The sequence below is a fragment of the Kibdelosporangium persicum genome, assembly GCF_013280595.1.
Classification (GTDB): domain Bacteria; phylum Actinomycetota; class Actinomycetes; order Mycobacteriales; family Pseudonocardiaceae; genus Kibdelosporangium; species Kibdelosporangium persicum.
In genome coordinates this window covers 403,701-449,763 of sequence record NZ_JAAATY010000003.1, presented here as the reverse complement: position 1 = coordinate 449,763, position 46,063 = coordinate 403,701, and the positions used below count along the sequence as shown (strand labels likewise).

45 protein-coding genes (1 of these 45 running past the window's edge) are annotated in these 46,063 nt (G+C 67.7%); 24 read left to right on the top strand and 21 right to left on the bottom strand.

What is annotated here, in order from left to right:
• Positions 1–158: 158 nt before the first annotated feature.
• Entirely contained in the window at positions 159–452 is a 294-nt protein-coding gene (locus GC106_RS08930; RefSeq protein ID WP_173126532.1) for a hypothetical protein, read from the bottom strand.
• A gap of 116 nt (positions 453–568) precedes the next feature.
• Here GC106_RS08930 and GC106_RS08925 point away from each other — a divergent pair, with 116 nt between their 5' ends.
• Both GC106_RS08925 and GC106_RS08920 read left to right on the top strand, forming a co-directional pair.
• Positions 569–1,696: a hypothetical protein gene (locus GC106_RS08925; RefSeq protein WP_173126529.1), complete on the top strand. Its 1,128-nt coding sequence runs from the start codon at positions 569–571 to the stop codon at positions 1,694–1,696.
• Entirely contained in the window at positions 1,693–2,037 is a 345-nt protein-coding gene (locus GC106_RS08920; protein WP_173126526.1) for a hypothetical protein, read from the top strand. Before GC106_RS08925 ends, GC106_RS08920 begins: the two co-directional genes overlap by 4 nt.
• Before the next feature lie 68 nt (positions 2,038–2,105).
• On the opposite strand, the gene GC106_RS08915 is transcribed toward GC106_RS08920, so the two are convergent.
• From GC106_RS08915 to GC106_RS08905, 3 genes are all read right to left on the bottom strand, one after another.
• Positions 2,106–2,474, bottom strand: coding sequence for a hypothetical protein (locus tag GC106_RS08915; protein ID WP_173126523.1), 369 nt, complete (start codon positions 2,472–2,474; stop codon positions 2,106–2,108).
• Positions 2,475–2,662: 188 nt separating this feature from the next.
• Entirely contained in the window at positions 2,663–4,918 is a 2,256-nt protein-coding gene (locus tag GC106_RS08910; protein WP_312872545.1) for a glycoside hydrolase family 3 N-terminal domain-containing protein, read from the bottom strand.
• Positions 4,919–4,920: 2 nt separating this feature from the next.
• Positions 4,921–5,943 (bottom strand): LacI family DNA-binding transcriptional regulator, encoded by a 1,023-nt coding sequence (locus GC106_RS08905; RefSeq protein ID WP_173126520.1) that lies wholly within the window; start codon positions 5,941–5,943, stop codon positions 4,921–4,923.
• 113 nt (positions 5,944–6,056) lie between these two features.
• Between GC106_RS08905 and GC106_RS08900 the strand changes: the two genes are divergently transcribed.
• From GC106_RS08900 to GC106_RS08855, 10 genes are read left to right on the top strand one after another with little or no spacing between them, the layout of a single operon-like run.
• Positions 6,057–7,331, top strand: coding sequence for an ABC transporter substrate-binding protein (locus GC106_RS08900; protein WP_217280205.1), 1,275 nt, complete (start codon positions 6,057–6,059; stop codon positions 7,329–7,331).
• Complete coding sequence (locus GC106_RS08895; RefSeq protein WP_312872544.1) at positions 7,328–8,257, top strand: carbohydrate ABC transporter permease; 930 nt, start codon at positions 7,328–7,330, stop codon at positions 8,255–8,257. The genes GC106_RS08900 and GC106_RS08895 overlap by 4 nt, the downstream gene beginning before the upstream one ends.
• A complete protein-coding gene (locus tag GC106_RS08890) occupies positions 8,254–9,042 on the top strand; it encodes a carbohydrate ABC transporter permease (RefSeq protein WP_173126517.1) in 789 nt (262 codons plus the stop codon). Before GC106_RS08895 ends, GC106_RS08890 begins: the two co-directional genes overlap by 4 nt.
• A 30-nt stretch (positions 9,043–9,072) precedes the next feature.
• Entirely contained in the window at positions 9,073–10,080 is a 1,008-nt protein-coding gene (locus tag GC106_RS08885; RefSeq protein WP_173126514.1) for an endo-1,4-beta-xylanase, read from the top strand.
• A gap of 11 nt (positions 10,081–10,091) precedes the next feature.
• Entirely contained in the window at positions 10,092–11,189 is a 1,098-nt protein-coding gene (locus GC106_RS08880) for a Gfo/Idh/MocA family protein (protein WP_173126511.1), read from the top strand.
• Positions 11,180–12,034, top strand: a complete 855-nt coding sequence (locus GC106_RS08875; protein WP_173126508.1) for a DUF6807 domain-containing protein — start codon at positions 11,180–11,182, stop codon at positions 12,032–12,034. The genes GC106_RS08880 and GC106_RS08875 overlap by 10 nt, the downstream gene beginning before the upstream one ends.
• Positions 12,016–12,681 carry a cupin domain-containing protein gene (locus GC106_RS08870; RefSeq protein WP_312872543.1) on the top strand — a complete coding sequence of 222 codons (666 nt, stop codon included), beginning with the start codon at positions 12,016–12,018 and terminating at the stop codon, positions 12,679–12,681. The genes GC106_RS08875 and GC106_RS08870 overlap by 19 nt, the downstream gene beginning before the upstream one ends.
• A complete protein-coding gene (locus tag GC106_RS08865) occupies positions 12,678–13,580 on the top strand; it encodes an ABC transporter permease (RefSeq protein ID WP_173126505.1) in 903 nt (300 codons plus the stop codon). Before GC106_RS08870 ends, GC106_RS08865 begins: the two co-directional genes overlap by 4 nt.
• Positions 13,577–14,422 carry a carbohydrate ABC transporter permease gene (locus GC106_RS08860; RefSeq protein WP_173126502.1) on the top strand — a complete coding sequence of 282 codons (846 nt, stop codon included), beginning with the start codon at positions 13,577–13,579 and terminating at the stop codon, positions 14,420–14,422. The genes GC106_RS08865 and GC106_RS08860 overlap by 4 nt, the downstream gene beginning before the upstream one ends.
• A gap of 35 nt (positions 14,423–14,457) precedes the next feature.
• Positions 14,458–16,056 (top strand): type 2 periplasmic-binding domain-containing protein, encoded by a 1,599-nt coding sequence (locus tag GC106_RS08855; protein ID WP_173126499.1) that lies wholly within the window; start codon positions 14,458–14,460, stop codon positions 16,054–16,056.
• Between the two features lie 14 nt (positions 16,057–16,070).
• On the opposite strand, the gene GC106_RS08850 is transcribed toward GC106_RS08855, so the two are convergent.
• Both GC106_RS08850 and GC106_RS08845 read right to left on the bottom strand, forming a co-directional pair.
• Positions 16,071–18,824, bottom strand: coding sequence for an AfsR/SARP family transcriptional regulator (locus tag GC106_RS08850; RefSeq protein WP_173126496.1), 2,754 nt, complete (start codon positions 18,822–18,824; stop codon positions 16,071–16,073).
• Positions 18,821–21,721, bottom strand: a complete 2,901-nt coding sequence (locus GC106_RS08845; protein WP_173126493.1) for an AfsR/SARP family transcriptional regulator — start codon at positions 21,719–21,721, stop codon at positions 18,821–18,823. Before GC106_RS08845 ends, GC106_RS08850 begins: the two co-directional genes overlap by 4 nt.
• Positions 21,722–21,889: 168 nt before the next feature.
• Between GC106_RS08845 and GC106_RS08840 the strand changes: the two genes are divergently transcribed.
• Both GC106_RS08840 and GC106_RS08835 read left to right on the top strand, forming a co-directional pair.
• Positions 21,890–22,378: a hypothetical protein gene (locus GC106_RS08840; RefSeq protein ID WP_312872542.1), complete on the top strand. Its 489-nt coding sequence runs from the start codon at positions 21,890–21,892 to the stop codon at positions 22,376–22,378.
• A 121-nt stretch (positions 22,379–22,499) separates the two neighbouring features.
• Positions 22,500–23,363, top strand: coding sequence for a DUF4394 domain-containing protein (locus GC106_RS08835; RefSeq protein WP_173126490.1), 864 nt, complete (start codon positions 22,500–22,502; stop codon positions 23,361–23,363).
• A 58-nt stretch (positions 23,364–23,421) separates the two neighbouring features.
• Here GC106_RS08835 and GC106_RS08830 read toward each other — a convergent pair whose 3' ends face one another.
• From GC106_RS08830 to GC106_RS08815, 4 genes are all read right to left on the bottom strand, one after another.
• Positions 23,422–23,700, bottom strand: a complete 279-nt coding sequence (locus GC106_RS08830; RefSeq protein ID WP_173126487.1) for a hypothetical protein — start codon at positions 23,698–23,700, stop codon at positions 23,422–23,424.
• Between the two features lie 162 nt (positions 23,701–23,862).
• Positions 23,863–24,390 carry a flavoprotein gene (locus GC106_RS08825; protein ID WP_173126484.1) on the bottom strand — a complete coding sequence of 176 codons (528 nt, stop codon included), beginning with the start codon at positions 24,388–24,390 and terminating at the stop codon, positions 23,863–23,865.
• The gene (locus GC106_RS08820; RefSeq protein WP_173126481.1) at positions 24,387–25,604 is read right to left on the bottom strand and encodes a helix-turn-helix domain-containing protein; all 1,218 of its coding nucleotides are present in this window, start codon (positions 25,602–25,604) and stop codon (positions 24,387–24,389) included. The genes GC106_RS08825 and GC106_RS08820 overlap by 4 nt, the downstream gene beginning before the upstream one ends.
• Positions 25,605–25,718: 114 nt before the next feature.
• The gene (locus GC106_RS08815; RefSeq protein ID WP_173126478.1) at positions 25,719–26,249 is read right to left on the bottom strand and encodes a HEAT repeat domain-containing protein; all 531 of its coding nucleotides are present in this window, start codon (positions 26,247–26,249) and stop codon (positions 25,719–25,721) included.
• Between the two features lie 263 nt (positions 26,250–26,512).
• Here GC106_RS08815 and GC106_RS08810 point away from each other — a divergent pair, with 263 nt between their 5' ends.
• The gene (locus tag GC106_RS08810) at positions 26,513–29,410 is read left to right on the top strand and encodes a glycoside hydrolase family 48 protein (RefSeq protein WP_173126475.1); all 2,898 of its coding nucleotides are present in this window, start codon (positions 26,513–26,515) and stop codon (positions 29,408–29,410) included.
• Positions 29,411–29,621: 211 nt separating this feature from the next.
• Here GC106_RS08810 and GC106_RS08805 read toward each other — a convergent pair whose 3' ends face one another.
• Genes GC106_RS08805 through GC106_RS08790 form a run of 4 tightly spaced genes read right to left on the bottom strand, consistent with a single transcriptional unit; the run spans position 29,622 to position 33,949 of the window.
• The gene (locus tag GC106_RS08805) at positions 29,622–30,917 is read right to left on the bottom strand and encodes a GH1 family beta-glucosidase (protein ID WP_173126472.1); all 1,296 of its coding nucleotides are present in this window, start codon (positions 30,915–30,917) and stop codon (positions 29,622–29,624) included.
• A gap of 4 nt (positions 30,918–30,921) precedes the next feature.
• Entirely contained in the window at positions 30,922–31,737 is an 816-nt protein-coding gene (locus GC106_RS08800; protein ID WP_173126469.1) for a carbohydrate ABC transporter permease, read from the bottom strand.
• A complete protein-coding gene (locus GC106_RS08795) occupies positions 31,734–32,708 on the bottom strand; it encodes a carbohydrate ABC transporter permease (RefSeq protein ID WP_173126466.1) in 975 nt (324 codons plus the stop codon). Before GC106_RS08795 ends, GC106_RS08800 begins: the two co-directional genes overlap by 4 nt.
• Before the next feature lie 2 nt (positions 32,709–32,710).
• Positions 32,711–33,949 (bottom strand): ABC transporter substrate-binding protein, encoded by a 1,239-nt coding sequence (locus GC106_RS08790; RefSeq protein ID WP_173126727.1) that lies wholly within the window; start codon positions 33,947–33,949, stop codon positions 32,711–32,713.
• Positions 33,950–34,163: 214 nt separating this feature from the next.
• Here GC106_RS08790 and GC106_RS08785 point away from each other — a divergent pair, with 214 nt between their 5' ends.
• Entirely contained in the window at positions 34,164–35,192 is a 1,029-nt protein-coding gene (locus GC106_RS08785) for a LacI family DNA-binding transcriptional regulator (RefSeq protein ID WP_312872552.1), read from the top strand.
• 62 nt (positions 35,193–35,254) lie between these two features.
• Here the strand turns inward: GC106_RS08785 and GC106_RS08780 are convergent, their stop codons facing one another.
• Entirely contained in the window at positions 35,255–35,782 is a 528-nt protein-coding gene (locus GC106_RS08780) for a hypothetical protein (RefSeq protein ID WP_173126460.1), read from the bottom strand.
• Between the two features lie 36 nt (positions 35,783–35,818).
• Positions 35,819–37,510 (bottom strand): glycoside hydrolase family 6 protein, encoded by a 1,692-nt coding sequence (locus GC106_RS08775; RefSeq protein WP_173126457.1) that lies wholly within the window; start codon positions 37,508–37,510, stop codon positions 35,819–35,821.
• Positions 37,511–37,648: 138 nt separating this feature from the next.
• Here GC106_RS08775 and GC106_RS08770 point away from each other — a divergent pair, with 138 nt between their 5' ends.
• Positions 37,649–38,680 carry a lytic polysaccharide monooxygenase auxiliary activity family 9 protein gene (locus GC106_RS08770; RefSeq protein WP_246365114.1) on the top strand — a complete coding sequence of 344 codons (1,032 nt, stop codon included), beginning with the start codon at positions 37,649–37,651 and terminating at the stop codon, positions 38,678–38,680.
• Here the strand turns inward: GC106_RS08770 and GC106_RS08765 are convergent.
• Entirely contained in the window at positions 38,669–39,283 is a 615-nt protein-coding gene (locus tag GC106_RS08765) for a class I SAM-dependent methyltransferase (RefSeq protein ID WP_173126454.1), read from the bottom strand. The genes GC106_RS08770 and GC106_RS08765 overlap by 12 nt on opposite strands.
• Positions 39,284–39,349: 66 nt before the next feature.
• Here GC106_RS08765 and GC106_RS08760 point away from each other — a divergent pair, with 66 nt between their 5' ends.
• Together GC106_RS08760 and GC106_RS08755 are read left to right on the top strand one after the other, a co-directional pair.
• Positions 39,350–39,937: a helix-turn-helix domain-containing protein gene (locus tag GC106_RS08760; protein ID WP_173126451.1), complete on the top strand. Its 588-nt coding sequence runs from the start codon at positions 39,350–39,352 to the stop codon at positions 39,935–39,937.
• A gap of 170 nt (positions 39,938–40,107) precedes the next feature.
• Positions 40,108–40,521 carry a pyridoxamine 5'-phosphate oxidase family protein gene (locus GC106_RS08755; RefSeq protein WP_246365112.1) on the top strand — a complete coding sequence of 138 codons (414 nt, stop codon included), beginning with the start codon at positions 40,108–40,110 and terminating at the stop codon, positions 40,519–40,521.
• Positions 40,522–40,539: 18 nt separating this feature from the next.
• Here GC106_RS08755 and GC106_RS08750 read toward each other — a convergent pair whose 3' ends face one another.
• Positions 40,540–40,902, bottom strand: a complete 363-nt coding sequence (locus tag GC106_RS08750; RefSeq protein ID WP_217280203.1) for a VOC family protein — start codon at positions 40,900–40,902, stop codon at positions 40,540–40,542.
• 155 nt (positions 40,903–41,057) lie between these two features.
• Between GC106_RS08750 and GC106_RS08745 the strand changes: the two genes are divergently transcribed.
• Positions 41,058–41,684 (top strand): DJ-1/PfpI family protein, encoded by a 627-nt coding sequence (locus GC106_RS08745; RefSeq protein ID WP_173126442.1) that lies wholly within the window; start codon positions 41,058–41,060, stop codon positions 41,682–41,684.
• On the opposite strand, the gene GC106_RS08740 is transcribed toward GC106_RS08745, so the two are convergent.
• Positions 41,685–42,992 carry an NAD(P)/FAD-dependent oxidoreductase gene (locus GC106_RS08740; protein WP_173126440.1) on the bottom strand — a complete coding sequence of 436 codons (1,308 nt, stop codon included), beginning with the start codon at positions 42,990–42,992 and terminating at the stop codon, positions 41,685–41,687. It lies immediately after the preceding gene.
• Positions 42,993–43,177: 185 nt separating this feature from the next.
• On the opposite strand from GC106_RS08740, the gene GC106_RS08735 reads away from it, so the two are divergent.
• The 4 genes from GC106_RS08735 to GC106_RS08720 are packed head-to-tail and all read left to right on the top strand — an operon-like array spanning position 43,178 to position 45,461.
• A complete protein-coding gene (locus GC106_RS08735) occupies positions 43,178–43,558 on the top strand; it encodes a hypothetical protein (RefSeq protein ID WP_173126437.1) in 381 nt (126 codons plus the stop codon).
• Positions 43,551–43,961: a hypothetical protein gene (locus GC106_RS08730; protein WP_173126434.1), complete on the top strand. Its 411-nt coding sequence runs from the start codon at positions 43,551–43,553 to the stop codon at positions 43,959–43,961. The genes GC106_RS08735 and GC106_RS08730 overlap by 8 nt, the downstream gene beginning before the upstream one ends.
• A 35-nt stretch (positions 43,962–43,996) precedes the next feature.
• Positions 43,997–44,362, top strand: a complete 366-nt coding sequence (locus GC106_RS08725) for a BlaI/MecI/CopY family transcriptional regulator (RefSeq protein ID WP_173126432.1) — start codon at positions 43,997–43,999, stop codon at positions 44,360–44,362.
• 55 nt (positions 44,363–44,417) lie between these two features.
• Positions 44,418–45,461: an NAD(P)/FAD-dependent oxidoreductase gene (locus GC106_RS08720; RefSeq protein ID WP_173126429.1), complete on the top strand. Its 1,044-nt coding sequence runs from the start codon at positions 44,418–44,420 to the stop codon at positions 45,459–45,461.
• Between the two features lie 19 nt (positions 45,462–45,480).
• Here GC106_RS08720 and GC106_RS08715 read toward each other — a convergent pair whose 3' ends face one another.
• Both GC106_RS08715 and GC106_RS08710 read right to left on the bottom strand, forming a co-directional pair.
• Positions 45,481–45,648 carry a hypothetical protein gene (locus GC106_RS08715; RefSeq protein WP_173126427.1) on the bottom strand — a complete coding sequence of 56 codons (168 nt, stop codon included), beginning with the start codon at positions 45,646–45,648 and terminating at the stop codon, positions 45,481–45,483.
• Between the two features lie 77 nt (positions 45,649–45,725).
• Positions 45,726–46,063: the final stretch of an ABC transporter ATP-binding protein gene (locus tag GC106_RS08710; protein ID WP_173126424.1), read on the bottom strand. 640 nt of this gene lie beyond the right edge of the window; 338 of the gene's 978 nt are visible here — the last part of the coding sequence; the start codon falls outside the window, past its right edge; the stop codon is at positions 45,726–45,728.

The following is a 46,063-nucleotide window of genomic DNA, read 5'->3' as shown; positions in this document are numbered from 1 at the left end:
AGCCGGGCCGGATGCGGCCCCTGACGCCACCGCGGGACCGCCCAAAGACAACCAGTATTCGCGGCGATCCCGCGGCGACGCCAGGAACCGCCCCACCGAGCCGATTCCGGCCTCCGGCCGGGGCAGACTCTCATCGACCGGGACATTCGAAACACGACCTAGTCGGCGAGGCGCTCGACGGCTTGGGCGGCTTCCTTCAGGTCCGCGCCCGTGCTCTCCCGGTAGGCCCGGATCGCCTGGATTTTCTTTCCCTCCGCCAGCAGGGCTCTGACCTCGTCGAGTTCGGGGTCGGCGACGTCGACGCCGAGGTTCGTGGTGATCGCGTCGACTTTGCGTTCCAGCCGGGCCAGCCTGCGGTCGAGCCGGGTGAGTTTGCGGTCCATGCCGCTCGACCCCAGGACCACGGCCCCGATGAGCACGGCGGCACTGAGCAGGAGGATCTCGTAGTCCACGGGCGAAGCCTAGACCGGGGTTCGAGGAGTCCTCGAGCAGGCAGCCGGGCGTGACGTGCCGGGCACGAACCGTGGCGTGGGAGAAAACTGCAAGGAGCCCGTGATCCACTCGGCGGGTGAGTTTCAGGGTCGACCCCGATGCCGTCGACGCGATGGCGATGATGATGGGGCGCGCCTGTGAGGCGGCGCAGCTGTTCTCCGCGCACGCGCTCACCGGTGCCGACAACGTCGACGAAGGCATGCTGCTCAACACCGTCTTCGACGCGTTGGACAAGTACCAGGCGCTGGCCCAGTTCAACCTCGAACGCGGATTCACGCTGTCCGGGACGTGCTCGGAGACGCTGGCCAAGGCCGCGAAGTACTACCGGGACACCGAAGAGGCCACGGCCGCGGCCATGGACAGGACCTTCCCGGAGCCGATCCAGCCGCCGCGCACGTTCCCCATGCAGTACAACCCGCCGTGGCGGTCGTTCATCGACGTCTACAACGCCTCGGAAGACCCTCGCAAACCCGGCTCCGACTACGCGGGCACGGCGACGCCCACCGAGGGCAGCCTCAAGGTGGGCGACGGCTGGCCCGTGCTGGAGATCGTCGGCGCGCTCAACGAGATCACCGGCAAGATCTCGGTCGCGCAGCACGTACGGGACCTGCTGAAGTTCGCGACCGGCGTCGACTGGATCGGCCGGATCACCGAGTACATCAGCGGCGACTGGGTCGAGCTGATGCGCCAGGGCATGGCGCTGCGGGACATCTCGGTGGCGTACGGCCGGATCAGCGCGAACGTGATGCGTGGCTGGAGCGATCTCGGCCCGCGCTGGGGCGGCAACGCGGCGGGCACCGCGCGGGACTGGCTGTGGGACTACGCCCGCAACGCCAGCCTTTTCTCCGGGTTCTGCGACCAGGCGGGCGTGGCGGTGCAGAACTTCGCCCGTTCGGCGTACCACGGGATGCAGGCGTTGGACATCGCCGTCGACTTCCTGCTGGACGCCCTGGTTGACGTCCTGCTCAAGGCATCGGGCGCGAGCGACCTGATCGGCACGGCGATCGGCATGCTGCGCGGCACCATGCCGCACGAACTGCTCGCGGGTGTGGTCGCCGGAGCCACCAAGGTCGCGGACGCACTGGACCTGATCGAAGCCGCGGTGCACACCCTCAAGGGCGTGGCGGCGTTCCGGGAAGGCAACGAGGCAGTGCACAGCATGGCGTGGCCACCGCTCGAGTACTCCCACCCGGCGGTGCCATGACCAGCCCGTGGTCGACCGAGGCCGGTCGCGGTGCCCGCGAAGCCCAGTTGCGGTTGCTGGCCCAGGACAAGGGATTCGCCGGCGAGTTCGCCAGGGAAGTGCTCGCCGGACGGGCGAACCTGCACGCCATCCTGCGTCAGTCCATCGTCCCCGAGGACGCACTGGGCTCCGTGCGCGCCGCGGCCGAACGCTGGAACGCCCTGCCGGACGAGGAAAAGCGCACTCTGGTGCACGAGTGGGACGACACCACGGCGCGCACCATCGAGGCGCTGAACGCGATCGCGCGGCCCGAACCGAAGCCTCCGGAGAACCACGAGGACGAGACCTGGTGGAAATGGTGACACCGAAGGCAAACCCCCTCGTGAGTGTTTATCAGGGTTAGAACACCGATAAACACTCACGAGGGGGCCTAGCAGGACTCCTCGAGCTTCACCGTGCCGAAGTCGATCACGGTGTCGTGCTCGAACATGGTGCCCGCGGGGATGTTCTGGGTGCAGACCTTCCAGTTCGAGTCGGCGATCTGGTTGCGCTTCTTGCCGGAGGCATCGTGTGACCGGGTGATGAACACCGGGTTGCCGGTCAGTTTCTGGATCCGGTCCTGTGCCTGTTGCAGGGTGCCGCCGACGAGGTTGGGCATCGTCCACTGCCGCGGCGCTTTCGAGGCGCGCGGCGCGGTCGCCACTCCGGACCCGCTCGACGTGAGAACACCTGTCGACGTGACCGTGCCGGTCGTCACAGGGCCGGTGCCCTGACCACAGCCGGCCACGACCGCACTCACGCATGCCACCAAGATCCACCCGACTCGCACGCCGAATCCTTTCGCCGCCACGGTTCCCGTGTTCCCAGCGTGGCACACGAGTCAATCGGGCCGAACGGGTGACGCCGGTCGCTCGTGGTGAACGACCGGCGCAGGCCTGGCGACGACCCGGCGAGGCCGGGTGGACCTGGTGCTCGTCGGGCCGCCGGTCAGTGCTCGGCTGCCGAGTACCCGGCCGGGGTGGTCATGATCCGGTCCGGGCCGACGCGCCGGACGGCGCCGGTGAGGGTCACCGAGCCGGTGAGCGGGGTGTCCGAACTGGACCGTCCGACATGGAGCTCGACGAGCCCCGGTTCGACGACCCGGTGACCGTCCCGGCCGGTGAACGACGTGACGTCGGCGTGCAGGGTGAACGTCACGTCGGCGCTACGCCCGGGTTCGAGGGGGACCCGGACGAAACCGGCCAGTTGCCGTTGCGGGCGCGTCACCTGGGCCACCGGGTCACGCAGATACAGCTGCACGACCTCGACGCCTTCGCGCGAACCGGTGTTGGTCACCGTGACCGTGATGTCCACGCTGCCGTCCACCGGGATCTCCGGGGAGCTCACCCGCAGGTCCCGATAGTCGAAAGTCGTGTACGACAAGCCATGGCCGAAGGAAAACCGTGGCGTCGGATCCAGCGCGCTGACTTCGCTGCGATACCCCAGCGGGGCGCTCAGGTAGCTGCTCGGCTGCGCACCCGGGTGCGCGGGCACGGAAACCGGCAGCCGTCCGGACGGATTGACCTGTCCCATCAGCACATCCGCGATGGCGTCGGCGCCTTCCTCACCGGGGAAGAAGGTCTGCACGGTCGCGGCGGCTGGTGGCGTGGTGTACGGCCTGCCGCTGCACACGAGCACCACGGTCGGAGTCGACGTGGCGAGCAGTGCGTCGAGCAGTTCGGTCTGCCCGTTCGGAAGCCGCAGATCAGGTGCGTCGCACCCCTCACCGGAAGTCCCGCGGCCGAACAGTCCGGCCTTGTCGCCGACGACCGCGATGCAGACGTCCGCTTCCCTGGCGGCGTCGACGGCGGCCTGGACGCCTGCCTCGGTGGGGACGAACGTGAGGTCGGGCTGTCGTTCCCGCAGTGCTTGCACGATCGTCTTGATCTCGATGCCCATGCCCGCGTCCGGGTGGGACACCCCGACGTGGGCGGGGAACGAGTAGCAGCCCAGCATCACGAGCGGGTCGTCGGCCAGCGAACCGACCACGGCGATCCGGCCGGGACGCAGCGGCAGGACCGAGGAGTTCTCCAGCAGGACCACCGATTCCTCGGCGAGCTTGCGGGCCACGGCCCGGTTGGCCGCCGAGTCGAGCGGAACGGGGCTGGCCGTGGGCGAGTAGGACGGGTCCAGCAGGCCGAGTTCACACTTCTGGCTGAGCACCCTGGTCACCGCACGGTCCACATAGGACTCATCGATCGCGCCAAGGCGGACCGCGTCGGCGAGTGGTGCGCCATAACACCGGACGGTCGGCAGTTCGACGTCCACGCCCGCGGTCAACGCCTGGGTCGCGGCGTGGCCAGGGTCGCCGGCCACGCCGTGCGTGGTCTCCAGGAAGGACACTCCGAAGTAGTCGGAGACCACCACGCCCTTGAAGCCGAGGACATCGCGCAGCAACCCGGTCAGCATCCGGGTGTCGGCGGCCGTCGGCACCCCGTCGATCTCGGTGTACGACTGCATGACCGACCGGGCGCCTTCCCGCAACGCCATTTCGAACGGGGGCAGGATCACGTCGGCCAGTTCGCGCGGCCCCATGCTGACCGGCGCGTGGTTGCGGCCCGCGCGGGACGCCGAGTATCCGGCGAAGTGCTTGAGGGTGGCCACGATCCCGGCCTGTTCCATGCCGCGCACGTACTGCGCGCCGATCATGCCGACCAGGTACGGGTCCTCGCCGATGGTCTCCTCGGTCCGGCCCCAGCGCGGGTCGCGGGTCACGTCGAGCACCGGCGCGAGCCCTTGGTGGATGCCGTGTGCGCGCATGTCGTGGCCGATCCGTGCGCCCATTTCGCAGATCAGCGCGGGATCGAACGTCGCACCCCACGCCAGCGGCACCGGGTACGCCGTCGCGCCCCACGTGGTGAACCCGGCGAGGCATTCCTCGTGCGCCATCGCCGGAATCCCGAACCGGTTGGTGGCCATGATCTCGCGCTGGGTGTGCTCCAACGCCTTCGCCCCGGCCTCCGGCGTGACCGGTGCGGTGCCGAAGGTCCTGGTCAGCTGGCCGAGCCCGTACTTGATCACCTCCGGCCACGGCGGGGTGTCCTCGGCGAGCTCGTCCTGGTGCGGAGCGACGCCGTCACCCGAGGCCGCGGCGCTCACCCAGACCCCGGCGAGCTGCGCGATCTTCTCCTCGAGCGTCATCCGCGAGATCAGGTCGGCCACCCGGGCCTCGACCGGCAAAGCTGTGTCCCGCCATGGTTCCACGCCTACCTACCTCCGGAGTATGCGGCGGTGCTGGACCGCACGACGAGACTGGTCGCCAGTTCGACCCGGTGGTGTTCCACGTCCCCGCTGCCCGCCAGGGTGATCGCCATCCGGGCGCCGGCCGCGGCCATCTCCTGCAACGGCTGGCGGACCGTGGTCAGCGGTGGCCCGACCCATCTGGCCACCGGCAGGTCGTCGAAACCGACCACACTGAGGTCTTCAGGGATACGCAGGCCGGCCGCGCGTGCGGCCTCGTACACGCCGACGGCCTGCAAGTCACTGCCCGCGAACACGGCGGTCGGCCGGTCCTCCAGCGACAGCAACGGAAGCAACTGCTTGTACCCGGCTTCGACGTGGAAGTCGCCGTGCCGCACGAGTTCCGGGTCGACGGTCAGGCCGGCGGTCTCCAGCGCCGCGCGGTAACCGTCCACTCTGGCCCGGCTGCACAGGACGTGCTGGGGGCCGCCGATCATCGCGATCCGGCGGTGTCCCAGCTCGATCAGGTGCCGGGTCGCGGTCAGCCCGCCCTGCCAGTTCGTCGCGCCGACCGAGTGGGTCTCGGCGGTCGGCTCACCGACCGGATCGACCACCACGACCGGGATGTCGCGGGCCCGCAGTTTCGCCAGCTGGTCCGCGCTCAGGTCGGAGAACACCGCGATCACCCCGACCGGACGGCGGGCCAGCACGTTCTCCAGCCAGCTCTGTCCCGGCCGCAGCCTGCCCTGCGACTCCGACAGCACGACGGCCATGCCGTTCTCGCCCGCGACCCGTTCGACACCGCGGATGATCTCCAGCGCCCACGCGCTCTCCAGCTCGTGGAACATCAGCTCCAGCAGGTTCGACTTGCGGTACCGCTCGTCGGTCCGGCGCTGGTAGCCGTGCCTGCGGATGATCTCCTCCACCCGCTGGCGGGTGTCCGGCGCGACGTCCGATCGGCCGTTCATCACTTTCGAAACTGTCGGAACCGAGACCCCGGCTTCCGCCGCGATGTCGGCGATCGTGACCTTGCTTGCTTTGGCAGGCATGAGGCGCAGTGTACGCCAGGAAGAGCGGATGGGGAGCCCTTGACGGTGTGGCCGGTCACACCTACAGTCTCCGAAACAGATCGCCATTCTTTCGAAACTATCGGAGGAAGTCCGTGATCAGATTCGGGTTGATAGCAGTGCTGCTGTTAGCCACGGCTTGCGGTACCTCGGGTCCGCAGGCCGGCGGCGGCGAAGGAGCCGGCGGCGGCACGCTTCATGTCTGGGTTCTGGAGGACAAGCTCAACGCGACCCAGCAGAAGGCCGCTGACGAGTTCAACAAGACGTCGCCGGTCAAAGTGGTGATCGACAAGTTCAACCCGGACAGCTATCCGGACAAGCTGCGGGTGTCGATCGGCTCACCGAACGCACCGGACGTGTTCTTCAACTGGGGCAGCGGTTCCATCTCGCCGTACGTGAAAGCGGGTGAACTGGCCGACCTGACGCCCGCGTTCGACGCGGACCCCGCGTTCAAGTCCGCCTTCCTGCCCGCGGTACTTGACGTCGGCAAGATAGACAACAAGTACTACGGTGTGCCGCTGCGCGGCATGCAGCCGGTGATCCTGTTCTACAACAAGCAGGTCTTCGGCGACGCACAACCACCCAAGACCTGGACCGAGCTGTTGTCCCTGGTGGACAGGTTCAAGGCACAGGGGGTGACCCCGTTCGCGCTGGGCGGCGCGACGGCGTGGACCGAGCTGATGTGGGTCGAGTACCTCGTGGACCGCTTCGGCGGGCCGGACGTGTTCAAACGGATCTACAACGGTGAACCGGGCGCGTGGCGTGATCCGGCCGTGCTGAAGGCGGCTCAGGCGATCAGGGACCTGGTCGACCGGGGTGCGTTCGGCACGAACTACGCCTCGGTGGACTACAACTCGCACGCGGCGGAGACGTTGTTCGCCAAGGGCCGTGCGGCGATGCACCTGATGGGGTCGTGGGAGTTCACCAACCACACCGAGTTGCAGCCGGACTTCGCCAAGAACGGCCTGGGCTTCGCGCCGTTCCCCGCGGTCGACGGCGGCACGGGTGACCCGGCGAACGTGGTCGGCAACCCGACCAACTTCTTCTCGGTCACCGCGAAGTCCAAGCACCAGGACACCGCGATCAAGTTCCTCAAGACGATGATGAGCGACAGCTACGTGCAGGGCCTGCTGGACGCCGGCGACGTGCCGGTGCTCGGCTCGGTCGAGCCGAAGCTGGCGAGCACGCCGAACCCGGACTTCGCCCGGTTCCAGCTCGATCTGGTCCGCAAGGCGCCCGCGTTCACGTTGTCCTGGGACCAGTCGCTGTCCTCCGCGGGTGCGCAGACGATGCTCACCACGATCCAGGACCTGTTCAACCGCAAGATCACCCCTGAGCAGTTCGTGGCCAACGTGGAGAACGTGAAGTGACGACAGTCCTTGACCGGGCCGGTCCGGCGGCAGCCGTGACGCCGCCGGGCCGCCGCCCGGTCGCCATGCTCAGCAGGCCGGGGGCTGGGTGGATCGTGCCGGGACTCGTCCTGTTCGGACTGTTCGGCATCGCGCCGATGGTCCTGGTCGCGTACCTGTCGTTCACCCAGTGGAACCTGCTGGGCTCTCCCCAGTTCGCGGGGCTGGCGAACTGGCAGCGGTTCTTCACCGACCCGGCGATCCTGGACTCCCTGTGGCTCAGCGCGGTCCTGACCGTGCTGTGCTGGGGATTCCAGACGCCGGTCAGCCTGCTGCTGGGAGTGTGGGCGGCGGGCAAGCAGCGCAGCAGGGCCGTGTTGTCGGCGATCTTCTTCCTGCCGTTGCTGTTGTCGAGCACCGCGATCGCGATCCTGTGGCACGCGTTGCTCGACCCGAACTGGGGTCTGCCGTCCTATCTCGGCGGTGACGGCAACTTCATCGGCACGCCGCAGGGCGCGATGATCTCGGTGGCGTTCGTGGCGTCGTGGCAGTTCATCCCGTTCCACACGCTGATCTACCAGGCCGGGACGCGGCAGATCCCGGAGGTGCTCTACCAGGCCGCGGTGATGGACGGCGCGAGCCGGTTCCAGCAGTTCGTGCACATCACGTTGCCGCAGCTCAGGCATACGATCGTGACGTCGTCGGTGCTGATGATCGTCGGCGCGCTGACGTACTTCGAGACGGTGCTGGTGCTGACCGCCGGCGGACCGGGGACCTCCACGTACATCCTGCCCTTCCGGATGTACGCCACAGGTTTCCGGTCCTACGACATGGGTTACGCCAGTGCGATCGCGTTCGCACTGGTGGTGATCGCCACCGCGATCTCGATCATCCTGGTGCGGATCTCCGGGTTCGCCAAGATGCGCAGCACCCGGGAGGGCCTGTGATCGCCCTGCTCTGGCTGGTGATCGTCGCGGTCCCGTTGCTCGCGTTGTTCGGGGCGACGCTGCGCACCCAGGACGACTACCTGGACAACGGCCCGCTGGCGTTCCCGGACGGGATCACCGGCGACAACTACCTCTCGGTCTTCGACAAGGGGTTCGGCACGGCGTTGGGCAACACGGTCATGGTCACGGCCGGGACCGTGCTGCTGGTGATGATCACCGCGATCCCGGCGGCGTACGCGATCGTGCGTTCGCCCAGCCGGATCGTGTCGAGCGGCTTCCGGATGTTCCTGCTGGGCCTGGCGATCCCCATGCAGGTCACCGTGGTGCCGATCTACCTGGTGATCACCCGGCTGCACCTGTACGACTCGTTGCTGGCGGTCGTGTTGCCCACCGCGGCCTTCTCGTTGCCCGTTTCCGTGCTGATCCTGGCCAGTGCCATGCGGGACGTGTCCGAGGAGGTCTACGAGTCGATGGCGCTCGACGGCGCCGGCAGCTGGCGGGTCCTGCTCAACCTGGTCGTCCCGATGTCCACCTCGGCCATCGCGACGATCGGCATCTACTCGGCTTTGCAGGCGTGGAACGGGTTCCTGTTCCCGCTCGTGCTCACGCAGTCGGCGGACCAGCGGGTGCTGACGCTGTCGTTGTGGGAGTACCAGACGCAGTTCGGCATCAACGTGCCCGGCTTGCTCGCCGCGGTCGTGCTGTCCGGGCTGCCGATCTTCATCGCGTACCTGTTCGCCCGCCGTGCCCTGACCAGTGGGCTGATGGGAGTCGGTGGGAAGTAGCCCCTGCGAGCAACCCAAGGAGCAACAAGGATGTTGCGAAGAACCGCGTTAGCAGGCGCCGTACTGGCCGGGCTGGGTGTCTGGCAGGCGCCCGCGGCCAGTGCGGCTCACTGGGCGCCGCCGTTGCAGCACATCACGCACCGGTACGTCGGCAGTGCCGTCACGCCGGCTCACCTCGCCGAGCGGGACTACCGTGCGGTGCTGACGCGTGAGTTCGACAGTGTGACGCCCGAGAACGAGTTGAAATGGGAGACGCTGGAGGCCACCCGTGGCCAGTACGACTGGTCCGGTGCCGACGAGCTCGTCCGCTACGCCAAGAAGCACCGCAAGTCGATGCGTGGACACACGCTGGTCTGGCACAGCCAGCTGCCCACCTGGGTCGCAGAACTGCCCGCGGACGAGCTGAGAGCCGTGCTGCGCCAGCACATCACCACGGTGGTTAGCCGGTATCGCGGCAAGATCCGCGCGTGGGACGTGGTCAACGAGGCGTTCAACGAGGACGGCACCCGCCGGGACACCGTCTTCCAGCAGAAGCTGGGTGACGGCTACATCGCCGACGCCTTCCGGTGGGCCCATCAGGCCGACCCGTCCGCCAAGCTCTACATCAACGACTACAACGTCGAAGGCGTCAACCCCAAGTCCGACGCCACGTACGAGCTGGTCCGCTCGTTGCGCAAGCAGGGCGTGCCGATCCACGGCATGGGCATCCAGGCTCATCTGTCCATTGAGTACGGATTCCCGACCGGCTACCGCGAGAACCTCAAGCGGTTCGGCGCGCTGGGCGTCGACGTGGCCTTGACCGAGGCCGACGTCCGGATGCCGCTGCCCCCTGACGACGCCAAACTGGCCACGCAGGCGCAGTACTTCAAGGAGCTGTGGGACGGCTGCCACGCGACCCGGCGGTGCGTGGAGTTCACCACCTGGGGCTTCACCGACCGCCATTCCTGGGTCCCGGGCTGGTTCCCCGGCGAGGGCGCGGCGTGTCTGTTCGACGAGAACATGCGGCCGAAACCCGCATACCGGGCCATCAACCCGTGAAGGAACGCTGAATGACACAGCACAGAAGATTCCGGGCCACGATCGTGGGCTGTGGGGTGATCGCGGAGTCCGGTCACATCCCGGCGTTACGGGCGGCGGCCGACCGGGTCGAGATCGTCGCCGCGGTGGACAGCGATCCGGAACGGCTCGCGGACTTCCAGCGGCAGTACGAGATCCCGGCCGGGTACACGTCCGTCGCGGCGATGCTGGCGGTCGGCAAACCGGATCTGGTGCTGGTCTGCACGCCACCGGCGACCCACGCCGACATCACGGTGCGGTGCCTCGAGGCGGGGGCGTGGGTCCTGGTGGAGAAACCGCCGTGCCTGTCGCTGGCGGAGTTCGAGCGGATCGAAGCGGCCGAACGGGAAGGCGGGCCGTACGCCAGCGTGGTGTTCCAGCACCGCTTCGGTTCGGGCGGCCGCAACGCCGTCGACCTGATCTCGTCCGGCGCGCTCGGCCGTCCGTTGGTGGCCGCGTGCCATACGACGTGGTACCGCGACCAGGCCTACTTCGACGTGCCCTGGCGTGGCCGCTGGGAGACCGAAGGCGGCGGCCCGACGATGGGCCACGGCATCCATCAGATGGACCTGTTGCTGGCGATGCTCGGCGAATGGGACGAAGTACGCGCGATGGCCGGCCGGCTGGCGCGCTCGATGGACACCGAGGACGTCTCGATGGCCATGGTGCGCTTCACCAACGGCGCCATGGCGTCGATCGTCAACAGCGTGCTGTCGCCGCGCGAGGAAAGCTACATCCGCGTCGACCTCACTGACGCGACTGTGGAACTGACGCACCTCTACGGCTACAAGAACGCTGACTGGCAGTACACCCCAGCCGTGCACGTCCGCGACTCCGAACGCGTCGCGTCGTGGACGGACATCCCGGACAACGTGTCGAGCTCGCACACCGCCCAGTTGCCGTACGTGCTCGACGCCATGGCCAAGGGCGAGCGGCCACCGCTGTCGGGGCGGCAGGGACGCGAGACCCTCGAGCTGATCGCGGCGATGTACCGGTCCGCGTTCACCGGGCTGCCCGTGCGGCGCGGCGAGATCGGCCCGGACGACCCGTACTACCACCGGATGGATGGAGGTTCACAGCCGTGGCCATAGTGGACGATGGGCGGACGTTGACGCTCACCGCGCGCGACGTCGAGTTGTTCCGGTACACCTATCGCCCCGACACGCCCGCGTTCGAGTGCCCGTGCCCCAGCTTCCATCCACTGCGGACACTCGACGGGGACGTCGTCACCGGCAACCGGCCGCACGACCACCGGTGGCACAAGGGTTTGGCGATGACCGCGTCGCACCTGTCCGGCCAGAACTTCTGGGGCGGGGTGTCCTGGGTGACCGGCGAGGGCTACCAGGTGCTGCCCAACGTCGGCTCGCTGGCGCACCGGACGTTCGGCGGGCCGGGCGTCGAGGAGATCGACTGGATCACCGCGGCGGGCGAGAAGTGGATCTCCGAGCGGCGGGTGATCGAGTACGGCATCGGAGCCGATCACTGGTGGCTCGACCTGACTTTCGAACTGCGCAACGTGCGTGGTGCGGAGCTGCGGTTCGGGAGCCCGACCGTGTACGGCCGGGAGATGGCCGGGTACTGCGGGTTCTTCTGGCGTGGACCACGTTCGTTCACGGGCGGCACGGTCCTGGCGTCGGGAGGGCGGTCCGGGCCTGAGCTGATGGGCGGCAAGGCGGACTGGCTGGCCTTCGTGGGAGCGCACGACGAGGTCGATCGGATGTCCACCTTGCTGTTCATCGGCGATCCGGCCAATCCCGGCACCCACTGGTTCGTGCGCACCGAGCCGTACGCGGTGGTCAACCCGTCCTTCGCGTTCTACGAGGAACTGGTGCTCCCGCCGGACGAGACGCTGAGGCTGAGGTACCGGCTGCTGATCGGCAACGGCGCGTGGGAGCGCGACCGGCTGGAGGACCAGGCGTGGACGTGGAGCCGGTGATCTTCCCGGGCGCGACCGGGATCTCCGGGCTGTCGGTCTATCCGTGGGAGGCCGAGGACGGCCGCTGCGGCGGATCCCCGCACGTCCACCTGACGTGCACGGAGGCGTACATCACGGTGTCCGGCTCCGGCAGCCTGCAGACCCTGACCGGGCAGGGCCTTTCCGAACACCCGCTGATCCCCGGGACAGTGGTGTGGTTCGGGCCGGGCACGATCCACCGCGCCGTCAACGTCAGTTCGTTGCGGGTGATCGTCGTGATGCAGAACAGCGGATTGCCGGAGGCGGGTGACGCCGTGCTGACGTACCCGCCGCAGGTGCTCGCTGATCCCGTGGACTACCACCGGGGCCGCAAACCACGGGAACGCCGGGATCTGGCGGTCCGCGGATTTCTCGACCTGGCCCGCGATCCCGGGGCGTTGGCGAAGTTCTACCAGCAGGCCGCCGAACTCGTGGCGGACCGGCTGGACTCCTGGGAGGCGCGGTGGGAAGCCGGTCCGCTCGAATCCGTCCGGCAGACGCAGCGGCAGCTGAACGCGCTGCGCGCCGGAAACGTCGACTACCTGATGGACAGCGAGGTCCGGGTCGCGGAGGCACCCGCCCAGCGCGCGTACGGGATGTGCGGGATGCTGGACGTATACCGCCTATGAGGGCACGGCTGCGACGGGACAAGGTCTTCCTGCTGGTCGCCCTGCCAGGAGTCCTCGCGCTGCTCGTGTTCCACTACGTTCCCCTGCTGGGCAACGTGATCGCGTTCAAGGACTACCAGCCGTACCTGGGGATCACCGACAGCCCGTGGGTCGGCTTCGACAACTTCAACGTGCTGTTCAACGGCGACGCGATGTTCCTCAGGGCACTGGGCAACACCCTGGTGATCACGCTGTTGCAGGTGGTCGTGGTGTTCCCGATCCCGATCGCGCTGGCCTTGCTGCTCGACAGCCTGGTGTCCGAACGGGTGAAGCAGGTCGTGCAGAGCGTGCTGTACCTGCCGCACTTCCTGTCGTGGGTGATCGTGGTCGCGGTGTTCCAGCAGATGCTGGGGGATTCCGGGCTGCTGAACAACACCCTGCAGTCGGCCGGGATGGGGCCGGTGGACATCATCGGCAACCCGGACGTGTTCAAGGCGTTGATCACCAGCCAGGTGCTGTGGAAGGACGCGGGCTGGGCCACGATCCTGTTCCTGGCCGCACTGTCCAGAATAGACAGCACGCTGTACGAGGCGTCGGCGATCGACGGCGCCAACCGGGCCCGCCAGTTGTGGCACGTGACCCTGCCCGGGCTGCGCGGGATCATCGTACTGCTGCTGATCCTGCGGCTCGGTGACGCGCTGACCGTCGGGTTCGAGCAGATCATCCTCCAGCAGGCGGCGGTCGGGTCGGACGTCAGCGAGGTGCTGGACACGTACGTCTACAACAACGGCATCCTGGCGGGCAGCTGGGGGATCAGCGCGGCGGTCGGGCTGGTCAAGGGCATCGTCGGCGTGCTGCTGGTGCTCGGCGCGAACAAGCTGGCCCACAAGTTCGGCGAACAGGGGATCTACCAGCGATGATCAAGTCACTCAAGGCGCTGGTGCTCGCCATCTGCTGCGCGGCCGTGATCGTGCCGTTCTTCGGGATCATCGCGACGAGCCTGTCCAGCCGCGAGGACGTCACGCGCGCGGGCGGCTTCGTCATGTTCCCCAGCGAGATCCGGTTCGACGCCTACGAGGCGATCCTGTCCGGTGGCGTGGTCACCCGGGCGACCGTGGTCAGCCTGCTCATCACGCTGGTGGGCACAGCGTTGAGCCTGGTGGCGACGACGTTGCTGGCGTACGGCCTGAGCAGGCGCGGGACACTGCTGCACCGGCCGATGCTGGCGATCGTGTTGCTGCCGCTGCTGTTCACGCCCGGCATCATCCCGAGCTACCTGATCGTGAAGTACCTCGGGCTGCTGGACACCTACTGGTCGCTGATCCTGCCGGTGGTGGTCAACGCCTTCAACGTGATCGTGCTGCGGGCGTTCTTCATGGAACTGCCGCAGGAAGTCATGGACAGCGCGCGGATCGACGGCGCGGGCGACTTCACCGTGCTGTGGCGGATCGTCCTGCCAATGAGCAAGGCGGTCCTGGCCGTGATCGCGTTGTTCTACGCGGTAGCGTACTGGAACTCGTTCTTCAACGCCTTGCTGTACATCAACGACACCGCGAAGTGGCCGCTGCAACTGGTGCTGCGGACGTATGTGGTGAACCAGGCCGAACTCGGCGTCGACCAGCTCGGCGGGACCGAACTGCCGCCGCGGGAGGCCGTGCAGATGGCCATCCTGGTGTTGTCGATCATCCCGATCCTGCTCGTGTACCCGTTCGTGCAACGCCATTTCACCAAGGGGGTGCTGGTCGGTGCCGTGAAGGGCTGACTGGTCTTGCCAAGCAGAAGGAGACAACGATGTCCGTGAACCGCCGCTTATTCCTGACCGGTGCGCTGGCGACGGCCGTCGCCGGGTGCAGCAGCGGGACGACGAGCAATCCCACCCAGACCGTCAGCGGCATCAACCTGCCGACGTACACGCCGTATCCCGGCGTCCAGCCGGACCTCAAGGGCAACGCCCAGGGCCTGCTCGACGCGTTCCTGAAGTACCCCGACCCGCCGGTGAAGGCGGTCAACGCACCACCGATGAACGGCGGCTCGGTGTCCGCGTTCGTGCTGACGAGCTCGCCCGTTCCGCCCGCGGTCGACCAGAACCCGTACTGGCAGGAGCTCAACCGGCGGCTGGGCACCGACTTGCGGCTGACGATCGTGCCGAACGCCGACATGGCCACGAAGTTCGCCACCCTCGTGGCCGGTGACGACCTGCCCGACCTGATCGTGCCCGCGCTCTACACTCCCAACGGACTGCCCGCCGGTGTCGCCAACCTGCCCGCGTGGATGGCCAGCAAGTGCCAGGACCTGACGCCGTTCCTGTCGGGTGACGCGGTCAAGGAGTACCCGTTCCTGGCGAACCTGCCGACGTCGGCGTGGAAGGACTGCCGGTACAACGGCGGGATCTACGGCCTGCCGGTGGCCCGTGGTGTCGGTGGCAGCCTGATGTTCCGGCGCGACGACCTGCTGGCGGAGTTCGGCGTCAACCCGAACCCGGGGAGCTTCGCGGAGTTCCGTGACCTCTGCAAGACGGTCAGCGGCCCCGGCCGGTGGGCGCTGTCCCAGGCGCCGACGGACTTCATCTCGCAGATGCTCGGCCTGCCGTTCCGCTGGAAGGACGAAGGCGGCTCGCTGAAGTCCCGGTACGAGTACGAGGAGTTCAAGCAGGCCCTCTCGGACGCCGCCCAGCTGGTGCAGCAGGGCGCCGTGCATCCGGACAGCTTCACCAACAACGCGCCGGTGAAGAAGTGGTTCAACGCGGGCACGACCGTGCTCATCACCGACCGGTACACCGCGTGGCCCCAGTTCTACGCCGAGAACATCGCCGGTCCCGGCTTCGCCATCTCCGGCATGCGCCCGCCGAAGTACGACGGCGGGGGATTCGCGGCGACCTGGCAGGCCCAGGCGACCAACAACTTCACGGTGATGAAGAAGTCGGAACCCGGCCGGGTGCGGGAACTGCTGCGGCTGTGCAACTGGCTGGCGGCACCGTTCGGCACCGAGGAGTACCTGTTCCGCAAGTACGGTGTCGCCGGCGTGCACTACGTGATGAAGGACGGCGGTCCCCAGCAGACCCAGGCCGGCGTCACCCAGACGGTGCTGGGCGTCCGGTACATTGTGGACTCCCCGGACGTGATCTTCATCCCGGGAAACCCCAATGCGACTCGTCAGTCGTACGAATACCAGGCGTCCATCATCCCGACCGCCGTGGCCGACCCGACGCTGAGCCTGTTCTCCGACACGTGGTCCCGCAAGCAGGGCCAGCTGGGCACGATCATCAACGACGCCCAGAACGACATCCTCAGCGGCCGCAAACCGGTGTCCACCTGGGACGACGTGGTCAAGCAGTGGCGGTCCACCGGCGGCGACCAGGTCCGCAAGGAGTTCGAAGAAGCCATGCGCACCCAGTAACCCCTCGTGAGTGTTTATCCGTGTTCTAACCCTGATAAACACTCACGAGGTTTTCCTTGGGCGAGGCCGGTGTGGGCGCGGGCCTGTTCGTCGAGGTCGCCGATCTTGACGGCGACCGCCAAGGCGTCGGTGTAGTGGTGACGCGCCTCGGCAGTCATCCCTGTGCAGCCGAGGGCGTCGCCGAGTCCGTTGAGCGCGGTCGCCTTGCCGTACTCGTGGCCTGTTCTTTCGCAGAGGGCCAGCGCGTGCGAGTAGTTCGTCGCGGCTTCGGTGTACATGCCCTGGTTGCGGCGCACGTCGCCGATGTTGATCAACGAGTGCGCCTCGCCACGGAGATGCCCCGAATCGCGGGCGATGGCGAGGGCGCGTTCGTGTTCCGCCATGGCCCGGTCGTAAGCGCCCGAGCGCATCGCGATCATGCCGAGCCGGGTCCGTGCCACCGCTTCGCCGACCCAGTCGGCCGCCCGCAGGAAAAGTTCAAGCGCTCGTTCGTGCAACTCGGCCGCGGCCGAGAGGTCGCCGAGCCGTTCGTTGACGATGCCGAGGTTCGTCAGCGCCCGGGCCACACCGATGACGTGACCGGCCGCGCGGGCATACGCCAACGCTTGCGCGTGGTGGACAGCGGCCTGTTCGTACTGGCCGGTCTGCTCCTCCACGCTTCCCAGCCTGGTCAGGGCCCTGGCGGCGCCGGCCTGATCGGAAGCCCGCAGCGAAAGATCGAGGGCCCGCTGATAGTGCGAAGCGGCCTCGTCGTAACGCCCTGACTGCCAGTGGACCGAACCGAGATTGGTCACGGCATGCGCTTGCGCCGACAAATCATTCACCTGCACGGCCGCCCGTTCGGCATGCGTGTGGATGGTGAACGCTTCGGCGTACCTGCCTCCGTCGAGGTACCGGTAGAGGGCCGTGGCGAGCCGCACGATCCGCACCGGTGGCAACTGTGGACAGACGGCCGTCAGGTTCGGCAGTTCGGCGTCCAGCCATGACCGGTTCGCCGCGCTGTCGATGGAACCGGCCATAACGATTGCCGTGTCGACGTAATGGTCGAAGAGACGCCCGCGGGCTTCGTCGTCCTTCGCGAGGTCGGCGGCGAACGCGTGCAACAGATCGTGCATGCCCCACCGGCCAGGTGCCGTGCTGTGCACCAGGTGCGCTCGGCTGAGAACTTCGAGCAGGAGCGAAGCGTCGGCGATCTCGGTGTCGAACAGCGCCGCCGCGGCGGTGGTGTCGACGTCGGGACCGGGATGCAGCCCCAGCAGGCGGAACGCGCGTGCGACGTCCGGGCGGAGGTGCCGGTACGACCACGAGAACACCTCGCGGACCGCGGCCCGGTGGTCGCCCCCGCCGTCGAGCAACATCAGCCTCCGGCCGCGGTCGGCCAACTCGGCGACCAAAGTGGACAGGGGAGTGGCCGCGCGCGCGACGACCAGTTCCGCGGCCACCCGCAACGCCAACGGCAGGCGGGCGCATTGCTCGGCAAGCGCTTGCGCCGCCTCGGGTTCCGACTGCGCCCGGGCGCCGATCATCGTGTTCATCAGGCTGACGGCGTCCTGCCGGGACAGCACCTGGAGTTCGACGCGGTGCTGCGCGGGCAACTCGGGCAGCGTGTCGCGGCTGGTCACCAGGATCGCGCAAGAAGGCGGGCACGGCAGCAGCGGTGCGATCTGGTCGACCGAGTTCACGTTGTCCAGCACCAGGAGCAAGCGTTTGCCGGTGATCTCGTCGGACAGCCTTCGCGCTTTGTCGGGCACGTTCCCGGCGATGCCGAGCGCGCCGAGCAGCCGGACGAGCGCGTCACCGGCGGACAACGGCTGCTCGGAGTCGAAGCCGCGCAGGTCGATGTACAGCTGACCGCCGGGAAAACGGTCACGGACCTGGTGTCCGAATCGGACCGTCAACGCCGTCTTGCCGACCCCCGCGCTGCCGGACACGACACACACCAGACCGGACGGCCCGTGACTGGTCAGGGCGTTCTCCAGCCCGCGCAGCTCCGCCGTCCGGCCGGTGAATCCGCCGACATCGGCAGGCAGCTGTGCCGGCGCGGGCTGGCCGGCCGAGGGCTTCACCAGTGCGGCGTAAGCGTTCGCGAGTTCCGGGCCGGGGTCGACGCCGAGCTCGTCGGCGAGCCTCCGGCAGGCCGCGTGGTACGTGCCGAACGCCTCGCTCCGGCGTCCCACAGCCTGGTACGCGCGGATCAGCCGGGCCAGCGCGGCCTCGTCGAGCGGCTGGTCGGCGGCCGCGTCCTCGAGCAGCGTGACGACCTCGTGCGCCGCTCCCGCCGTGATCTTCAAGTCGCCGTAACGGGCGAGCGCGGCCCGGCGTTGCTCGGTCAACGCCAGTACCTTCTTGTGCCCGGCCAGAGCGGGCACGTCGGCGAGCGGAGAACCGCGCCACAACCGCAGAGCCGCACCGAGTTTGTCGGCGTCCTGCCGCGCGGCCAGCAGTTGCTTGAACCGGATGAGATCGATGTCCGGCGCGCGCAACGCGTATCCGTCGCCAATGCGAGGCAGGTAGGAACTGTGGCCGTACGCGCGCCGGCCGGGTTCCAGGATTCGCCGCAGGCTCCGGATGTATGTCTGGATCACATTGGACGCACTGGGCGGCGGCTGGTCGTGCCACAACGCTTCGACGATGTCCGCGCGCGAAGTGGGCTGCCCGCCGTTGAGCGCGAGCAGGCCGAGCAGCGCACGCACCCCGGCTGATCCGAGGTCCAGCAAAGCGCCGTCCCGCCAGACGCGCAACGGCCCGAGTACCTGGATCCTGATCACAGCTTGGCCAGTTCCGCTCGGACGCTCTCGGCCTGCGGGTCGTCCATCTTGGTGTACAGCTCGAGCGCCTTCTCCCAGTGCTGACGCGCCTGGTCCACGTCACCGGCCAGCTGGAACGTACGGGCCAGGCCGTTGTGGGCGCGTGCTTCGTCGTCCTCGTCGCCGGTCTCGACGGCCAGCGCGAGCGCCGCGTTGTGCCGGGCACGGGCGTCTGTGGCACGGCCGGTTGCGGACAACGCTTCGCCCAGCCCGTTGAGCGCCACGGCGAGACCTCGCTGCTCGCCGACTTCGTGGAACAACGCGATCGCCGCCAGATGCCTGCTGATGGCGGGCTGTGGCTCGCCGCGTCGCACGTCGAGTTCACCCAAGTTGGTCAACGCGTACGCCTCTCCACGCCGTTCGCCCATTTGCTGGAACAGGTCCATGGCCTTCTCGAAGTGCTCGCCCGCCGCGGTGTGGTGATCCAGCCTCTTGTCGACGTAACCGAGGTTGAGCAGGGCGTACGCCTCGCCGGACGTGTAGCCGATTTTGCGGCACAGCTCCAACGCGTCGCCCAGGTGCTCGGCGGCGGACGAGAACTTGCCGCGCCGCTCGTCGATGATTCCCAGGCTCACGTGCGTCTGCACCTCCCCGAGCCGGTCACCGATCCGCTGGTAGATGGCCAGCGCCCGGCGTTGATGATCCTCGGCCTGGTCGTACCGGCTGAGCCGCTCGTCGACGATCCCCAGGTTCGCCAGTGCCCGCGCTTCGCCGTTCAGGTCGTCCCGCTCGCGGTACAGCACAAGCGCTTGGTTGAGATGGTCGGCGGAGGAGGAGTAGCGGCCCGCCCGCCACAGGACCGTTCCGAGGTTGGTCAACGCGTGCGCGCGATCGGCCGGGTCGGCCGCGGCTTCGAGCGCGTGGCCGTGGATGACAAGCGCTTCCGCGTACCGGCCGCCTTCGAGGTACCGGTGCAGAGTCGTGGCCAGCTTGGCGGTGTACGAGGGCCAGCCGTACGCGGTCAGCGCGATCAGCGTGGGCAACTCGGCGTCCAGCCATTCCCGTGCCGTTTCGGCGTCCGGCATCGGCCGGCCATAGGGGCCGGGATCGTCCTGGTTCATCGCGTGCAGGACGTGCATCGCGGCCTTGGTCGTGGTCAGGTAGTAGTCGAAGACCCGGACTAGGGCGGCGTCGCGGTCGGTTCCGGAGTCGTGCTGTTCCGCCAGTTGCATCGCGTACGCCTTGAGCAGGTCGTGAGTTGACCCGTCGGATTGCGTCAGATGGGCTCGGGCCAACTGGTCCAGCGTCCGGCGGGCGTCGTCCAGTGCGCTTCCGGCGAGTGCCGCGAGAACGTACGGATCGACGCGCGTCCCGGGATGAATGCCGATCAGCCGGAACGCACGCGCGGAGTCCGCCGGCAGGTGTTCGTACGACCGCGAGAACACCACCCGGACGGCCGCCCGGTCATCGCCGCCCGCGTCCAGGATCTCCAGCCTGCGCTGCTGGTCCGCCAGTTCTTCCACCAGTTCCCGCAACGGACTCGACCGGCTGATGGCCAGCTCGGCCGCCACCCGCAGCGCCAGCGGCAACCTGGCGCACTGCTCGGCGAGGACGGCGATCGACTCGGAGTCCTCGCCGATCAGCGAGCGCAGCAGTTGCTGGGCCTCAGCCGCGGGCAACAGGTCCAGGTCCAGCCGATGGGCGCCGTGCAACGCGACCAGGCCGGCCAGGCTGTCTCGGCTGGTCACGATGACCGCGCAGGACTCCGTGCCAGGCAACAACGGCCGGATCTGCTCGACGGAGTTGGCGTTGTCCAGCACAAGGAGCACACGGCGTCCGGCGAGCTCGGTGCGCAGCCGCGAAGCACGGTCGGCCAGGTCCAGGGAGACCTCCGCACCCGGAACACCCAGCGCGTTGAGGAACCGGCCGAGCGCGTCCAACGGGGTGACGGGACGGCCGGGAGCGTAACCCTGAAGGTCGATGTACAACTGGCCGTCCGGGAAGCGCTTGCGGACGCGGTGGGCGCAGTGGATGGCCAACGCGGTCTTGCCGACCCCCGCCGTCCCGGAGACCACGCAGATCGGCATGCCCGGCGCGGCGAGCTCGCTGTCCATTTGAGACAGCTCGGGGCCGCGGCCGGTGAAGCCGGGCACGTCGGCGGGCAGCTGGTTTCCGACCGGCCGGACCACCGTGGCCCGGGTGTATTCGGGCTGGTCGAGCAGCACGCCCTGATGCGCCTCGGTCAGTTCGGGCCCTGGGGCGACCCCCAGTTCGTCCGCGAGCCGCCTGCGGATCGAGTGGAACGCCTCGAACGCCTGCGCGCGCCGCCCGGCGGCCTGGTACGCCCGGATCAGCCGGGCCTGCACGGCCTCGTCCAGCGGGTGTTCCGCCGCGGCCTCCTCCAGGACGGGCAGTGCCTCGGCCGCGGCGCCCTGCGAGATCATCATCTCGCCGTACCGGGCGATCGTGGTCTGCCGCTCCTTCGCGACCGCGAGCACCGCCGGGTGGTTGGCCAGCGTCGGGATGTCCGCGAGCGGCGCGCCGTGCCACAGGTCCAGTGCTTCCTTGAGCAGCAGCGGATCGGAAGCCGCTGCCAGCTTGCGGAAGCGGGTCAGGTCGGTGCTGAGCCGTAAGGCGTAACCGTCGCCGACGCGTGGCAGAACACTGCTTCCCGCCCGTGGCGGACGGCCGGGTTCCAGCAGCCGCCGCAGGTGTTTCACCCTGGTCTGCAGGATGTTCACGGCGCTCGCGGGCGGGCGCTGGCCCCATGCGGCGTCGATCAGGTCGGCGCGCGACAAACCCTGCCCGCCGTTGAGCGCGAGCAGTCCCAGCACCGCACGCTGACCCACCGGACCGAGGTCGACCGGGTCACCGTTGTCGTGCCACGCCCGGACCGGCCCCAGCACCTGGACCCGCACGCACCCCCACCTCCACCGCGTCCAGTCGCCGTTCAGATCTCATCCAGTCGCGATGACCAATCTGTGGTGGCGACGGTATGAGGACACCGTGACCGTGGCAAGGGGAACGGAAATACCGGCGGTGTTCGGCCGGATTGTGTTTCCGCCATTCGGAGGAGGAGAACCGCAGTGAGACTCTCGTTCGTCATGATCACCGCCGCCGCCCTGACGGCGCTCGTGACACCGGCCGCGTCAGCGGAGACACCGGGCAGCAGCACCTGCCTGGACCCGGTGACCGGCGTGCCGTTCTCGGTGCGGTTCACCGGATCGGAAGGCAACGACATCTACTGGACGGGCCTGGCGGACGTGGTGGACGCCCGGGAAGGCGACGACTGGATCTTCTCCGAGGCCAGCCCGGGTCGTGCGGTCGCGTGCCTGGGACCGGGCGCCGACAGTTTCGGGCACAGCAACCCCGTCGAGTACTCGCCCGGGCGTTACGGCGTGCTCGGCGGTCCCGGCAACGACAACATCGTCGGCGGCGCCGGCAACGACGTCCTGCACGGCGAGGGCGACAACGACACGCTCGTCGGTGGCCCGGGCCACGACATCGTCGACGGCGGCGAGGGAATCGACCGCTGCCACGCGGAAGTGACGTACAACTGCGAGTTCACCTTCTGAGTCAGCCCTCGTGAGTGTTTATCCGTGTTAGAACACTGACAAACACTCACGAGTTCAGCTTATGTCCAGTACGGACGCATAGCTTTTCACCCCTCGGATCCACCATGAGGGGAGCAACTCAATGGGTTTCAAGAAGCGGGTGGCCGCCGCGGCCGTCGCGGTGACGGCCGCCGGAGCGATCGCGGTCGGTCTGCCCGCGAGCAGTATCGCGGCGCCGGTGCCGAGCCTGCCTGCGTTCGGGATTCTGTCTGACGGCACGGTCATGGCCGCGTTCAAGACCAACACACCAGGGCAACTCGACTGGGTCAGGCAGATCGCCGGTTTCACCGGCAACGACAAGTTCGCCGTCGGCATCGACATGCGGGTGCAGGACGGGAAGTTGTACGTGGTCGGTGGCGGCGGTGGCGTCTACACGGTCAAGATCCCGACCGGCGCCAGTGATCCCACGCTGCCGACCCTCACGAAGGTGTCGCAGCTGCAGTACGCCCTGCAGGGCAACAAGTTCGGCGTCGACTTCAACCCGGTCGCCGACCGCCTGCGGATCGTCAGCGACACCGGGCAGAACCTCCGCCACGACGTCGTCGGCGGAGTCACGACCCAGGACAAGGCACTGACACTGCACGGGGTGACGGCTGCCGCGTACACGAACAACGATCTGAACGCCGACACCGGAACGCTGCTGTTCGACGGCGACACGACGAACGACCAACTGGTCATCCAGCTGCCCCCGAACGACGGGGTGCTGACACCGGTCGGGAAGTTCGGCGTCCCCTTCGAGGCGGACCTGGGCGCCGACATCTACAGCGATCTGAACGGTGGCAAGACGTTGACCAACACCGGGTTCCTCGCAGGCCGGATGTCCGGCAGCAGCCTCGGGTCGTTCTACACCTTCGAGATCCTGACCGGGGCCGCGACCAAGGTCGGCGACTTCCCGTTGCCCGGTCTGCCCGTCACGGACGTCGCGGTGCAACTCGACGCCCACTGACCGGCTGACCCACTGAGCGAGCCTGTCTCTGGCGCAACACCCCCTGCCAGGGACAGGCTCACCCATGTGTCGGTGCCTCGACCCAGACGAGACGTGGTGTCGTGTCCGGGTTGCCGCGGATGTATCGCAGGGCTCCTTCCGCGTCAGCGAGGGCGTACTGCCTCCTGCCGTCGACTGTTGTCATGTAGGCGCCTTCGTCGAGCTCCATGCCCCACGCAGCTATGCGTGCGTCGACCTGGGTTCCGTACTCGAGCACGATGGCGAACAGCCGTGGCGCGTGATCCGCGACCATCTCGGCCACATCCTTGGCGAAGTCTGCTTCGTCGACAGTGGACAAGGTTCATCTCCTGGCAGGTTGGTGAATCGGAACGCCTGTCAACCAACCAGACCGAACAGTGGCGTTACCAGGGCGACGAAGCGGCGTGGATGCGGCGTGATGGGACCTGACCAGCACGGATGGGTCTACGGCGGTGATCTACCCGATTGTGTGAATCACCGGTCACCGGTGGTCGCCCAGCAGATCCACGATCCGCGGCCAGTCGAAGACCGCGAGCCCGTTGGCATCGCGATCGGTGACAGTTTCCGGATCGATCATCGACACACCGGCTTTTGCCAGCCTCGCAACACTTTCCTGATACGCCGGATGACTCCGCAGTGACGCCTTGACACACGGGGCAACGATGATGGGTATTTCGACACCCAGCATCTCGTTGAGCACACCGAGAGCAAGCGTGTCACTGACACCTGCGGCCCATTTGTTGATGGAGTTGAAGGTCATCGGCGCCGCCACAACCGCTTCGGCGCGAGGAAGCGAGTCTGGCTGGTGCGGTCTGCCGGGGTGAACGCGTGTCAGGCACCCAGTGGTCGTTGACACTTCGTCGAGGTCGATCCAGGACGCCGCGGTGGGTGTCGCGATCAGACAGCACTGCCAGCCCTTGGCTTGCAGCTGAGTGATGAACTCCGAGATGCGAAGAACCGGCGGCGCGGCGGAAGACACGACGTAAAGCCAAGGAGCCGGATCACTCACACGATCACCCCGGTGCGGAGTGCGAGTGCACGCAGCCCAGGGACGGCGCCGCGACGCTCACGCCCGAGCATCTCCCCGATCAAAGCACGAGCATTCGGGTTGGTACGCACCAGTTCATGGGCGACCCGCTCGGTCTCGAGCAGATGAATCACGGCCTGAAGGTCTTCGCCGCGACACGCATGGGCCCATGCGCTGTCGAGGTGATATCGAGCCTGCCTCCCATGCAGTCCCGCGGGCATCGCTGTGACATCGATGCGATCGACGAATGTCCGGGCCGTGTGCGGGTCGTCCAAGGCCACAGCCGCGGACAGCCTGTGGATCAGGACGTTGGTCGGGCCGAACGCGGTCCAGCCGATGTTCGCGTCGGCGCCGAGCCGGCGGGCCAACTCCTCGGCATGGTCGAGCCGACGTCCGGATTCGGCAGAATCGCCGCGCCGGGCCGCGATGATCGCGCTGAGCAGGACGAGTGCCCCACGCCAGCTCAGACCTTGCGGCTCTCGCGGATCTATGCGATCCGCCGCTGACATCGAGAGTTCGTCGGCTTCGTGGAGTTCACCCGCGTTGAGCAAGGAGCACGATTCCTGATAAGCCGCCGCCGCGTGGCCGAACTCCGCTCCCGCCGATTCCGCGGCAGACCTTGCGGTCACAGCGGCCTGTACGGCGGCTTCGGTGTCGCCGATCTTGTTCGCCAGCTTGGCCTGCGCGATCGCGAGGCTGTACCGCAGCCGATACGCCTCACGTTGCCTGGTGCCAGAGCATTCCTCGATCAGCGAGTCGACTGAGCCGACAGCCCACGGCAGGGCTCGGGCGACTTCGCTGTACCGAGCGGCTTGGTAGTCCTGATGGACCCGGACGACCAAGGCGTTGGGTGCCGCCAACCTGGACGATGCGATGGCGTGTTCGTCATTGAACATGCGGGTCGTCATTGCCGCGCCTGTTGCCTTGGCAGCATCGATCATCACTTCACGCCTGGTGGAGAAGGCTTTGCCCGCATGCGCCGGCGTGTTCGCCGGGGTCAGGAGTGTGTCCAGCTCGTCCAGCGAGACCCGGAGGACCTTGGCAAGCGCGGGGCGCCGCGACGGTGCCGGCGTCAGAGTTCCGCGCTCCCAGCGCCCGACCGTGGTGAAGTCGACGCCCACTTCCGTCGCGAGTGCTTCCTGACTGTAGCCGAGCACCGCGCGACGAGCGGCGAGACCTTCCCTTCGTTGCGCCACGCCGTACTCCTGAGCCGCCGGTCCTGGTCCACCGCACATCCGGGCTGTTCGCCCACGTCAGTTGTCGGCAACAGCGATCGTTTTCTTGAGTAAGCACCGGCCGTCGACTGGCGATCACCGTTGTGTCAGCTTGCTCAGTGCTTCTTGGACCGGCCGCCAGATCTCGGGGTCGTCACTGCGTTGACGGAGTGGTTCTATCGCGCGGACGTCGCCAAGGTCGCCCAGCGCCAGTGCGGCGGAATACCGGACTCGGGAATCCGTGTCGTTGAGGCTCAGGCACAGCGCGTCCACCATCGCGGCCCGGTGGAGTTCGGTGATCGGCTCGTTGTCGAAGCCGGTCCAGCCCTCGTCGTCGGTGGCGCGGAAGGCGATGTTCGCGAACTCGTCGGCGGCGTGCTTTCTGATGTCGGGCCACGAATCCGTCAACGCGTTGAGCAGCGCGCGCAGCAACAGTTCCGCTCCGCCCAGTTCCACCAGCGCGGGCATGACCCAGTCTGTCGCGGGGGACCAGTCGAGGTCTCCCTGTTCACGCCGCCAGTACCTTTCTCTCAGCAGCAGGGAAGTCAGGTGGCGCTCCGCCTGCTGGCCGCCGATCTGCGCCAGTGCTTCGACCAGCAGAGGCACAGTGGGGCCAGGGAATCCCACGGACCGTTCCTCTCGGTCCAGCGCTGTGCACAACGGTCTCACCGCCGCCGGGTCACGCAGCTCGCGGGCTGCCCTGAAGCGCACTGACTCGTCAGGGCTGCCCAGAGCGCTGATCAATTGATCGGTTGTCGGCTTGACGGGTTCACGCTTCTTCCACCACACCGGCCGAACGTAGCAACCAACTGGGCTTCACAGACTGTTTCGGGACCGTTACAGTCGTCTGGGAGCGCTCCCAGACGCCAACGACGGCCAGAGGAGGATCCATGAGACGCAGACGCGCCCTGCCCGCTTTAGTAGCGGCAGGGCTGATCTCGACGACAATGATCGTCGCAGCTCAGCCCGCCGCGGCGGCCGTGTCCTGCAGTGTCGAATACAGCGTCACCAATGAGTGGAACACGGGTTTCGGCGCCGCCGTGACCATCAAGAACGTCGGCTCCGACCCGATCGACGGGTGGGATCTGACCTGGACGTTTCCCGACAACCAGCGCATCACCCAGGTGTGGAACGCGACTGCCAGCCTGACCGGGCCCGCCGTGTCGGTCCGCAACGTGAGCTACAACCGGGCCATCGCCGGTGGAAGCCAGGTTCAGTTCGGCTTCAACGGGAGCAAGGGCACCGCGAACGGCAAGCCGACCGACTTCGCGGTGAACGGGACCGCGTGCGTCGGCCCGAACGCGGCGCCCTCGGTACAGCTGACCAGTCCGGTGGACAACTCCAGCTATGCCCTGCAAACCGCGATTCCGTTGGCCGCCACGGCAAGCGACACCGACGGATCGATCAGCAAGGTCGAGTTCTACGCGGGCACGACCCTGGTCGGCACCGACACGACAAGCCCGTACGAGGCCAGCTGGACCGGTGCCGCGGCCGGGCAGTACTCGGTCACGGCGAGGGCGTACGACGACAAGGGCCTGGCCACCATCTCCAGCCCGGTGGCCGTCCGAGTCCTCAGTGCGCCGACGATTCTCGCCACGCCCGGCACTGTCAACGTCCGCCAGGGCGGATCGGCCACAGTGGACCTGAAGCTGGCCACCCAGCCGACCGGCCCGGTCACCGTGGCCATCGCGAAGACCGGAAGCGCGGACCTAACCGTGTCCCCGGCGCAACTGTCCTTCTCGACCACCGACTGGAACACGGCCAAGCCCGTCACGATCACGTCGGCGGCGAACGGCGGCGAGCTCACATCGGCCACCTTCACCGCCAGCGCGACGGGGTACACCGCGGCGTCCTTCACGGTGAACGAGCTCGACGCGTCGACGCCGGAGTTCAAGACCGCGTTCCTCACCCAGTACAACAAGATCAAGGACCCGAACAGCGGATACTTCCGCAAGTTCGGTGATCTGCTGGTGCCGTACCACTCGATCGAGACCCTGCTGGTCGAGGCGCCGGACCACGGGCACCAGACCACGTCCGAGGCGTTCAGCTACTACCTCTGGCTGGAAGCCGCCTACGGCCAGCTCCAGGGCGACTGGGCGCCGTTCAACGCGGCGTGGGCCTCGATGGAGAAGTTCATCATCCCGTCGAACGCCGACCAGCCGACCAACAACAAGTACAACCCGGCCAAACCCGCCACGTACGCACCGGAACACCCGAGAATGGACCGGTACCCGGCCGTGCTGGACAGCAACACCCCGGTCGGTCAGGACCCCATCGCGGGCGAGCTCAAGGCCGCGTACGGCACTGACGACATCTACGGCATGCACTGGATGCTGGACGTCGACAACACGTACAAGTTCGGCCGGTGCGGCGACGGAACCACCGCGCCCGCGTACATGAACACCTATCAGCGGGGTTCGTCCGAGTCGGTCTGGGAGACGATCCCGCAGCCGTCCTGTGACACCTTCGTGCACGGCGGTCCGAACGGATACCTTGACCTGTTCACCAAGGACGCCTCGTACGCCAAGCAGTGGAAGTACACCAACGCGCCTGACGCGGACGCGCGGGCCGTCCAGGTGGCCTTCCTGGCGGACAAGTGGGCAACCGCGCAGGGCAAGGGCGCGGACGTCAGCGCGGTCGTGAAGAAGGCGTCGAAGATGGGCGACTACCTGCGGTACGCCATGTTCGACAAGTACTTCAAGCGGATCGGCAACTGCACCAGCCCGTCGAGCTGCCCCGGTGGCACCGGCAAGGACAGCGCGCACTACCTGATGTCGTGGTACTACGCGTGGGGTGGCGCGACGGACACGTCCGCCGGCTGGGCATGGCGGATCGGTGACGGCGCCAGCCACCAGGGTTACCAGAACCCGTTGGCGGCGTACGCGATGGCGAACGACCCGGCCCTGAAGCCCGCATCGGCCACGGGTGCCGCGGACTGGGCCAAGAGCCTGGAGCGGCAGCTGGAACTGTTGCAGTGGCTGCAGTCCAGCGAAGGCGGCATCGCCGGCGGCGTCACGAACACCTGGGAAGGTCAGTACGGCAGCCCGCCCGCGGGCACGCCGACCTTCTACGGCATGTTCTACGACGCGCACCCGGTGTGGCGTGACCCGCCCAGCAACCGCTGGTTCGGGTTCCAGGTCTGGGGCCTCGAGCGGCTCGCGTCGCTCTACCAGATCACCGGTGACGCCAGGGCCAAGAAGATCCTGGACAAGTGGGTGCCGTGGGCCATCGCCAACACCACGATCGGCGCGAACTGGCGGATCCCGTCCGACATGGAGTGGACGGGCGCGCCCGACACGTGGAACCCGAGCAGCCCCGGTGCCAACAACGGGCTGCACGTCCGGGTGCTCAACCACAGCCAGGACGTCGGCGTGGCCGCCTCCTACGCCAAGGTCCTGCTGAACTACGCGGCGAAGTCCGGCGACACGGCCGCGAAGACGACCGGTGAGGGTCTGCTGAACGCGATGCTTCAGCACACCGACTCGGTCGGAATCGCGACGCAGGAGACCCGTACGGACTACGGCCGGTTCGACGACACGTACAACTCGTCGACCGGTGAGGGCGTCTACGTCCCGCCGGGCTGGACCGGCAAGATGCCGAACGGCGACGCGATCAACCAGAGCAGCACGTTCTTGTCGATCCGTTCGTTCTACCGTTCGGACCCGCAGTGGAACAAGGTGGCGGACTACCTCGCCGGTGGGGCCGCGCCGACGTTCACGTATCACAGGTTCTGGGCGCAGGCCGAGATCGCCACGGCGTTCTCACTGCACGTGGAACTGTTCGGCTAAGCCCCGGACACGCGACTGGGCGGGCCAACCGGCCCGCCCAGTTCCTTTGTGCCAACGGCTTGTCATCGGCATCAGCCCTTCAGCCCCGCATAAACCCAGCTCACCCCTCGTGAGTGTTTATCAGGGTTAGAACACGGATAAACACTCACGAGGGGTGAGCTGGTCAAAGCGGGGCGGGCTGGCGCAGACCCGCCCCGCTTTCCTCCCCTTGTCAAGGAAGCGCGTTGGCCGCGATCACCTGGGCGTACCAGTGCGCACTGGTCTTGGCGGTCCGCACCTGGGTCTCGAAGTCGACGTGCACCATGCCGAACCGCTTCGCGTACCCCTCGGCCCACTCGAAGTTGTCCACGAGCGACCAGAGGAAGTACCCACGCAGGTCGGCTCCCTGCTGGATCGCCGACAGCGACGCCCGCAGGTGGGAGTCGAGGAACTCCACCCGGCTGGTGTCGTCGATGCCGTCGAACGCCGCGCCGTTCTCCGTGATGTACAGCGGCAGCCCCGGGTAGTCCCGGTCCAGCCGCAGCAACAGGTCGGTGAGACCGGACGGCGTGATGTCCCAGCCGCTGTCGGTCTTCGGCAGCCCGCGGTCGGGGAACAGCACGTGCTCGGAACCCACCCATGGCGACGGGAACACCGGGTCGGTACCGGACTCGACGAAGTAGTCGCGGTAGTAGTTGATGCCCAGCATGTCGGTCGGCTGGTTGATCACGGCCAGATCGCCCGGCTTGATCGTCTCCGGCAGGCCGTACGGCGCCAGGTCGGTCAGCACGTCCTCGGGGTACGAGCCGTGCACGACCGGATCGAGGAACATCCGGTTCTGCAGGCCGTCGATCCGCCTGACGGCGTCGTCGTCCGGGTCCGCCGCGTGCACGGGGAACAGGTTCAGCGTGATGCCTGCCTGTGCGTGCGGCGCGAACGAACGGATCGCGTGCATCGCGATTCCGTGTCCCAGCAACAGGTGGTGCGCCGCCGCCACGGCCGCGTTCGGCTCGGTACGCCCCGGCGCGTGGATACCGGCCGCGTAGCCCAGGAAAGCCGCGCACCACGGCTCGTTCAAGGTGATCCAGTTCGACACCCGGTCACCGATCCTGCGCACCACGGCCTCCGCGTACTCCCCGAAGAGGTACGCGGTGTCCCGGTTGGCCCAGCCACCGGTTTCCTCCAGCGACTGCGGCAGATCCCAGTGGTACAGCGTGGCCCACGGCGCGATGCCGTTGGCCAGCAACGTGTCCACCAGCCGGTCGTAGAAGCTGAGGTCACCGAGCCGCGGCCAGGCGATGGAGAACCGGTACGCCTGCAGGCCCAGTTCGGACATCAGCCGGACGTCCTGCTCCATCAACTGGTAGTGGTCGGCGGCCACATCGCCGGTGTCACCGTTGTACACAGCCCCGGGCACACGGCAGAACGTGTCCCAGATCGACGGCACACGGCCGTCGGCTGTACTGGATCCCTCGATCTGATATGCCGCGGTCGCGGCACCCCACACGAATCCCTCAGGAAACGTCACGGCCTCATCCCTTCACGGCACCCTGCATGATCCCGGCGACGATCTGCCTGCCGAGCGCGACAAAAACGATCAGGATCGGGATGGTCGCCAGCGTCGTCCCGGCGAGCACCAAGGAGTAGTCGATGTAGTAGCCGCTCTGCAGCTTCTCCAGGGCCACCTGGACGGTCGGGTTGCCCGCGTCCAGCACGATCAGCGGCCACATGAAGTCGTTCCACGACGTCATGAACGTGAACATGGCGAGGAACGCGGCGGCCGGCCGGACCGCGGGCAGGCAGACGTGCCAGTAGACCCGGATCATGCTGCAGCCGTCCATCCGCGCCGCCTCGACGAGTTCGAACGGCACAGCGTCCAGTGTGTACTGACGCATCCAGAACACGCCGAGCGCGGTGACCAGGTTGGGCACCATCACCGCCCAGAGCCCGCCCACCCAGCCGAAGTCGGCCATCGACATGTACAGCGGGATGATGCCCAGCTGCGTCGGCACGGCCAGCGTGGCCACGATGAACAGGAACAGCGGATCACGGCCGCGGAACCGCAGTTTGGCGAACGCGAACCCGGCCAGCGTGGAGAACAGCACGGTGGAGAAGGTGACCGCCCCCGCCACGATCACGCTGTTGACCAACGCTTTCCAGAACTCCACCGAGTCGAACACGCGTTGCGCGTTGGCCCAGAAGTTGCCACCGGGGATCAGCGGCGGGATGCGCTCGGTGAGCATGCCGCTGTCCCGGCTGGCGACCAGGTACGACCAGTAGAACGGGAAAGCCGAGCCCAGCACGAAGGCGCCGAGCAGTCCGTAGATCCAGAATCCGGCCCGCCTCATCGCACCAGCCGCCTGGTGAGCAGGAAGTTGAGCGAGGCGATCACCAGGATCACCAGGAACAGCACCCATGCGGTCGCCGAGGCGTAGCCGAAGTGCTGGCCTTCGAAGGCTGTCTGGTACATGTACAGCGTCACCGTCTGGAACTGGTTGGTCGAACCGCCGTTGTTCGAGCCGGGCATGGCGTCGAACAGCTTGGGCTCGGTGAAGATCTGCAGACCACCGATGGTCGACGTGACCACGACGAAGATCAGCGTCGGCCGCAGCAGCGGCAGGGTGATCGAGAAGAACCGGCGCATCGGCGAGGCGCCGTCCACCCAGGCGGCCTCGTAGATCTCGCGGGGAATGGCCTTCATGGCGGCCAGGATGATCAACGCGTTGTACCCGGTCCACCGCCAGTTGACCATGATCGCGATGGCGATGTGGCTGGCGAACCGGTTGGCCTGCCAGTCGACCCGGTCCAGGCCCAGCAGCTCGAACACCGAGTTGACCAGTCCGTAGTTGGGCCCGAACAGGTTGGCGAAGATGATGCCGATCGCGACGAGCGAGGCCGCGTACGGCAGCAGCACACCCACTCGCCAGGCCGTCGGCATTCGCAGCCGCGCGTTCAGCAGCGCCGCCAGCAGGACAGCGATCACGATCTGCGGTCCGCTGGACAACAAGAAGATGCTCACCGTGTTGGTGAGCGTCTTGTAGAACTGGTCGTCGCCGAACAACTCGACGTAGTTGTCGAACCCGATGAACACCGGGTTGTCGTCACCGAGCTCCCAGTCGAACAACGAGACGTAACCTGTGTACAACAACGGGAACAGCCCGACGACGCCGAACACGAGGAAGAACGGCGCGATGTACAGGTACGGTGATGCTTTGACGTCCAATCGCGAGAGCCGGTCCCGCCACGGCGAAGGGCGCCGCGGCGGGACGACCGCGATGTCTGATTTGGACGGTGCTGACCGCGCCGTCGTCTGTGACATCGCTACCTGACCAGCTTCTTCGCGCCGTCGACCGCCTGCTTCCAGCCGTCTTCCGGCGACGCGCCCTGCTCGACGGCGGCAAGCGCCGGGCTGGTCACGTTCTCCTGGATCTGTCCGTCACGCGGGCCCTTGTACTGCGCCTTGGTGACCTTCCTGGCCTGGTTGGCGAACAGCTCGCCGACCTTGGTCGTGCCGAAGTACTCGTCGGTGTACGCCAGCAGTTCGGGCGACTCCATGGCCTTGACCTGGCTGGGGAAGTTGCCGGTCGTCTTGAACGCCTTGAGCTGCTGCTCCGGCGCGGTCAGCCAGGCCGCGAGCTCGGCGGCCTCCTTCGGGTGCTTGCTCTGCTTGGGCACCGTCAGGTACGAACCGCCCCAGTTGCCCCCGCCCTCCGGGAATGCCTCCACCACTGCCCACTTGCCCGCGTTCTCCGGGCCCGCCTGCTTCTTGACCACGCCGAGCATCCAGGACGGGCACGTCTTGGTGGCGAACGCCCCCTGCTTGAAGCCGCTGTTCCACTCGTTGGAGAACGCGGTCAGCTTGGCGGTCTGGCCACGCTTGGCGGCGCCGGTCACCTTGTCCCAAGCCTGCTTGATCTTCGTGTTGGACTCGATGGCCAGGCTGTCGTCCCGGTTGATGTAGCCGGTGTCGAGCTGGTTGACCATCGCGTTGAAGATCTGCGAGGACGAGTCGAACCACGCCTTGCCGGTCGCCCTGGTGAACTGGTCGCCCGCGGCGAAGTACGAGTCCCACGTCGCCAGCATCGTCTTGAGCGACGCCGGATCGGTCGGCATGTTGGCCGCCTGGAGCAGGTCGGTGCGCACGCACATGGCCAGCGGGCCGATGTCGGTGCCGTACCCGATCAGCTTGCCGTCCTTGGCCTTGCCGCCGTCGTACTTCCACGGCAGCCAGCGGGACTGGAGGTCCTTCGGCCCGATCTCGTTGAGATCGTTGAACTTGTCGGCCTTGTCGATGAACGTCGAGATGTGGCCCTCTTCCAGGGCATGCACGTCGGCGAGGCCGGATCCGGCCGTCAGCTTGGTGAGCATGTCCTGGTGGTGAGGCCCGCCCTGACCGGTCTTCCGGTGGGTGATCTTGATGTTCGGGTGGCCGGCCTCGTACTCCTTGATCAGGTCCTCGTAGCCGAACTCGGTGAACGTGGCGATCGTCAGCTCGATCGGGCCGCTCGGCGCCTGACCTTCGCCGGACGGCGTTTCGCTCGAACCGCCGCACGCGGTCATGCCGGCTAACAGGCCGATGGCGGCGGCGCTGGTGAGAATTCTTCGCACTTCGTGCCCCTCATTGGACGGCATTCTGGGAGCGCTCCCAGACGTGTGGCGAGTGTGTCCTTTGTTACGTCACATGTCAAGGCCGGGACATCCGAGAGCGCTCCCATGGCGGATCGCGGCGCGTTGGCCATAGGCTGATGCCAGGCAGACAGGAGGGCGCGGGGTGGTGGCAGTACCGGACCAGGGCGGGCGGCCGACGTTGGAGGACGTCGCGGCCTACGCGGGTGTTTCCCGTTCGACGGCGTCGAGAGCGTTGAACGAGGAGATCTACGTCAGCCCTCGTGCACGGGAGGCGGTGCTGGCGGCCGCTCGCGACCTCGGCTACTCACCGAACCAGGCAGCCCGCTCACTGGTGACAAAACGGACAGGCGCGGTCGCGCTGGTGTTGTCCGAGCCCGAATCCATGGTCCTCGACGATCCGTACTACCTGATCGTGATGCGGGCGGCGTTCCGGGCACTGGCGAAGCTGGGCAGCCAGATGCTGGTGATGTTCGTGGACAACCGCGACGACATCCCCCGCACCATGAAATTCCTTGACGGTGGCCACGTCGACGGCGTGCTGGTGTTCGCGCCGCACATCGGCGACCCGCTGGCGACGGCGTTGCGTCTGCTCCGGGTGCCAGTGGTGTTCGCGGGCTCGTCGATCACCAACGGCAAGGGTCTGTACACCGTGGACTACGACAACAAGTCCGGTGCCTGCCAAGCGGTCGAGTACCTGCTTTCCCAGGGCCGCAGGCGAATCGTGACCGTGGGCGGGCCGCAGGACCAGCGTTCGGCCCGGGACCGGCTGGCCGGGTGGGAGGCGACGCTGAAGTCGGCCCGGATCGATCCCACCGGGATGGCCGAGGTCGCGGACTTCACGTTGCACGGCGGGGAGATGGCTATGCGCCGCCTGCTGGAGCGCGTGCCGGATCTGGACGCGGTGTTCGCGGCCTGTGACCCGATGGCGGCCGGAGCCCTGCGAGCGCTCAAGTCCGCCGGACGGCGAGTTCCCGACGACGTCGCCGTGGTGGGCTTCGACGACAACCCGCGCCTGGCTCCGACGCTCGAGCCTCCGTTGACGACCGTGCACCAGGATCCCGCCGAGCAGGTCGGCGAGATGATCCGGATGCTGCTGCAGTTGCTGGCCGGCGAGGAGCCCGCGGTGCAGCGCCTGGTGCTCCCGGTCTCCCTGACCACCCGCCAGTCCGCCTGAAACCCTCGTGAGTGTTTATCCGTGTTCTAACCCGGATAAACACTCACGAGGGGGGAGCTGGGCTAATGGTGACGGTGCTCGGGGTTCGCGAAGACACATCCGTCCACATCGGCCGGTACCTGGTGGACCTTCGGGTCGTCGTAGTGACACCGCAGGAAGAACAGGCCCAGCTTGGCCGTGGCCAGATATCCTTGTGTGACCGCGAATCCGTTGCCGAAGCCGAAGGCGGGCGCGTCGCTGACACGCCCGGCCGTCATCGCGTCCCGCCACGAAGCCTGGAACTCCTTGAAGTCACGGAACAACACCAGGCCGACTTTCGGGAAGTCCGGTGAGACGAAGCAGGTGGCCCACTCGTCGAGGAAGGGCTTGTACAACTCCGCCTGCTGTGCGCCCACGAAACTCGTGAAGTACTCGTGGGTCTCGGGCTTCACGTCGTTGCACGCGCCCGCGCGCTGCTTCACCAGATCGGCCAGTTCCGTGATGGATGCGACTGGCTGGCCGAGTCCGTTGCCGGACGGTGCCGGTGGTGGCGCTGAACATGCCGTCAATGCCAGCACCACCGACACCGCGACGAGGACTCGGCCAGCCATGATCTTCTCCCGGTTGACTACGACGGCGTTGGTTGGTTAGAGCGGGGGATAGGCGTTGCGGAGCAGTTCCTGGAACTGGGCCGAGAACCAATGCCCGGACAGCGGTGCGTCAGCCTTCGCGCCGGACATGTTGTTGTTGTTCCGCGGGTTGCCGGTGTACGTCGGGTCGCACATCCGGTCGAAGCCCTTGCCTTCCTCGTTCGCGATCTCCTTGCTGGAACCGTCTGACTCACCTGGCGGCTTGATCCAGACGTATGCGTCGATCCCTGCTTCCGGCGCGGCCTTCGGTCGTTCACCCAGCCCGGCACCGGCCTGGTTGCACCAGTTGCCGAGATGGATACGGCGGTCCACCCTGCCACCGTTGACGTACGCGTCCACACTGGTCGTCGGTCCAGGGCCGGTCGGCCGCGCCGAACCGCCCCAGCCGTTGCGGGAGGTGTCGATCAGCATGCCCACGTTCGACGGGAACCCGGCCCGCACGGTCTCCTCGCGGAATGCCTTGGCGTACGACAGTTCGTCGGTGTAGCGGTTCCAGTCCACCCACTTCGACTGCCGGACCGACTGGCCGTTGACGTTGTCGTTGATCGTGAAGTACGGCTCCCGCAGCGCACTGTAGTTCGCCGTGTTGGCGATGAAGCCGTGCACGTTGTTCACCGTGCTACCCGACGCACGAGCCGCCTGGGCCATGATCTGGGCCGACGCGCTGAAGTTGTCGTCCCAGCCGAGCCAGCCGTGGTGGCCTGCGTCGACGTAGTTGTACACATTCGGAATCGCACCCAGCTTGGCGAGCGCGTACCCGACACCGTTGACGTAGTTGCCGTTGGCCTTCATGGTGTCGCACTGGGGGACGGCGGTCGGCCGCGGCGTGACGTTGGTGATCAGGTTGGGCAGCGAGTCGATCTCGATGATCGTCACGATCCGCAGGTCGGCGTACTTGCTGTCGCCCAGGATCGCCGCGATCGGGTCGATGTACTCGGTCTTGTACCTGGGCAACTCGTCGGCCTTGAGCTCGCCGTTGGACGCCAGCGCCGAGCAGTCACGGCCGGGCAGGTTGTAGATCACGACCTGGAACACGAGCGGGCTGCCGCCGGCTTGCTGGACGGCCTCGTCCAGGTGTGCCCGCAGGCCACGTGCGCCGGTGGTGCCGTTGATGGCCGCGATGCGGTCCATCCAGACACCGGTCGGCTGGTTGGCGATCGCGCTGCCGCCGGGTTCGGCGGCTGCCCTCGCCGACCAGTCCGGGTTCACGTACACCTTGGCGCCGACATATGGATTGTCCACCCTGGCACCGTTGCCGGGCGGCGGGTCGGTCGGCGGTGTCGTGGTGCCGTTGCACGTGACCCCGTTGAGCTTGAACGTGGCCGGCTTGTCGTTGGTCCCCGTGAAGGTCCCGTTGAAGCCGGGTGACACGGTCGCGCCCGTCGCCAGCGACGCACCCCAAGGGGGGTTGCTCACTGTCACGCGGTTCGCTTGCTGGCTGAACTGCCCGTTCCAGCCTTGCCCGACCTGTTGGTCGCCGGGGAACTCCCATTCGAGAGTCCAACCGCCGGAGATCGAGTCGCCGAGGTTGGTGATCGCCACGGTCGCGCCGAAACCAGTGTTCCACTGGTTGGTGATGGTGTAGTCGACTTTACACCCGGGCGCCGCGCTGGCAGCCGGGGCGGTCAGAGCAGCGGCGGTTGTCGCTGCTAGCAGGGTTGTGACACCCAGTGCTGCTTGGAGCCTCATGCATCGCCTCCTTGCGTGCAGAGCCAGATTCTGGGAGCGCTCCCAATCGACCGTAGCCTCACCCTCCGTCTCTTGACAAGGACTTGGGGTAGCCGGATTCTGGGAACGCTCCCAGAGCAGTTCACCGGAAGGAGCGCAATGAAGCGACTCGCCCTGCTCGCCGCCATGGCGATGGCACTGTCCACAGTGGTCGTAGTGCTTGGCGGCACCCCCGCGCTGGCTCATGGCGCGATGATGAAACCCGGTAGCCGGACGTTCTTCTGCTGGAAGGACGGGCTGACCCAGAACGGCAACATCGTCCCCGTCAATCCCGCCTGCGCCGCCGCGGCGGGCGTCAGCGGGACGAACCCGCTGTACAACTGGTTCAGCGTGCTCAGGTCCGACGGTGACGGCCGCACCCGCGGCTTCATCCCCGACGGTCAGCTGTGCAGTGGTGGCAACCAGACGTTCGACGGCTGGAACCTGCCTCACGACAACTGGCCGCAGACCCACATCACCGCGGGCGCGGACTTCTCGTGGTCCTACAACGCATGGGCCGCGCACCCGGGCTGGTTCTACATGTACGTCACGAAGGACAGCTGGAGCCCGACGCGGCGGCTGACCTGGAACGACCTCGAGGAGCAGCCCTTCCTCTCGGTCGACCACCCGCCGCTGTCCGGCCAGGTCGGCAGCGTCGACGCCCAGTACAGCTGGCGCGGCCGCTTCCCCTCGGGGAAGAGCGGCAAGCACATCATCTACTCGGTGTGGAAGCGCTCGGACAGCAAGGAGACCTTCTACGGCTGCTCGGACGTGACCTTCGACGGCGGGAACGGCGAGGTCACCGGCATCGGCGAGCCCGGCACGCCACCGGGTGGCGGCAACCCGGGTGCCTGTTCCGCCACCTACCGGGTCACCAACGCCTGGTCGGGCGGGTTCCAGGCCGAGGTGGCCGTCCGCAACACCGGCACGACCGAGATGTCCGGCTGGACGGTGTCCTGGCCGACCGCGGACGGCCAGACGGTCACGAGCGTCTGGAATGGTGTCCGGGTCGGCACGGGATCACCTGTCACAGTCAAGAACACCGACTGGAACAGAACCGTGGCCGCGAACGGGCAGGCCACGTTCGGCGTGTCCGCGAACTCCAGTGGCAACAACGATCCCGGTGGGGCGTTGACCTGTTCAAGCCCTTGATCGCACCACCAGGATGACCGTGTCCGTCACGGTGGCGATCTGTCCGTCCGGGCTCTTGGCTTCGCGCTGTGGAGCGTCCAGGCGGTCGGCTCGCCACCGCGACGGGTCGAGTTCGAGCCCGGCATAGATCTCCTGTGCTGACGGGAAATACGTGTCGGGGTCCGCTGTGGACCATGGGTGCAACGACCCGTGGTCGACGATCAGCAGCACCCCGTCCGGTGCCAAAGCGTTGGCAGCGGTGCGAAACAGCGCCGTCCGGTCCAGGTCGAACGGTGTCTGCAGGTACTGCGCGTTGATCAGGTCGAACGTCCCGCCGGGAAAGCTCTCGGCCAGGTCGTGTTGTTCCGTGGTGATCTTCACGCCCGCCGACTCGGCCAGGTCGGCGGTGCGGCGCAACGCCGACGCCGCGATGTCGACGGCTGTCACCTCCCATCCCTGCGCGGCCAGCCACACCGCGTCACCTCCTTCGCCACAGCCGAGGTCCAGCGCGCGCCCGGGACGGATCGCCGAGACGGTTTCGACGAGAAGGGCGTTGGGAGTGCCCTTCCAGATCCGCTGGTCGCCGTGGTACCGGTTCTCCCAGAACTCCTGTGCTGTCGTCATGAGCCGACGATGACCCACCACTTGCCACACTTGCAAACTTTCATGCCGATCCGGCAAGTTGGGGGAATGGACGACCTACGCGACGTACTGGACTCCGTCGGCCCGAAACTGCGTGGGCTGCGCAAACAGCGCGGGGTGACGCTCGCGGACCTGGCGCGGACCACGGGCATCTCGGAAAGCACGCTGTCCCGGCTGGAGAGCGGCAGCAGGCGCCCGAACCTCGAACTGCTCCTCCCGCTGGCGCGGGCCTACGGCGTGCCGCTCGACGAGTTGGTCGGCGCGCCGCCCATCGGCGACCCGCGAGTGCACCTGCGGCCGGTCCGGCGGCACGGGATGACGTACGTGCCGCTGAGCCGGCGGCCCGGTGGCATGCAGGCGTTCAAGCTCGTCATCCCGCCGAGCCGGACGGACGTCACGCCGGAGTTGAAGACGCACGAGGGCTACGAGTGGATCTACGTCCTGGACGGCCGGTTGCGCCTGGTGCTCGCGGACCACGATCACGTGTTCAAGGCGGGGGAGGTGGCGGAGTTCGACACGCGCGTCCCGCACCTCCTCGTCTCGGCGGACGACCGGCCGGTCGAACTGCTGATCCTCTTCGGACCGCAGGGCGAGCGCGTTCACCTGGGCTCGTCGGGATCTCGCGGCGAGCGGTAGCCGTCCGGCGGGCCGGGTGCCGGAAAGTGCGTTTCAGGGTGCCGGAAAGTGTGTTTCGGGGTGCCGGAAAGGTGGACACGGGGTGCCGGAGTGCGCCTCGGCGGCCAGTCCGATCCGCCGCGGGGAACGATCAGGACCGGTTCCGCGTTGGCCTGGACATGTCCTTCGTGATGACGGCAGAGGAGCGGATGGCCTTCCTGGCCGAGCCGCGCATCGGGGTGCTCGCGGTCGGCCGGGACGGACGCGCGCCGCTGGCCGTACCGGTCTGGTACGACTACGAACCAGGCGGTGACCTGCTCATCTGGATCGACGGCGGCTCGGTGAAGGACAAGGTGCTCACGGCGGCCGGCACGTTCAGCTTCGCCGTGCACACCGAGACCCTGCCGTACAAGTACGTCACCGCCGAGGGCCCGGTCATCAGCAAGGACACGCCGCCCACCGAGGAGCAGGCGCTCAGGATCGCCGGCCGGTACCTGCCCGCCGAGGAAGCCGCGGCGTACGTCAGGCAGTCGCTGAGCCCGCGGTCGGTCCTGGTCCGCATGCGGCCCGAGAAGTGGCTGAGCAACGACCAGAGCAAGCGCTAGCCGGCCGCCCGGCACTTCTCAGTCGGGAACGTACAGGCAGAAGGGATGCCCGACCGGGTCGTAGAACACGCGCACGTTCTGCTGCGGCTGGAAGTCCGCCATGACCGCACCGGCGGCCAGGGCGTGCGCGCAGGCGGCTTCGAGGTCGTCGACCTCGATGTCCAGGTGCGACTGCATCTGCTGCAAACCCTGGGCGGCGGGCCAGGTCGGCCGCTCGTACAGCGGTTCTGTCTGGAACGACAGCCCGGGGCCGCCGTCCGGCGGCCCGATCGTCACCCAGTCCGGCTCCAGTTCGCGGACCTGCCAGCCGAGCAGCGCGCGGTAGAAGTTCGCCAGTTCCCCGGCGTCCGGTGCGTCCAGGACCGTTGCTGTCAAGGTCAACCGTGGCATGGCAGGGGAGTACCCGCGAAATCCGCCGGGAACTCATCGGTGGGTCCCGCACGACTACTCGGCTGAGGACTCTCACCGGGAGGTAACCGTTGGAACGCCGTACTTTCCTGCGCGCATCCGCTGTTTCCGCTGTTTCGGCCGGGGCCATGGCAACGAGCGCGCCCGCCGCCTCGGCGAAGGCGCCGTTGCGCGTGCAGTTCCTGGCCTACGAAGGGGTCGAGTCGCTGGACTTCGTCGCCCCGTTCGACGTGATGTCCATGGCGGCCTACCTGAGTAACGCTGTCCGGACGACTCTTGTCTCGCCGGACAAGCCGACGACCATCACCACCTCGAAAGGCATGCGGGTGGAAGTGCCGCACGGGTGGTCACCGCAGGACGCGGACGTGCTCGTGGTGCCGGGAGGCGGCTTCACCAAGCCGGGCTCCGGCCTGCACAAGTTGCTCTCGGACAAGGGGTTCATGCGGCGCCTCGCGGACGTCAAGGCGATCAAGGTCGGCGTGTGCACCGGTGTGATGGCGTTGTCGGCGGCGGGATTCACCCGTGGCAGACCGGCCACCACGCACGCGAACGCCAAGGCGGAACTCGCCGCGCAGGGCGCCACGGTGATCAACGCGCGCGTGGTGGACGACGGCGACCTGATCACCTGTGGCGGCATCACGTCCGGTCTGGACGGCGCACTCTGGATGGTCGAACGGTTCCTCGGCGCGCAACTGGCCACCCGGATCGAGACGATCATGGAATACGAGCGGCGCGGCACCGTCTGGCGGTCATGATCACTCCCCGGTGACGAAGGCGTCCCGGGGGTGCTCCACCGACGCCAGCGACACGATGTCGCGGCCGTGGAACACCGCGGTGATCCACACGGCCAGCACCCGGATCTTGCGTTCCCAGCTGGGGACGGCGAGCACGTGGTAGCCCCGGTGCATCAACCACGCCGGGAAGCCCTTGATCACCAGTCGCCGGTACTGGAAGATGCCGCGGCCAAGGCCCAGCGTCGCCACCGCGCCGAGGCTGTGGTGCACGTAGTTCTTGGCCGGGCGGCCGCGCAGGCTCGCCGCGATGTTCTTGGCCAGCAGCTTGCCTTGGCGGTACGCGTGCTGCGCGTTGGGAACGGTGAGCGCCCCCGGCACGTCCGACGCCAGGTCAGGCACAGCGGCGTCGTCACCGGCGGCCCACGCGTCCGGGATCGGCTCGCTGTCCGTGCCGATTCTCAGGTCCGGCCGGACCACGATCCGTCCGGCCTGGTCGATCGGCAGGTCGGTGTGCTTGTGCACCACCGGGTTCGCCGCGTTCCCGGTGGTCCAGACGATCAGGCCCGAGTCGTACTCCTCGCCGGTCGACAGCACGACGTGACCGTCCACAGCGGACTTCACCGTGGTGTTCAGGTGGACGGTCGCGCCGCGTTTCTCCAACGAGCGCACGACCCACCGGCCGGGGCGGCCGGTGACCTCGGGCAGGATCCGTCCGGTCGCCTCGACGAGGTGGAACTTCGGCTCCGACGGGTCCAGTTCGGGATAGCGCCTGACCAAGGCGTGTGCCAGCGACATGACCTCGCCGAAGCCTTCGACGCCCGAGAAACCGCCACCGACGAAGGTGACCGTGAGCAGGCGCCGCCGGGCCGGTCCGGGCGGCAGCACGGCCGCGCGGTCGAACGAGGTGAGCAGGCGGTCGCGGATGGCCACCGCTTCCTCGATGTGTTTCATGCCGATCGCGTTCTCGACGATGCCCGGCACCGGGAACTTCCGGGTGACCGCACCGGCGGTGACCGCGATGACGTCGTAGCCGATCTCGAACTCGGGCCCGTCGGCCGGGCGGACGGTGACCGCGCGGCGCGCGTGGTCGATCACGGTCACCCTGCCCGCGACGACCTTGGTGCGGCGCAGGTGTCTGCGCAGCGACACCGCGGCGTGCCGTGCCTCGACCGAACCGGCCGTGACCTCCGGCAGGAACGGCTGGTAGGTCATGTACGGCCGCGGGTCGACCAGGATCAGTTCCGCCTCGTCGCGGCGCAGCTTCTTCTCGAGTTTCCAAGCCGTGTAGAAACCGGCGTAGCCACCGCCGACCACCAGGATCTTGCGCATGACGTCCTCATCTCCTCGGTTCACCAGGTAGACGGGACAGCCGTCCCAGTCGTGACAGGTCCCCGGGTGGCGCTGCTCACTCGGCATTTCGCGCACGGCGGGCCGCTTCCTACGACCGCGCGTAATCCTACAAACCGTAGTAGTACGCTGAGGCCGGTCAGGTGCCGAGCAGAGGGATTGGCTGGATGGTCGACGTTCTCGCCACAGTGCTGACCTTCGCCGCGATCGGGGTGGCGGTGTGGGGACTGGTGCTGGTAGTGATCAATCGGCGGTTCGCGCTGAACCGGCCGTACGGGCTCGCGTTGGCGGGCGCGGTGTTGTTGTTGGAACTGGGGCTGCTCGTGCAGCTGGTCACCGGTCTGGTCAACCTGTTCACCACCGACCGCGTCGTCGACCAGTGGACGTTCGCCGGGTATCTGGCCGGGCCGGTGCTCATCGTGCCGCTGGCCGGTTTCTGGGCCGCCGCCGAGCGCACCCGTTGGGGCCCAGCGGTTCTGGTGATCGGCTGCCTCACCGTCCCGGTGCTCATCCTCCGGTTGCGGCAGATCTGGGACGGACATGGCTGACCTGCGGGAGACGACCAGGTCCGGGCCCGGCCGGCTGTTGATCGCCGTGTACGCGGTCTTCGTGATCGCCGCGACGGCCCGGTCGGCGGTCCAGATCGCCACGAGATTCGACCGCGCGCCGCTCGCGTACGTGCTCTCCGCCGTGGCCGCGGTGATCTACATCGTCGCGTTGGTGTGTCTGGTCAAGGGAAGCAGGACGTCCCGCCGGATCGTCGTGATCTCGTGCGTGGTCGAGCTGGTCGGGGTTCTCGTCGTCGGCACGGTCAGTCTGTTCGCGCCACAGCTGTTCCCGGACGCCACGGTGTGGTCGTGCTACGGCCGTGGCTACGGATTCGTGCCGGTGGTGCTGCCGATTCTGGGTCTCTGGTGGATCAGGGTGTCGGGCCGTGCCGTGGCTCAATGACTGGCTGTTCACCAGCACGTAGTCAGGGTGAACTGATGAACACACTGGGCGAACTCGAACGTGCCGTGATGGAAATCCTCTGGCAGCGCACCGAACCGATGGCGGTCCGGGACGTCGCCCGTGCGCTGGCAGAGCGCGATCTGGCGTACACCACGGTGATGACGGTGCTGGACAGGCTGGCCAAGAAGGGGTTCGTCCACCGGCACCTGGAAGGCAGGGCGTGGCACTACCGGCCGGCCGAGAGCCGGGAAAGCTATGTCGCCCAGCTGATGCTGGAAGCGTTGTCGCTGACCGACGACCGGGCCGCGGCGCTGACCCAGTTCGCCCGGTCGGTGAGCGGCCCGGAATCCGAGGTGCTCAGCGAGGCGCTGGCGCGCAAGCGCCGCAAGCGAAAGAAGTGAGCACGACGGGTGTGGCCGGATGTCACACAACACGGTGCGGTTGCGTCTTCATGGCATGACCAAGCACAGTGTTGTTGTCCTCGGCGCCGGGTACGGCGGCCTGATGGCCGCGCTTCGTGCCGCTGACCAGGCAGAAGTCACGTTGATCGCGCCCAGTTCCCGCTTCACCGAGCGGGTGCGCGAGCACGAGCTGGCGGCCGGGCGTCCCGACATCACGCACCCGTTGTCCACGTTCATCCGGAACAAGCCCGTGACGCACGTGGCGGCGCGGGCCACGACGATCGACCCGGTCCGTCGTGAGGTTCGTACTGACGACGGCGGAACGTATTCGTACGATCGACTTGTCTACGCGCTCGGCAGCCGTACCAAGGGCTACCGCGGCTGCGGCCGGGTCTTCACCTCGGAGAACGCGAGCTACCTGCGCAAACGGCTGGATGACGGCCCGGGGACACTGACCGTGGTCGGCGGCAGCCTGACCGGCATCGAGATGGCCAGTGAGCTGGCGTCGGCCGCGCGGGACTGGCGGGTGCGGATGGTGACGGCGGGCGAGCTCGGGCCGTCCCTGTCGGCCAAGGGCCGGGCGCACGTCCGGTCCGTCTTCGCCGAGCTGGGGATCGCTGTGCGGGAGGGCCAGACCGTCACGCCCGAGGAGATCGACAGCGACGTGGTCCTGTGGGCTGCCTCGATGACACCGAACACCGAGCTCGCGGCCGAGGCCGGGATCGCGTTGGACAGTGACGGCCGCGTCGCGGTGGACGCCACGCTGCGGTCGGTGTCCTATCCGGACATCTACGCGGTCGGTGACGCGGCGGGCGCACGGACCGAGACCGCCGGGCCGCTGCGGATGGCTTGTGCCGCCGCCCTTCCCGTGGGCTCACGAGCCGGGAAGAACATCGCGCTGGAGCTGCGCGGCCGGGAACCCAGGCCGTTGTCGTTCCGGTACTACGCGCAGTGCGTGAGCCTTGGCCGGGACAACGGCCTGTTCCAGTTCGTGAACGCGGACGACTCGCCGAAGGACACGATCGTCACGGGACGGCTCGGTGCGCTGATCAAGGAAAGGGTCGTCCGGTGGACGGTGTTCGCCCTGCGGCACGCGTGAGCCCGGCTGACCGGCCCGGTCAGGTCGTCGGCAACGGCGGTTCGGGCGGTGCCGGGCTGGGGTCGGGTGGCAGCGGCGGGATCGGGCTGGGCTCGGGGTTCGGCGGGATCGGCCCGGGTCCCGGCGGCGGCTGCGGCGGCCCGCCCGGGTCCGGCCCAGGAGGAATCGGGTGCTCAAGCATGCTCATCGGCTACCACGCCACGAGCAGCACAAACGTCACGCCGACCTTAGTCGTCCCGTACACGATGGCCGTGGCCGCCCACGCTAGCGGCCACACGCGCGGAGGTCGTCGACGTTGACCGCCAGCCTGATCGGGCTGCCGGGGGCGGCCGTGATGTCCGCCGTGGTCACCGAGGCGGCCAAGCCGTGCCCGGTGTCGACGTCGAGCCGGACAGCGCCGCCGAGCGGGACGACGCGACGGAGAACGCCCTCGAACACCAGGGAATCCGGTGGATCGGGCGTGGTGTCGCCGAGTGGCGTGCAGCGTTCGGGACGGGCGACCAGCAGCACATCCCGGCCGGTGAGTGCGGGCGGGAGGTGCGTCGTGAACCCGAGCAGCGTCGCGCACTCCGGATCGGCGGGCTCGTCGAGCACCGAGCTCG

Coding starts and splice junctions, on each gene's coding strand:
- GC106_RS08905 (WP_173126520.1), bottom strand. CDS start 5,943: ATGCCTGCCAAAGCAAGCAAGGTCACGATCGCCGACATCGCGGCGGAA.
- GC106_RS08810 (WP_173126475.1), top strand. CDS start 26,513: ATGAGACGCAGACGCGCCCTGCCCGCTTTAGTAGCGGCAGGGCTGATC.
- GC106_RS08730 (WP_173126434.1), top strand. CDS start 43,551: ATGGCTGACCTGCGGGAGACGACCAGGTCCGGGCCCGGCCGGCTGTTG.
- GC106_RS08780 (WP_173126460.1), bottom strand. CDS start 35,782: ATGGCTGGCCGAGTCCTCGTCGCGGTGTCGGTGGTGCTGGCATTGACG.
- GC106_RS08760 (WP_173126451.1), top strand. CDS start 39,350: ATGGACGACCTACGCGACGTACTGGACTCCGTCGGCCCGAAACTGCGT.
- GC106_RS08745 (WP_173126442.1), top strand. CDS start 41,058: ATGGCAACGAGCGCGCCCGCCGCCTCGGCGAAGGCGCCGTTGCGCGTG.
- GC106_RS08790 (WP_173126727.1), bottom strand. CDS start 33,949: ATGACCGCGTGCGGCGGTTCGAGCGAAACGCCGTCCGGCGAAGGTCAG.
- GC106_RS08770 (WP_246365114.1), top strand. CDS start 37,649: ATGAAGCGACTCGCCCTGCTCGCCGCCATGGCGATGGCACTGTCCACA.
- GC106_RS08880 (WP_173126511.1), top strand. CDS start 10,092: ATGACACAGCACAGAAGATTCCGGGCCACGATCGTGGGCTGTGGGGTG.
- GC106_RS08835 (WP_173126490.1), top strand. CDS start 22,500: ATGGGTTTCAAGAAGCGGGTGGCCGCCGCGGCCGTCGCGGTGACGGCC.
- GC106_RS08755 (WP_246365112.1), top strand. CDS start 40,108: ATGACGGCAGAGGAGCGGATGGCCTTCCTGGCCGAGCCGCGCATCGGG.
- GC106_RS08720 (WP_173126429.1), top strand. CDS start 44,418: ATGACCAAGCACAGTGTTGTTGTCCTCGGCGCCGGGTACGGCGGCCTG.
- GC106_RS08725 (WP_173126432.1), top strand. CDS start 43,997: ATGAACACACTGGGCGAACTCGAACGTGCCGTGATGGAAATCCTCTGG.
- GC106_RS08740 (WP_173126440.1), bottom strand. CDS start 42,992: ATGCGCAAGATCCTGGTGGTCGGCGGTGGCTACGCCGGTTTCTACACG.
- GC106_RS08775 (WP_173126457.1), bottom strand. CDS start 37,510: ATGAGGCTCCAAGCAGCACTGGGTGTCACAACCCTGCTAGCAGCGACA.
- GC106_RS08765 (WP_173126454.1), bottom strand. CDS start 39,283: ATGACGACAGCACAGGAGTTCTGGGAGAACCGGTACCACGGCGACCAG.
- GC106_RS08800 (WP_173126469.1), bottom strand. CDS start 31,737: ATGAGGCGGGCCGGATTCTGGATCTACGGACTGCTCGGCGCCTTCGTG.
- GC106_RS08920 (WP_173126526.1), top strand. CDS start 1,693: ATGACCAGCCCGTGGTCGACCGAGGCCGGTCGCGGTGCCCGCGAAGCC.
- GC106_RS08735 (WP_173126437.1), top strand. CDS start 43,178: ATGGTCGACGTTCTCGCCACAGTGCTGACCTTCGCCGCGATCGGGGTG.
- GC106_RS08715 (WP_173126427.1), bottom strand. CDS start 45,648: ATGAGCATGCTTGAGCACCCGATTCCTCCTGGGCCGGACCCGGGCGGG.
- GC106_RS08860 (WP_173126502.1), top strand. CDS start 13,577: ATGATCAAGTCACTCAAGGCGCTGGTGCTCGCCATCTGCTGCGCGGCC.
- GC106_RS08865 (WP_173126505.1), top strand. CDS start 12,678: ATGAGGGCACGGCTGCGACGGGACAAGGTCTTCCTGCTGGTCGCCCTG.
- GC106_RS08885 (WP_173126514.1), top strand. CDS start 9,073: ATGTTGCGAAGAACCGCGTTAGCAGGCGCCGTACTGGCCGGGCTGGGT.
- GC106_RS08795 (WP_173126466.1), bottom strand. CDS start 32,708: ATGTCACAGACGACGGCGCGGTCAGCACCGTCCAAATCAGACATCGCG.